Source organism: Candidatus Izemoplasmatales bacterium (genome assembly GCA_041649275.1).
GTDB lineage: Bacteria > Bacillota_I > Bacilli_A > Izemoplasmatales > Hujiaoplasmataceae > UBA12489.
In genome coordinates, this window is record JBAZNL010000014.1 from 1 (window position 1) to 40,495 (window position 40,495).

Consider the following 40,495-nt stretch of genomic DNA (forward strand, 5'->3'; position numbering starts at 1 on the left):
CTGCGACTGGTGGCCGAAACGGTCGTAGTTCTGCCGCTTCTCGCCGTCGGAGAGGACCTCGTAGGCTTCCTGGACTTCCTTGAACTTGGCTTCCGCGTCCTTTTCGGTGGAGACGTCGGGATGGTATTTCTTGGCGAGCGTGCGGTACGCCTTCTTGATCTCGTCCTCGGTCGCCTGCTTGCCGACGCCCAGCACTTCGTAGTAGTCGCGTTTGTCCATGGGGGTCTCCTTCTAAACGGGATGAAAAGCGGCGGACCGCTTTTCACCTTGGATCAGACTTCCTTGTAGTCGGCGTCGAAGACCTGGTCGCCTTCGTCGTTTCCGTCCTTGCCGTTGCCGCCTTTTTTCTTGGCGTCGTCGGCCTGGGCTTCCTGCTGCTGCTTGGAGGCTTCCTCGTAGGCCTTCTGGGAAAGCGCCTGGGCGGATTTCTCGAGGGCTTCCTTGGCTTTTTTGATCTTGTCGACGTCGTCGCCCTTGAGCGCCTTCTCGACGTCCTTGATCCGGTCTTCCGCTTCGGACTTGTCCTTCGCGGAGACCTTGTCGCCGAGGTCGGTGATGGCCTTCTTCGTCATGAAGATCATCTGGTCGGCCTCGTTCCGGAGGTCGGCCTCCTCGCGGCGCTCCTTGTCGGCCTCGGCGTTCGCCGCGGCTTCCTTGACGAGCTTGTCGATCTCGGCTTCGGAAAGCGAGGTCTGCGAGGTGATCGTGATCGAGCTGGCCTTGCCGGTGGCGAGGTTCTTGGCGTGGACGTTGACGATGCCGTTGGCGTCGATGTCGAACTTGACCTCGATCTGCGGCACGCCGCGCGGTGCCGGCGGGATGTCGTTCAGCTGGAAGTGGCCGAGGGTCTTGTTGTCCTTGGCCATCGAGCGCTCGCCCTGGAGGACGTGGATGTCGACGGCGGGCTGGTTGTCGGCCGCGGTCGAGAAGACCTGCGACTTCGAGGTCGGGATCGTGGTGTTGCGGTCGATCAGCTTCGTGAAGACGCCGCCGAGGGTCTCGATGCCGAGGGACAGCGGCGTGACGTCGAGGAGCAGGACGTCCTTGACGTCGCCGGTGAGGACGGCGCCCTGGATCGCCGCGCCCATGGCGACGACCTCGTCGGGGTTGATCGAACGGTTCGGTTCCTTGCCGAAGATCTGACGGACGAGGTCCTGGACGGCGGGCGTGCGGGTCATGCCGCCGACGAGGAGGATCTGGTCGATGTCCTTCGTCGCCATCTTGGCGTCGGCGAGGGCGCGCTTCACCGGGTCGACGGTGCGCTGCACGAGGTCGGCGGTGAGTTCGTTGAACTTCGCGCGGGTCAGGGTCTTCTCGAGGTGGACGGGGCCGGAGGACGTCATCGAGATGAAGGGCAGGGAAATCTGGGAGGAGGTGATCGTCGAGAGTTCCTTCTTCGCCTTCTCGGAGGCGTCGCGGAGGCGCTGGAGCGCCATCTTGTCGTTCGAAAGGTCGACGCCGGTCTCCTTCTTGAATTCGGCGATCAGCCAGTCGGAGATCCGCTGGTCGAAGTCGTCGCCGCCGAGGCGGTTGTCGCCCGAGGTCGCGATGACCTCGAAGGTGCCGTCGGCGAGTTCGAGGATCGAGACGTCGAAGGTGCCGCCGCCGAGGTCGTAGACGAGGACGGTCTGCTGCTTGTCCTTCTTGTCGATGCCGTAGGCGAGGGCCGAGGCGGTCGGTTCGTTGATGATGCGCTTGACGTCGAGGCCGGCGATGCGGCCGGCGTCCTTGGTGGCCTGGCGCTGGGCGTCGTTGAAATACGCGGGGCAGGTGATGACGGCTTCCGTGACCTTCTCGCCGAGGTATGCCTCGGCCGATTCCTTGAGGTTGCGGAGGATCATCGCGCTGATCTCCTGCGGCGTGTATTCCTTGCCGTTGATGTTGACCTTGGCGTTGGTGCCCATCTTGCGCTTGATCGAGTAGACGGTGTTCGGGTTGGTGATGACCTGGCGCTTGGCGACTTCGCCGACCTGGACTTCGCCGTCCTTGAAGGCGACGACGGACGGGGTGGTGCGGTTGCCGTCGAGATTGGTGATGACCTTGACTTCGGTGCCCTCCATGACGGCGACGCAGGAGTTGGTGGTGCCGAGGTCGATGCCGATGACTTTTTTCATAGTATGTTCTCCTTATCTCACATTAAGCGATGTTTTCCGCTGGTTTCTCTTGTTCGGTGTTCGGGGTATCGGGGGTGGGTTCCGGCTTCGGCTTGACGTTCACGTGGACCATCGCCGGCCGGAGGAGGCGATCCTTGTACCTGTAGCCGTTCTTCACGACCTTGAGGACGACGTCCTCGGGGAGGTCGGGATCGTGCGAGGTGTCGATCGCGTGGGCGACGTTCGGGTCGAACGGGTCGCCGGCCTTCATCGGGATCGGCTTGACGCCTTCCTCGACGAGCACGTTCATGATCATGTCCTTGATCATCTTGAATCCGTAGAGGAAGTTCTTGAACTGGGGATCCTCGGTCGGGACCGAGAGCGCCTGGTCGAAGATCTCGAGGGCGTCGATCAGCTTGTCGGCGACGGGCTGGGAGGCGTATTGCTTCTCGCGCTTCAGTTCCTCGGCGTTGCGTTTCTTGAAGTTGTCGGTCTCCGCGAGCATCCGGAGGTACTTGTCCTTGAGTTCGAGGAGCTCGTCGGTGACCTTGTCGAAGTCCTCGGCGGGAACCGTCTTCGGTTCCGGCTTCTTGGCCTCTTCCTTTTTCTCGGGCGCTTCGGCCTTGGCCTCGGCGGCCGGGTCGGTCTTCTTGTCCTTGTCCTTGTCTTTCATCGTGATGCTCCTTTACTTGTCTTCGTAGAGTTTGGTCAGATGGCGCGAGAGGTACTTGATCAGGGTGATCACCTTGCGGTACTCCATGCGCGTCGGGCCGACCACGGAGATCGTGCCCTTCTCGCCGCCCTCGGTCTCGTAGTTGGCGGAGACGACGGTGCAGTCGCGCATCGCCGTGACGGTGTTCTCGTGGCCGATCTTGACGGAAACGCCGTCGGTGTCGGTCTCGACGATCTTGAAGATCTCGTTGTTCTCGATCGTGTTCAGGAACTCGCGCAGCTTCTGGATGTCGTTGAATTCCGGCTGGTAGAGCATGTTCGACTGGCCGGTGAGGTAGTACTTCGTCTGGGCGAACTTGGAGAACGCCTCGATGAAGGAGTCGACGATCGTCTCGCGGTACTTGAGCAGCTCCTTGATCTTCTGGCGCTCGATCTCGTAGTGCAGCTTCTCGGAGACCTGCGAGATCGGAGTGTCGACGAGCAGTTCGTTCAACAGGTCGATCACCTTGACGAGTTCGGACATCTCCATGTCCTCGCTCACGGCGATCTGCTTGGATTCGACGTAGCCCATGTTGGTGATCACGAGGATCAGCGCGCTGGTTTCCCTGAGCGGGATCAGTTGGACCTTCTTGACGCGCGAGTTGTAGGCGTTCGGGCCGAGCGCGATCGCGGTGCAGTTGGTCGCCTGGGAAAGCAGGCTGATCGCTTCCTTGATGACGTCCTCGCGCTCGATCTCGCGGTTCTCGAAGAGGTCGTCGAACTTCGTGAAGTCGCCGTTCTCCATCTCGACGTTCTTGAGGATCGTCTCGATGTAGTAGCGGTAGCCCTTCTCCGAGGGGACGCGTCCCGAGGAGGTGTGGGTCTTCTCGAGGAAACCGAGGTCCTCGAGGTCGGACATCTCGTTTCGGATCGTCGCCGGGGAGACGTCCATCTGCTTCGAAAGGGTGCGCGAGCCGACCGGTTCGGCGGACTTCACGTACTCTTCGACGATGAGTTTCAAGACCAGTTCCTGACGTTCGTTGAGCACGTTCTCGCCCCTTTGGCACTCCGTTTCCCGGATTGCTAACATCATTATACACGCGCGCATTAGCAAAGTCAAGCGCGGAGTGCTAACGGAAATGTGAAATTGTTGTGAAGCCTTCGACCGGCCGTCAATGGGGGCATCTTGTATTTTCCGGCGCCCGATGTATAATGGGATGGGAATCACGCGAGGTCGCCGATGAACGCCAAAACCGTCTTCAGGAACATCCTTCGTTTCTTCTGGAAAGACAAAGTCTTTCTGATCGCCTTCGCGATGGCGGTCGTTTCGTGCTTCTTCATCCCGCCGAATCCCGGATACTCCTCCTACGTCTCCTCGAACTACCGCGTGCTCGTGATCATGTTCTCGCTCATGACCGCCGTCGCCGGCCTCTACGAAGCAAACTTCTTCAGCTTCGTGGCGATCAACCTCGTCTCGAAGTTCTACTCGATCAAGTGGATCGCGCTCGTGATCGTGGTCGCCACCTTCGCCCTCGGGATGTGGGTCACGAACGACGCCGTCCTGCTCACGCTCGTGCCGTTCACGCTCTTCGTGACGAAGCAGACGGGTCAGCAGAAGCATGCCCTCCTGATCGTGATCCTGCAGACGATCGCCGCCAACATGGGATCGGCCCTGACGCCGATGGGCGACCCGCAGAACATCTATCTTTATTCCTTCTACGGGATCCCGTTCTCGACCTTCATCGCCTCGATGGCGCCGATCACGATCACCGGCTTCGTCCTCCTGATCGCGACGACGCTCGTCCTGATCCCGAACACCCCGTGCCACCCGATCACGGTCTCCCCGAAGGTCGCGTGGAAGCGCCTCGCGCTCTATGCGACGGTCTTCGCGAACGCCCTGCTCTGCGTCCTTCGGGTCTTCGAGGGACACGAATGGATCGCCCTCGTCGTCACCCTCGGCCTGATCGCGCCCTTCGCGAGCCATCTGTTCAAGAAGGTCGACTACACCCTTCTTCTCACATTCTTCTCGTTCTTCATCTTCACCGGGAACATGTCCCAGCTGACGCAGGTGAAGGATTTCGTCGGACGGTACCTGAACACCGACGCTTCGGTCTACTTCACCGGCCTGGTCACGAGCCAGTTCATCAGTAACGTCCCCGCCTCGATCCTGCTTTCAACCTTCACCGACAGCGCCTTCTGGCGGCCGCTCCTGCAGGGCGTGAACGTCGGCTCGATGGGCACCGTGCTCGGCTCGCTCGCCTCGCTGATCACCCTCAAGTTCGTTCTCAGGGACTTCCCCGACCAGGGGAAGACCTACCTCAAGATCTATACGGCGATCTGCGTCGTCTTCATCGTCGTGATCACCGCCGTGCTGTTCCTCGTGAACGGTTATTGAAAAAACAAAACACCCCTTGCGGGGTGTCGTCGAGCCGGGATGGTCCCGGCTTTTTCATTCCATCGGTTCCGAATCGGTCGGTTCCGGTTCCTTCATGTTCCGCCGCGTGTACTCGGCGATGAAGAGTTCCGCGATGTCGGGATCGAACTGCGTGCCCGAACAGCGCTTGATCTCGGCGAGCGCCTTCTCGGGCGTCACCGCGGCGCGATACGGCCGGTCGGCCGTCATCGCCTCGAAGGTGTCGGCGACGGCGATGATGCGGGCCCGGAGCGGGATCTGTTCCCCCCGGAGGCCCTTCGGATATCCCTTCCCGTCCCAGCGTTCGTGGTGGGCGAGGATGTCTTCGGCGATGTCGGCGTATTCGGTGGAGGAGGCGAGGATGCGATAGCCGATTTCGGGATGGCGGCGGACGACGCCCCATTCCTCGGCCGTGAGGGGTCCGTTCTTGTTCAGGACGCTCTCCTCGATCGCGATCTTCCCGATGTCGTGGAGGTTTCCGATCATCTTCAGGACGGCTACCTGTTCGCGGCGCATCCGGAGTCCCTCGCCGATCATCTGGCAGTACTCGGCGACGCGGTGCGAATGCACGTCCTCGCGCGGGTTCTTGAGGCGGAGGGTGGAAAGGATCGTCTTGATCGCCTCGCCGCGGTTCGACGAGATCTCGACCAGCTTGTGGTCGTACATCTCGATTTCCGCGAGCTTCACGGATTCGAGGAGGTCGGTGCCGTCCCTGTTCGTGTCGATCCCGAAAGAGACCGAGACGGAAAGGCCGAACAGCGTCGTCCTCTCGAATTCCGCCTTGATGGCGTCGACGATGTCCTCGGCGGCCTCGCGTTCGGTGCCTTCGAGGAAGACGACGAACTCGTCGCCGCCGATGCGGTAGATGCGGTCCTTCTCGCGGAACCGAGTCATGAAGGTTTCGGTGATCTTGAGGAGCAGTTGGTCGCCGGCGGCGTGGCCGAAGGCGTCGTTCGTGATCTTGAGGCCGTTGATGTCGGCCATCACGACCGTCACCGGGAAGTCGAACGTCTCCGCCGGCCGCTTCAGTTCTTCGGAATAGGCGCGGCGATTCCGCAGCCCGGTGAGCGGATCGTGGCGCGACAGGTAGAGGATCTCCTCGTCCTTCTTGATGCGTTCGGTGACGTCCTGGAAGAACTGCGTGGCGCCGATGATCTCGCCGCCCCCGTCGTGGATGGGGCTCCACAGCGCCTCGAACCAGAGCGTTTCGGCAAACGCCGGGCGGAGGGACTGGTAGGACTCTCCCGCCAGCGCGCGGTCGATGTCGAGTTTGATCGCGGAGCGCAGCTCGTCGCTCGGAAACAGATCAACCACGCTCGTGCCGACCCTCGGCGTGCATCCGAAGAGCTTTTCGAAGATGCGGCGGTAATCGGTGTTGAAGACGAGGAAACGGTACTCGCGGTCGACCGCCATCGCGGCCATCCCTTTCGGGCTCTCGATGACGGCGCGAAGCAGGATCTGGTCGCGTCGGATCTGGTCGGCCTGGAGGTTGCGGACGCGCTGGTTCTGGAGCGCGAGCGCGAGGATCGCCGTCAGGATCGGATAGAAGACGAGGAACGGCAGCCAGATGTTTCCGATGACGGTGAAGGCCTTCGGCCACGGGATCGCGAGCTGACAGCCGATCACGAGGACGTGGTTCAAAAAGCCAAAGGCGAGGAACTCGTAGCCGTAGCGGATGCCCTTTCGATGGGAACGGAACCTCTGCCAGAGCAGGCCCATCGCGACCGACACGACGACGGTGAGGACGCCGGCGTAGACGCCGTCGCCGCCGAGCCAGATGCGGTACGCGGCCGCGATCGCGCCGGCGATGACCGCCGGGATCCAGCCGAAGAAGGCGGAGGAGACCGAAAGCAGGACGCTCCGGGCGTCGAAGATGAGGCCGGATTCCATCTCCCAGGGGTTCATGATCACGAGGATCGCGAACGCGCCGACGATCAGGCCGGTGACGATTTCGCCGATCAGGCGGCGCTTCAGCATGCGGAAGTTGACGATGCCGTAGACGAAGACGAGCGCGAACAAGAGGATCGCGTTCCGAAGCAATGCCATCAAGGATGCGCTCATGGTCCTCCCGCCCTTCCCCGGATCGTCGATGGAATCCGATTAGTATCATTATAACAAGGATGGAAAGGGTTTTCCATCGGTTCCGCGGGAATTCGTCCCGAAATGAAAGAATCGTTCCGGTCAGGAACGGTTCTTGAGGATGCGGACGACGGCGGGATTGTCCCTCCGCTCGGCGCCGAGGGTCGTGGGGTCGTCATGCCCGGGACGGACGATCGCGGAATCCTTCGCCGCCTTGAAGAGTCTGCCGATCGAGACCTCGAGGTCGCGGTTCGAACCGCCCTCGAGGTCGGTTCTGCCGAGGTCGCCCCGAAACAGCGTGTCGCCCGTGAAGAGGTCGTCGCCGACAAGCAGGCAGACGCTTCCCGGCGTATGTCCCGGCGTGTGGATCACCCGGATCGTCCCCTTCCCGAACGGCACGTCGTCGCCGTCGGCGTAGAGACGGACCTCCTGGTTTCCGCGCAGCCGGAACGACCCGCCGAAGAAGGTCGCCCCGCTCTTCGCATCGTCGGACAGAAACGGCAGGTCGAGGGGATGGACATAGAGCGGAAACGAAAGCGTCTTCTGAAGCAGGCGCAGATCGCGGATGTGGTCGTAGTGCCCGTGGGTGAGCAGGACCGCCGCGAGGCGGCAATCGTTATCCGTAAGCCATTTCAGGATCGCGGCGCCGTTGAAGCCGGGATCGATGACGATCGCCTCGGATCCGTCCTTCAGGATGTAGGCGTTCTGGCCGAACGCGGGGTCGGCGATGCGAAGCGGCCTCATCGGACGAGGTAGGCGGCGCCGTAGATGCCGGCGTCGTTTCCGAGCAGCGCGCCGACGATCGGCGTGTCCTTGGCGAAGGGGGCGGAGTATTCGTCCGCCTTGATGGCGATGCGGTCGAGGAGGAAACGGCCGGCGTTTGCGACGCCGCCGCCGAAGACGACGATCTCGGGGTTGAGCGAGAGCATCACCCCCGCGGTGACGCGGCCGAGGTAATCGGCCGCCTCGTCGACGACCCGCATCGCGATCCCGTCGCCGGCCTTGGCGCAGTCGAAGACGCGCTTCGCGGAGAAGTCGGAAAAATGCCGGAGGGACGATTCCCGGTCGCTTTGGGAAAGGTGCAGTTTCGCGAGGTTCACGATCCCGGTCGCGGAGGCGACGGTCTCGAGGCATCCGTGCTTCCCGCAGTTGCAGGGGAGGCGGTGGTCGAAGTCGACGACGAGGTGGCCGAGTTCGCCGCCGGCGCCGTTCTTCCCGTCGACGAGGGTGCCGTCGACCATGATCCCGCCGCCGACGCCGGTGCCGAGGGTGAACATCGCGACGTTTTTCTTCCCGACGGCGGCGCCTCGGAAGACCTCGCCCGAGCAGGCGACGTTGGCGTCGTTCGACGCCCGGACGAAGACGTCCGCGCGGCCAAGCAGGGCGGAAAACTCCTTCGCCACATCGACGTGTTTCCAGCCGAGGTTCACGCAGGCGAGGACGACGCTGTCGACGACGGGCCCGGGGACGCCGAAGCCGATGCCCCGGACGTCGTCCCAGTCGGTTTGTTCGGTAATCGAACGATGGACGTCGGAGAGAATCCGTGAACCCTTGTCCGTCCGGTCGGTGGGGATTTCCCATTTATGCAGCAGTTCGCCCTGCAGGTCGAACTTGCCGATCTTGATCGCGGTGCCGCCGATGTCGACGCCGATCAGAATGTCCTTCATGATGTCCTCCGGTGCGTGAAGCCTGTCAGATCGTGTTGTCTGTGCGTATCGGGGCGATTCCAGGATGGAAATCCCGTCCCTGTTCGACCCACGCGCACCATTATATCACCGGCGCGCACGGAAAGGAAGCATCCGCGCGTGAAATCGAACCGACGCCCAAACCCGCCGGGTCAAAGCAAAAGGTCGTCCGTTTCGGACGACCTTGGAGATCCTTCTTTCGGGAGAAAGAGAGGCTGACCGGAGGCTACTTCTTCTCGCGGTGAACCGTCTGCTTCTTGCAAGTCGGGCAGTACTTGTTCAGTTCCATCCGGTCGGGATGGAGCTTCTTGTTCTTGTCCAGGAAATAGTTCTGCTCCTTGCACTCCGAGCAAACCAGGATCACTTGCGTTCTCGGTGTATTCGCCATGATTAACCCTCCATTCAGTCACGAATCTATTTTATCCTTTCTCATGGCAAAAAGCAAGCAAATTCCTTCTGCGCGAACGCGGATGCGCCGTCGCGGTTTCACCCCGCGGGATGAGACCGCGTCGCGGCGCGCGGCATCCGCCTCAACAGGTCTTGTCGCTGCAGACGAAGAGGGCGTTGGTCTCCGGTGAGAAGGTGATGAGGACGATGTTCTCCTCCTGGATGACGAAGCGACCGGCGGTCGCCTCGAGATCGAGCTTCGCCTTGTACTGCTCGGCTTCCCCGACGGTCTTCAGGACCACCACTTCGGCCCACCGGGCGGATCCGTCGACGTATCCGACGTACAGTTCGATCACGTCGACGTCGAGTTCGTACGGCACGTTGACGATGTCGTGCTCGTAGTATGCGGTGCTGTCCTCGTCCCGGATCTCGAAGACGTACCCGACGTCCTCCATGGTCTTCAGGAACGCGGCGGTGTTTCCGCTGCCGGAACACGCCGACAGGAACAGGGCGAAGAACGCGATGCAGGCGATGACGAGATGCTTCAGTCTCATGCTTCTTGGGCCTCCTTGGGGGATCGTCTTCATCGGAAGACGTCGCAATATGGTCTACTTATATCACATCGGCTCCGGGATTGTAAACCCAATCTCGGAAATGAGGGAAAAATATGGGTGTTTGGGCTCGATTTCCGCATGTTCCGACGGTTTCTTCCGGTCCGGATCTTGCTCGCCGACGGGAATCCATTATTCCGCTCTTTCATGAAACCATCTTGACAATCATCCTCAAGTCCCCTAAGATGAATGCATCCGACGTCTCCTAGAGACCAACCCCCAACATCCCATGCAAACCCAGAATACGAGTCCAACTTGAATGCGGAGGTTGTCCCATGAAATGCACGAATTGCGGTCAAGAAGTTCCTGTCTACCAACGCACCTGTCCCCATTGCCAGCAGCCGACCGGCAGCAAGATCGCCGGCTTCGGCGCCGCCGTCCTGAACATCCTGAAGAAGATCGCCCAGTGGATCATAGGCGCCGTCCGGCGTCTTGTTCGACTGGCGGTTTTTTTATGGACGAAGGCGAAGCCGCACCTGACCCGCTTCTTCTCGGTCCGGCGCAACCGGATCGCAGCCGCGGCCGTCGCGGGTACGCTTTTGCTCCTCATCGTCATCCTCGCGCTGATCGGTCCTCCCGGCGGCGATCCCGGCCTGACGCTCGGCGACGCGCTCGTCGTCGGCGAAGAGACGATTCCCGACGGCGGCGGCGCGATCACGATCGACGCGGACGGGTCCGCCGTCGACGGGATGGTCCTGTCCGTCCCCGGGGACGCCTACGAGGATCCGCTCGACGTCGTCGTCTCGACGCGGGAGATCCTCGAGCACGACTTCGGCGCGGAATTCACGCCGATCACGCCGCTGATCGAGGTCGACAACGGCGGCGGCTTCGCGGCCGCGCCGATGACCCTCACGATCCCGATCGAGATCGCCGAGGACGAGTTCGCGATGGGGTTCTTCTACGAAGAGGCGACGGGGACGCTCGAGGCGATGCCCATCAAGGACCTGACGCCGACTTCGATCACCGTCCTCACGAACCACTTCTCCGAAGTCGTCGTCGCCAAGATCGCGATCGCCGAACTGCGGCGGCTGACGAGCGCGCCCGACGCCGCCGACACCGGCTTCCGGCCGGGCGTCGACGACTGGCAATTCACGAATTACGGGTCCTTCCTCGCCCCCGGCGGCCACTGCGCCGGCCAGGCGCTCACGATGGCCTGGTACTATTCCGAACGGAAGCTCGGGGCGGGCGATCCCGCGCTCTACGGACGCTTCGACAACGACGGCCGCGGATCCACGCCGGGACTCTGGGTCGACGACGCGGACGCCTACCGCTTCGCGAGCGTCGTCCAGTCCCGGCTCGACTTCAACGCCGACGCCTTCCACGAATACATCGCCCTCGGCGACCGCGGCGACGAACTCGTCTTCTACGCCTTCGGCTACGCGATGCTCGTCACCGGCGAACCGCAGCTGATGGCGATCTACGCCCACGACGAGCTGGACAACCGCATCAGCGGCCACGCGATCCTCGCCTACCGCCTCGAACAGAACCTGATCTACGTCGCCGACCCCAACTATCCGGGGATGGCGGACCGCACCGTCGAGTTCGCGGAGACGTTCCTGCCGCTCCATTTCCTTCCCTATTCGTCCGGCGACAACGCCCGCGCGATCGCCGACGACGGCGCGCTTCAGTACGACGAGATCGTCTTCGTCGGCCGGTCGGCGTTGATCGACATGGACGCGATCGCCGCCGAATACGACCGGATGCTTTCCGGCACCGTCGGCGAGGACGACTTCCCGACCCTGGCCTTCGAATACCTGTCGGCGTACGACGCCGACCCCGACCGGCAGGAATGGACCGCGCTTTCGGACTCGGTGACGCTCGGCGTCTCCTACAACGCCACGATGCCGTGCGAACTGCAGGACACGATCGTGGTCGCGGCGACCGCCGGCCACCCCGATGCCGTCTACACGCTCTACCGCGGGGACGAGGTCGTCGAGGGACCCTACCTGCCGAACGACGACGGTTACGTCTACTTCGAGATCCCGATCGAGGACGGCGAGAACGACTTCGGGATCCTCGCGGAGATCCAGGATGACGTCGGCGACCTGTTCTACTCCGACTTCCAACGCTTCGCGGTCGATTACGACGCCGGTCCGGCGAATCCGTGCGCCGCGACCGTCGTCGGCCGCTACGATTTCGTGAGCCGAAGCGACGGACTCACCTTCGTGTACAACCATCACATCGACGTCGCCGAGAACGGCACCTTCGTCGAGCAGTACACCGTCATCGAGAGCGGCTATACGAATACGATCTCCGGCACCTGGGAGCTCGTCGAGACCTCGCCCGACGTCTACGTCCTCTATCTCAGCTTCGGAGGGACCACCGACGCCTACGAGGTCACGGGGAACTTCACGGGACTCCGCTACGTGTCGGGCGACATCGTGTTCCTGTTTTCCAAATGACATACGGGAGGAATCCATCATGGGAGACACCATCGTCATCATCGCCCTCGCCGCGGTCGTGATCGCCTTCGTCGCGATCGGCGCGGCCGTCGCCGTCACGATGAAGCAGGCGAAGATCCAGCGCGACGCTCCGGAAATCCGCACGACCGCGACGGTCCTTCGGACGATGTCCGACCACGCCGTCAGAAACGAGAACTTTTCGTCCGGAACGGTCGACTCGGCCGGCGGCTTCGAGGTATCGAGCTCCTACGTCGAATTCGCGCTCAAGGACGGGAAGACCGTCCGCTTCAAGCTCAAGAAGAAGGACTGGCTCAGGTACCATGACGGCGACTTCGGCACGCTCACCTACAAGGGAAGGCTGATCCTCGACTTCCAGAAGCGCCGCCAGCCCGTCGGAAAGGAAGAGGAAACGTTCTTCCCCTCCCGTCCGAAAACGGAGCCCGCGGGGACGCTCTACGGCGAGGCGAAGCGGGCAGGTTTCGTCCGCACCTCGGACAAGCCGGTCGCCGTCGACGGGGAAGACCTCGCGTTCCTGGTCGGGCGCCTCGGGGACGATCCGACCGACTGGTTCTTCGTCCTGACGAGGAAGAACGGCGACGTCCTGCAGGTCGAACGGTCGGAAGGCGACGCGGTCGAGGCGACCACGACCCTCGCGGGCGTCGAATCCCTCGAAACGATCCCGTTCGACGGACTGCTTGCGCGCCTGAAGCGATTCCTGGATTAATCCGATTCAAACGAAAGCATGGCCTGCGGTCCGCCACTCGGACCGCAGGCCATGCTTTTTTCAATCGGTGGTCAACGGGGGATCGTGATCGGGGATGCGGCGGGCGCAGAGCCCCCGGGGCTCCATCCGGCCTCCCGCATCCCGGCTATCGGCGGATCATCACGGTGTAGTCGCGGTGTCTTTCGCCGTAACCGTCGCCCAGGTCGTAGTAGATCCTCACGGTGACCGTGAGGTCCACTCCTTCGACCAGGTTCTCGGCGACATAGATTCCTCCATCGGATGTGATGACGTTGTCCGGGTAGAGCGACGTCGCGGAGATCAACAGACTCGCCCTCGTCATGACGGCGTCTTCATCGACGATCTCGACTTCGAGCACGACGAACGTGAATCCCTCGACCACCGGCCGGATGATGGCCAAGGGCATGGAGCGAGCCTTGGTCCGGACGGTCTTCTCCAGGGTGACGACATGGACCCCCGACCCGTCCTGCAGGTCGTACTGGATCCTCGCTTCGAAGCGATAATCGGTGTTCGACAAGAGACCGTTCAAATAGAAGTCGGTCCCCCACTCGACGTCGAACTCCTCGACGAGCGTCGAATCCCGATAGGCGGAGACGCCGAGGAGGGTGGCGATGCCATAGGGGTCGTTGATCCTGAGCATCAGGTAGATCTCCTCGTATTCCACCTGGACTTCATTCCAGATTGTGGTCGGCACCGGGTACGGCAGCGTCGCGAACGGGGCGTCCACATGCGAAAGACGCTCCCCGGCGCCGTCGTTCAGGTCGTACCGGTACGTGATCGACAGGACGTAGTCGGTCGACTGCGAGAGACCCAGGAAACGCCGCGTGGCGAGGTTTGCGAGCGAGGCGACGATGACGCCGCCGCTCTTGAGATCGATCGCGACGATGCTCCCGAGGCTGTCTGGATCGGTTTCCGTGAGGGTGAACTCGACGTGTTCCGGCGAAGCCTCCAGGGATCCGACTGCGATCGTCGGAGCCGCCAGCGCCGCGGTACGGAAGGTCGAATCGGAGACCATCTGGCGATCGCCGATCCCGTCGCGGAGATCGTAGGTGCAACTGACGCGGATCTGGTATTCGGTATCCGTGAGGAGTCCCGAGAATCGATGTTCGGGATCGACGAGGACGGCGATCGTCTCCGTGCCCAGGACCAGGGAGATCTCGATCGACTTGACTGTCGAATTCGGATCCGTCACCTGCGGCGAGAACGTCACGTCGGTGGTTCCCGCGGCGATGTCGGTGACGGCGACCGTCGGGACGGCGTGGACGGGCGTACGGCTTTCCGCCTCCAGTTCGACGTAATGCCAGTCGGCGCCGTCGTTCAGGTCGTAGCGGTACCGGACCCGCGCCGTATACGAGGTATCCGAGGCCAGCAGGACATCGGTCCGAAGGTCGGCCGACAGCTCGGCGATCAGGACGTCGCCGAGATAGAGCCCCGCGCCAAGGACCTCGCCGGTCCCTTCGGGGTCGGACCAGGCGAGCGAAAAGCCGAAGATTTCGGGATTTCCCTGAAGCGACGCGACCGGGGCTGCCTTCGCCTCCGTCCTCACGATGAACTCGTTTTCGATCGTCCGGATGCCCCGGCCGTCGCCGAAGTCGGCCTCGACGCCGACGGCGATCCGATACTCGTGGCCGGACGCAAGCCCTTCGAGAAGGTGCGAAACGGCCAGAGGATCGAGCGCGGAGATGAATCCCCCCGCATCCCGGAGTTCCACGGTCGCGATCCGGCCGATGCCGGCGGGATCGGATAGGGCGACGGCGAAGGATAGCGTCTCCGTCGTGACCACTATGTCCGCGAGCGCGGCCTCGGGCGCCGGATTCGCCATCGTGCGGACCTTCATGGATGCGGTGACGATCCTCGTTCCCAGTCCGTCCCCGAGGTCGTAATGGTAGACGATGCGGATCTCGTACGCGTGATCCGAAAGCAGTCCGTCGAAGACGGGCGCGTTCAGGTCGGCCGCGCTCGCCACGTAGGCCCCTTCGTCGTAGATCGAGGCAACCAGCCAATCCCCCACGGCGTCGGGGTCGTCCGCGCTCATCGCGAACGCGATGGAACCGGCACTCGCCTCATGGTCGCCGAACGCGATCGATGGGACGGCGTTCGTCGTCGTCGCAAACGCGGTTTCCAGCGCGACGACCTCGGTCGAACCGACCCCGTGCACGTCCTGGACCGCAGTCGCCACGAGAGAATACGCGGTCCCCGAAAGCAGATCGGCGAAGGAGGGATGGAGCGGATCGGCCGCGGTCGCAACCCGGAGACCTTCCCGATGGAGCTCGACCCGGACGAGGGTTCCTTCGTACGTCGGATCCGCGAGGACGAGGTCGGCCGCGATGCCCGCATGGGTCACGGATTCATCCACCCATGCGTATGGGAGGTCGGTGACGAGCAATTCGTTCACATGATAGGCGAAGCGCAGGCTCTGGTCCGCGAACGGATCGCAGCCGGAGAAGAGCAGAAGCTGGTAGCGGGTACCCGGGCGAAGGTCCTCGAACAGGACTACGTTTTGCCCGAGTTCCAGTTCGACGGGATAGAAGGTGCCGTCGGTCCCGTCGTAAAGGGCGGCGTAGCGGAACACGGCCGTGAGGTCGGGATCCGCGACGTCGACGTTCATCGACACGGTGGTCGACGTCGTCTCAAGTTCCGAAAGGGTCATGGTCGGTGCGTCCACGGCGAGGATCCCGACCGTCAGGGAGGGTTCGTCGGGAAGGGTGACGTGCCGGATCTCCGCTTCGAATCCGTAGGAGACGTCCTCCAGGACGATCGTCCGGAATCCCGGTTCGAAACCGGAATGGAAGGAGATGACGACCTCCGTGGCGGTGGAACCCTCCGCGAACGCGTCCGCAGTGACGACGACCCCGTCGAGCGTCACCGACGCGATGTCGAAAAGATCGGGATTCGCCAGTCGGATCGTGATCCTGTACTCCGTGTCCGGCCGCAGGTACAGGTCGCGGTCGGGGAGGGGCTCCGCCCCGTACAGGCTTTCGACGACGTCACCCACGTTGCCGGGATCGTCCGTCCCGAACGGATCGCCTGCGATCGTGCCGTTTCCCCATGAGGCCGCCGTCGGCGGCTCCGAGGGGGTGACGGCGATCCCGAGGAACGACGGGGCCTCGAAGAAGGCGACGCTCGTGGACACGCCGGTCGTGCCGGTGAAGGTCGTCGTCGACGTCACGGCCGAGGTCGTCGTCACGGTCGAGGTCGTCGTCACGGCCGTCGTCCGTTCGATCCCGCAGCCGGTCGCAAAGGCGAGGGCTGCGAAGGTGAGTGTGATTGCGAGGATCCGTCTTGCGGTTTGTGGCATGGGTCTCTGCCTCCGTCATGGTGTCTGTCGTGAAGATGCATGGACGCGTCGGATCGCGATCTGGCGGGATGCGCCGATCGTCCGGCGTCCAAGAAACGATGGAAGCCGCGATCCGACTCATTGATGATTGATTTTACCACGGATTCGGCGCGCTGGATAGATGAAGATGAAAATCGTCTTCTCCGATCTTTTCACGACGTTTGCATCCGCGTCCGATCCCGAGAAGCCCGAAACCCGTGGCGGTCGTCGCGTCGATGACGGTCACACGTCGGTCGTCATTGTTCGTCCGATGCACTCGATCGTCAAAAAAAGCAGGCGGATGAGCGCTCATCCGCCTGCTTGTTTGACTTTGACCATGACGACCGGATTCCGGATTCGGTTTCAGATGCTCCGGACCCTCGCGACCCCGGGGACGGCCTCGAGGGCCGACAGGATGCCTTCGTCGGCGGAGGGCACGTCGATCGCGGTGTAGCCGATCTCGCCCTTGACCTTCGTCACGCGCATCCCGCTCAGGATGCGGTCGAGGGTCTCGCCCGAGACCGACGCGTTGTGGTGGATCAGGACTCTGACGTCGCGGACCTTGGGTCCGAATTCGACGTTCGGATGGTTGACCGAGTTTTGGATCGATCCGGTCTTCACGAAGTGGACGAGCTGGTCGACGGCCATCGCCGCGCAGTTGTCCTCGGCTTCCTCGGTGGAGGCGCCGAGATGCGGGATCGCGATCACGCCGTCCATCGCCGCGGACGCCGGGTTCGGGAAGTCGGTGACGTATTTGCGGACTTTCTTGCTTTCGATCGCGGCCTTCATCGCCATGTCGTCGACGAGGACGTCCCTCGCGAAGTTGAGGACGACGACGCCGTCCTTCATCATCGCGATGGTCTTCGCGTTCACCATGTACTTCGTCTCCGGCAGCGCCGGGACGTGGAGGGTGAGGAAGTCGGCCTGGGAGAAGAGCTCCTCGAGCGATTTCGCGATCGCGACGTCGGGATGGAGCTTCGAGCGGAGCGCTTCGGAGAGGAAGGCGTCGTAGCCGACGACCTTCATCCCGAGGGCATGGGCTGCGTTCGCGACCATGTAGCCGACGGCGCCGAGGCCGATGACGCCGATCGTCTTCCCGAGGATCTCGGTGCCGCCATAGGCGGCCTTCGCCTTCTCGACGGTCTTCGCGATCTCCGGATCGGTCTGGTTCGCCTTGACCCAGGCGATCCCGCCGAAGATGTCGCGGGTCGCGAGGAGCATGCCGGCGATGACGAGTTCCTTGACGGCGTTGGCGTTCGCGCCCGGGGTGTTGAAGACGACGACGCCCTGCTTGGCATAGACGTCGAGCGGGATGTTGTTCACGCCGGCGCCGGCGCGGGCGACGGCGAGGACCCGCTTCGGAAGGGCCATCTCGTGCATCACGGCGCTACGGACGAGGATCAGGTCGGCGTCGTTCAGATCCTTGGTCGTTTCATACCCCGCGGGCAGGCGGTTCAGGCCGACCGGCGAGATCTGGTTCAGGGCGAGGACCTTCATCTCACTTCACCGGATTGGCGGCTTCGAATTGCTTCATGAAGCCGACGAGCGCCTCGACGCCCGCGTATGGCATCGCGTTGTAGATGGAGGCGCGCAGGCCGCCGACGGAGCGGTGGCCCTTGAGGTTGTCGTAGCCGGCCGCCTTGGCTTCCTTGGCGAAGCGGGCGTCGAGTTCCTCGGAGCCGGTGGTGAAGGTGACGTTCATGAGCGAGCGGTCGGGTTTCGCGACGATGCCCTTGAAGAGTTTCGAGGAATCGATCGCGTCGTAGAGCAGCTTGGCCTTCTTTTCGTTCCGCTTCTGCATCTCCTCGAGGCCGCCGATCGAGAGCAGCCACTTGAAGACCTTCCCGCAGATGTAGATGGCGTAGCAGGGCGGGGTGTTGTACATCGAGCCGTTGTCGGCGAAGGTCTTGTACTTGAGCATGATCGGCGTGCCGGGACGGACGTCGTCTCTGATCAGATCCTCGCGGACGATCGCGATCACGACGCCGGCGGGGCCGACGTTCTTCTGCGCGCCGGCGAAGATCAGGCCGAACTTCGAGACGTCGAGCGGATGGGAAAGGAAGTTGGACGAGGCGTCGTTCACCAGCACGTGTCCCTTGGCGTCCGGGAGACGGTACATCGTCGAGCCGCCGATGGTCTCGTTCTCGCACATGTAGAGGTAGTCGGCGTTGTCCGTGAGCTTGAGGTCGGAGACGTCGGGCATGTACGAGAAGTTCTTGTCGGCGGAGGTTGCGACGATGTGTACGGTGCCGTACATCGCGGCCTCCTCGGCCGCCTTCTTCGACCAGTGGCCGGTGAGGATGTAGTCGAAGACGCCATTCTTCACCAGGTTCATCGGCACCATCGCGAACTGCTGGGTGCCGCCGCCCTGGATGAACAGGATCCGGTAGTTCTGCGGGACGTTGAGCAGGGTCCTCAGATCTTTTTCGGCGTCGGCGATGATCTCCTCGTAGACCTTCGAGCGGTGGGACATCTCCATCACGGACATCCCGCATCCGCGGTAGTCGAGCATTTCCTCCGCCGCTTCGCGGAGGACCTCCTCCGGCAGCATCGCCGGTCCGGCGGAAAAGTTGTAGATGCGTTTCATTCGATCATTCTCCCTTCGTCATTTGATCTTGCGGCATTCCAGGTAGTAGCGCTTCTCGGTGGCTTCGCCCATCGAGAACGTCTTGCGGGGCAGGACGCCCTCCTTCGAGACGTACTCGACGAGGTCTCTCTTGTTCATCGGCGGGAGCGTGATCCCGACGGCGAATTCGTCCGTCTGGCAGACGGCCTTCAGGTTCTCGATCCCGTGGACGTAGTCGACGTGGGCGAAGGGATTCTTCTTCACGTAGGCGTCGACGTACTCCTGGATCAGCTTCACCGCCTCGGGGGCGGATTCGGGCAGGTAGAACGGCTTCGAGCCGCCCTTCTTGGTGTAGGTGAGGCAGAAGGCGTCTCCCCGTTCGAGGTCGTAGAGCCCTTCCATGAAGTCCTCGGTGGCGTTGAAGACGACGCGGTGGATCGGTTCGAACTGGAGTCCCTGGTCGTAGATGTTCTCGAGCTCCGCCATCGCGTAGCGGGCGGGATGCTCGAGCAGTTCGATGCCGGAAAGCGTCGGCTTGATCTTCTCCCAGCACGCCTTGGCGGCGGCGAGGGAATGGTTCCCGTCGCCGACGGCGAACTGGAAGCGGTGCGGGACGATCAACCGATCGAGTTCTTTGATCACGGACGCGGTGTCTTTGATCATGTAGCCGGTGACGTGGCCGCCGCCCATGTTCAGGTCGAAGTCGTAGACCTTCGGGAATTCGTTCCGCCGTTCGAAGAGACGCTCGATGATCCGGGATTCCGGATCGTCCATCAGGAGCATCACGTGCGGCAGTTCGAGGGGCGCGTCCTCGCGGATCTTGACGCGCGGCGGGATCCGGGATGCGACCGTCTTCTCGGTGCCGCAGACGAGCGATTCGTTGTCGGGGTCGGGGGAGTACTGGTCGAGGTCGACCGCGACCACGAGGCCGAGGCGGCGCTCCTTGTAGGGGGTCCTGCGGTCGAGCAGGATGAAGCATTCGCCGAGATCGCGGAAGACGCCGTGCTCGAGGTAGAGTTCCATCGTCTTGTCGATCCGGGCGATCCGCTCCAGCGGATGGTCCTCGAGGAAGGCCTCGGGGAGGATCATCTGGAGGGTCGAGGGGGCGGGTCCGACGTACCGTTCGAGATTATGCCAGTATTCCGGTTCGGAGGTGAACTGGTCGCAGGCGACGACCGCCCAGCGGGTCAGGTCGGTGCCCTCGCGGGGCAACAGGATGCGGGGGGGCTTGACGGCGCTCATCGGGATCCCTCCTTGTCAGAGGGTTCCCTGCTCGAGCATCGCCTGGTAGACCTTGAGGAACCCGGCGATGTTCGCGCCGGCGACGAGGTTGTGCGTGCCGGTGTACTTCATCGCGGCCTCGTCGGCCTTCTTGAAGATGCCCGCCATGATCTCGTGCAGCTTCGCGTCGACCTCTTCGAAGGTCCAGTTCAGATGCATCGCGTTCTGCGTCATCTCGAGGCCGGAGACGGCGACGCCGCCGGCGTTCGCGGCCTTGCCCGGGGCGAAGAGGACGCCGTGGGTGAGGAGGTAGTTGGTCGCGTCGAGCGTCGTCGGCATGTTCGCGCCCTCGACGACCATCCAGCAGCCGTTCCTGACGAGGGCTTCCGCGCTCGGCAGATAGATCTCGTTTTGGGTCGCGCACGGCATGGCGATGTCGCAGGGGATCGTCCAGATCGACTTCGTGTCGGGGTTGAAGACGGCCTCCGGATGGGTCAGGCGATACTTGTCCATGACGACGGAATTCGTCTTCGAGAGGTTCCTGAGGAGTTCGAGGTCGATGCCGTTCTCGTCGTGGATGACGCCCGCCATGTCGGACATGGCGACGACCTTCGCGCCCAGTTCGGTCGCCTTCTGGGCGGCCATCCAGCCGACCTTGCCGGCGCCGGAGATGATCACGCGCTTGTTCTTGAAGGTATCGTTTCGATATGCCCGAAGCATCTCCTCGGCGAAGTAGCAGACGCCGTAGCCGGTGGCTTCGCTCCGTCCGAGCGAGCCGCCGGAGGCGATGCCCTTCGAGGTGAAGACGCCGTTCCACTCGCGGTTCATCTTCTTGTAGAAGCCGAACATGTAGCCGATCTCCCGGGCGCCGACGCCGAGGTCGCCTGCGGGGACGTCCTCGTTCGGACCGATGTGCTGCCAGAGCTCGGACATGAAGGACTGGCAGAAGGTCATGATCTCCTGATCGGACTTGCCGGAGGGGTCGAAGTCGGCGCCGCCCTTGGCGCCGCCCATCGGCAGACCCGTCAGCGAGTTCTTGAAGGTCTGTTCGAAGCCGAGGAACTTGCAGATGGATTCGTTGACGTTCGGGGCGAAGCGGATGCCACCCTTGTACGGGCCGATCGCCGAGTTGAACTGGACGCGCATCGCCCGGGCAACGCGGATCTTGCCGTCGTCGCCGGTCCAGGTGACGCGGAACTTGATGACGCGCTCGGGTTCGACGATGCGCTCCATGACCGAATACTTCTCGATGTTGGGTTCCTTGTCGACGAGGACGTCCATCGATCCGAAGAACTCCTCGACCGCCTGGATGAACTCCGGTTGGTCGCCGTAACGCTTCTTGACATCCGTGAAGACCCTGTTGAGATAACCGCTGTTGAACATGCTTTCTCCTCGTACTTTCTTTTCTATTGTATTTCGCCTTTAGGCGAGTTGGTTCCGGCAGACAGAAAAAAAACAAATGCTGGGGTGACCGATGGAATGCTTAGAAAAAGTCCACCTTTCGAGACATTTGTTCTTGATCGGATTCGACGTTTCGGGAGGGCGACTCGTCTACCTCCGCTTGACCATCACCATTATACAATGAAAGCGCTTTATATGCAAGCCAAAAAGCGGTGGGATAGACATGAAAAGGAGATTCCACGACCATGATCGGCAAGACCGACCCATCGACGGTACTCACTTCGTCGATATGATGTTCTCTACATCGGGTAGAACGTTTATCATTACGATCGGGAAAAATCTGTTAGCAGGTCGTACCGGACCATCATTAAGGGACGATTGTGGATCGACCGATACCATAAACTCTTTCCGTCTTCTTCTCCGACCGATTTCCGTCGTGAAAAGCGAGAACCGGCATGTTCTCGCTTTTGAATGAGGTCATCAACTCGCGTTGACTGAGTGTAACGGTTTTTCACCAGGATTTCCGATTGACTTGCATCATAAGGCAGAGCGGGTTCTTCATGATCCCGTGTACCCCCAAACGACGGGGCACCCCATGCTGTTCCAGTCAACGCTCCATCCGGCCGGCAATGACGCCGCTTCACAATACACGTTGACGGATGACGAGCCGAGAAATTGATTGCCGCCCACGACAGTCACGGATTCGGGAATCAGCACAAACGATAATAGGTAGCAGGAATTGAAGACGCGGATTCCCAGGGTCGTCAACTCCTGAGGGAGCGATATGGAGGTGAGACTGGTGCATTGCCAGAATGCGTAGTTGCCGATGGTCAGGAGATCGTCCGGCAGATTGATTCCCGTCAAGGCGAAGCAGTTTTCAAAGGCGTTGTTCCCGATGCTCGACAGAAGCGATCCCGGTTCGAACGTAATCTGCGATAGATCACTCGCCGTACTGAAGGCAAAAGACTTGATGCTGGTGACTGACGACGGTATCGTGACGCTTTGGATCGAAGCGTTGGCGAATGCATACGATTCGATCGAAACGGTCGGCATTCCCCCCAGTTCATCCGGAATGACGAGATCCGTGCCAGAGAAACTCGGGGACAGCCCCATCACATAACTCCCGGACAGGCTCGCCATGTATTTGACGGCACCATCATCACCGAGTTCGATGAACCCCCAATATACGGGACGATTGGAGGCATTCCATGTTGAACTCCACTCACTCGGCTGTGAGGAAGCCGCACAATAGATGATGATTGCGGTTGCCTGATAAAAAGCATATCCGCCGATGGAGGCGACGCAATCCGGTATGTGGATTGTTTTCATTTGCGATTGGCCGCGGAATGCATCCGTGCGAATGCCGGTGACAGGGTATCCTTCGACGACCGGCGCGATGACGAAGTCCGTGGCCAGCGAACCATCCTGACGGCCGATGACGGTCGCCGTGTCGTCGGAGGATATCGCATATTCGATTTCATTGAAGACGACCGTCGATTCATATCCCCATACGATCGCTTGCGATGCCGTATACGTCCAGTTCTCATTCCACCCCGAGGGAGCGGAGATCCCTTCGACGAACAGGACCGAGGCTGTGCCGATTCCTTGAAATGCGCCCGATCCGATGGTCGTGACGGAGGTCGTGACGATGAACCTCATCAGTTTGGTCCCCATGAATGCCGCATTGCCGATCGAGACAAGGATAGGCTGGACATAAGTCACCGACGAAAGATTACTTGCATAGAAGAACGTATAGTTCTCGATCGTCGTGATCGGGGCGTTGACGACGAGAGATCTGATGTTGGTGTTGTTTCTGAATGCATTCGCGACCAACCGGATGACCGTCAACCCCGATAACGTTTCAGGAATCGTCATGTCCGATGCCGTCGAGCTTGTCGATGGACGGATGACGGTAACCGTATCGTCCTTCAATTGGGCATAGAGCCACTCGCCATCGTCGATTACCGTGGAAACATTGAAAACGCTCGGAGTCGTGGTGACGCCATTCCCGGCCCAGTCAACATCCCATGATGCAGGTGCCGACTCGAAGGAGCTCAGAAGAACCAGCTTCGTACACCCGGAAAATGCGTATGCACCGATGGTTGTCACGCTGGTAGGTACATCCAACAAGGCCAGTTTGCTGCATCCAGAAAACGCACTGGAGCCGATGGTGATCAACGAATCGGGCAACGTAAGTTGACTGACCTTGCTCAATGAACTGAACGCGCTGCTTCCGATCGTCGTTAACGTATCCGGCAAGATCAGCGTCGTCACATTGGTGACCCCGCTGAATGCGGACGAACCGATGCCCGTGACGCCTTCACTGACGATGATCGATGTCAATCCGGTACATCCGGAAAACGCTTTCGATCCGACTTCCTGGACGCCCCCGGGAATCGTCACGGCTTGAAGCGCAAGACATTTTTCAAAAGCGCTGTTGCCAATTGCCGTGACGGATGAAGGAATGGTGAAATGGAGTAATGCGCAATTATAGAAGGCGTATGCGCCGATCGTACCCAATGTGCCCGGAACGACGAACGACGCGAGTTTGGTACAGTTGTAGAATGCCATATCCCCAATGTCGGAGATCGATGCGTTTGTCACAAATGAAACCAATGAAACCGCACTGGTGAACGCCTCATTGCCGATCGTGATGATCGACGAGGAGAGCGTGACATTCGTGATGGCGTCGCATTCTCTGAACGCACCTTCCCCGATCGTCTCGACCGAGGCGGGCAATGTGACGCTTGTCAAGGATTTGCACTGGTAGAACGCATAATCGCCGATGGAGACGAGATGGTCGGGCCAAACAACGTTCGCAAGAGCCGAGCAATCATAGAACGTTTGAACCCCGATCTGCGTCACCTGGGCCGGGAAGGAAAACTCAGAGAGACCGGACGCACTGAATGCGTTTCCGCCGATGGAGACCACGCTGTCAGGCAACGCGATAGCGGTCAACGATGGACAATATGCGAATGCAGATGTACCGATTTCGGTCACGTCCGAGTGAATGAGGATGCTGTTCAATGCCGTGCAATTGCTGAACAGGGAGTTCGCAATGACGCCGATGTCTCCCCATATCTCGACGGTAGTCAACGATGTGCATTGGTAAAAGGCATGTGTGCCGACTGTTGTCACGCTTGCGGGAATCGTGATTTCGGTCAGGGACACGCAGCCAGAGAATGCATAATCGGAAATGGTCGTCAGCGACACCGGCCATGTGAGTTCCACAAGGGATGAACATTGTGAGAATGCATAAGAACCGATTGTTTCGATGGCCGACGGCAATTGCACGTCCACTAGATTCGTACAGCCACTGCAGAACGCAACGGGGATTTCGGATGCGGCAGAGAGGACGATCAACGTCGTCAATCCAGTGCATCCGGCGAATGCATATGTCTCCATCGAGACGATCGATTCGGGGATTGTCACGGATGTGATCGAGACGAGATCGGCGAAGGCCCGATATCCAATATGCGTCACTGCGACCCCAAGATATGAATTCGGGATGACGACGTTCACATCGGATCCTTCGTATCCGGTCACGGTATATGTGCCTTGCGAGTTCAACACGAAGACGAACGGATTCGGATCCCACTTCGCGTAGAGAACCAGTCCGTTCGATGTTGCATCGTAATACGGGAAATCGATGGAATCACCAAGCAGCTCGGCATTGTCATACCATCCGGCGAACAGGTATGCGACGCGCTGTGTCGTCGGCGACGACGACAGCACATAATCCGAGACGCTTTCGACCGATGTCCCGCCGTTCGTCTCGAAGACGAATGTTCTGTATTGCATGGTGAACGAGAAGATGACGGGACGATTGCTGTTGTTCCATTCGGAATCCCAAGTACTGCCGACCTGTGCAAGATTCGTGAAGATCAGCAGCGAACTGCATCCATTGAAGACATAACCCCCCATGTCGACGACTGTATCGGGAACATAGATGTCCGTCAACAAACGGCAGAATCCAAACGCTTGAAATCCGATGCCCGACAAGGGGGTGTTTTCCGGCATTTTGAACGAGACGAGTTTCAGGCAATGATAGAAGGCGTATTTACCAATCGTCGACAATGCAGATGAAGAGCCGAAAACGACGCGCGATAGATTCCCCGCACCCGCGAATGCATTGGCACCCAAGGTCTCGGCCGTGTTTGGCAGTTCGATTTCCTGGATCGTGGAATTTTCATAGAACGCAAACGGTCCAATGCCGACGACCGTCAAACCCGCGATCGATCCGGGAATCACGATGGTCGACGACGACAATGTTGTTCCGAGAATCATCCCCTTGTCGCCTTGAAGAACCGCATAGCGCAACCCATCCGCGATTTCCGTGCGGATGAATCCGTACACGACTGGAAATTCAGAAGGATTCCATGGCAGGGAATTATTCTGGTTGACGTCTCCTTCGGTCCATCCGTCAGGAGCGGCTTCTGCTTCTGCGTAGATCACAAGGAGCGGACTCAATAGAAATGCCATGGATCCAATTGTCTGCACTTCACTTGGAATCACGACGCTCGTCAGTGATTCGCAACCATAGAACGCTTCGGACGCGATCGTGTCGATGGTTCCGGGCAGCACAACGGAGGTCAGCGTGATTCGATCGGCGAACGCTCTCGCGAAAACCGTCGTGACGGTCATTCCTTCGAGGGACTCGGGGATGACCAGTTCGGACGGAGCATATCCGGGAGACAAACCCAAGATCACCGCTTCGCCCGAACTGGTGACGGCATAACGGTATTCGCCGTTTATCCTTGTTTCTTGATAATCCCATAAAACGGGTCGATTGCTATCGTTCCAGCTCTGTTTGTTCAGTTCATCGACCTCCCAGCCGGTCGGTTTGGTAGCCGCTTCGGCAAAAATCAATAGCGATGGGCTTTGTAAGAAGGCACCCACACCGATTGACACGACACTTGACGGAAGATACGCTCGCTGCAACTGGGTCGCATATTGGAATGCGTTTGAACCGATCGTGACCACGCTGTCGGGGATCACGATATCGGTAAGGGAGGAACACATGGAAAATGCTGCATAACCGATCTCCAACAGTCCCGTCGGCAACGTGACATCCTGAAGCAGGGAGCACTTGGCGAACGCGGACGAGCCGATGACTGTTAAGGCGGAAGAGGTGGCGAATGTGATCGATGTTAACAATGGAGAAGAGTAGAACGCCATGGCGCGGATTTCTCTGATCGATGCGGGAATCGACAACGATTCCATCAACGAAAGTTCACGATAAGCATCTTCATAGATGATGGAAACCGGCATTTCGTCGATGAATGCGGGTACCTGGACGGAAGATGCGTTGATCGATTCATCGACCGACCAGATTCCAACGGTATGATCAGAATGAACGATATATTCATACTGACTGTTTTGGCGCGACTCCACATACCCCCAGACGAACTGTCCGGTCGTTCGGCACCACTCCTCATGCCAGGCTTCCGGCTGTTCGGCGGACCGCAAGTAGAGATTCATGTTGCCCGTGATCGCATTTCTGCCGATCGAGGTGACGGAAGCTGGGATGATGAGGGATGTGACGTTTGAAAGACCGTAGAGTCCGTAATCTTCGATGACGGTCAATCCTTCCGGCAGTTCGATCGAAATCATGTTGGTACATTGAAAGAACGCAGAGTGTTCGACGCTCCCGACGGTTTCGGGAATGACGATCGAGGTCAATGTCTGGCAGCCACTGAACATCTTCCCAGAGAAACCGATGAGGTTCATCCCATCGATCTGTGACGGCAGAACGACATCGGTCGGCACGAATCCCGCCGCGAGTTCCAGCAGATAGACTTCGTCAGTTGAGGTGATTGCATAAACGTACTCGTCGGTCCTGTCCGTCGAACGGTAATTCCAGACCACATCCGCCATGTAATAATCCCAACCATCCGACCAATTCGCCTGTCTTTCCCCAGCATCGACCAGCAGGATGATTTGATTTGACAAAGCGAAGGCATACTCGTCGATGACGATGACGCTTTCCGGGATTTGGACATATCGCAGATCGGTACATTCGCCGAACGCCCATGATTCGAGGCTCAACAGGCCCGAGGGAAGGGCGACTTCCGTCAGACGGTTGCACGCGTGGAATGCGGCGTACCCGATCGACAGCAAGCGATCCGGCAAATCAATCTGGCGGAGATTATCGCATTCGTTGAAGGCATAATCCTCGATCGTCCTCAAGTACGCCGGAAACGCGAAGTCGACGATTTGATCCATTCCCGAAAAGGCCGATGGGCCGATGGATGTGACGGGTAATCCTGCGATGGTATCAGGGATGATCACGGTGCTCTCGGTACCGACATATCCGACGATGCTGATCTGCGTCCCGCTTGACTCATATTGGATTCCCGTGGTCAGAGGAGCACACAGGTTGTACATGACGTGGATCACCGAATCGGCATCCCCATAGATGACATATGATCGGAAATACCCATTTTTCGACAACGGGAAACTCATCAGGAACTCGTGGGTCGTCCCGTTGATCTTGGATCCGGCATATTGAACGACCCCTACCGCATCGAATGTTGGATCGACGATCGACTCGTGATACAACACTCCGTATTCGATCAGAGTGGCATCGACCGGTAACTTGAACTGGCATAGATAGGATTGATACCCCGGACGAAGATGCACCGGAGTGCTCATCGATACCATGGCCTCGGGAGGAGTGTTCGGTTCGCCGAAAACGGCGACGATCTCTGTTTCTTCCAGGACCGTGAACGAATATTGGGTCTCATAACTGACGATTCTGTTTCCGATCCGCCAAAATTGGAACGAATCCGATTCCAGGAGTGCGTTTGTGGAGACGGTGATCACCGTATTGACCTGATAGGTCCCCCCGCCGGAACCGTTTACGACGCTGATCGTGCGGATATCATCGACGACTGCAGGAGAATACTGAAGAACGGTGACAAGATCCTGCGTGACGTTGGCGTATGTTGAACTCCATTTGGGGGTGGCGAAGACCATGCCCGGTTTGGAAATCGACGATGTATCCGGCTCGACCGCCGATCCTCCCGAAGCCACGTACTGCAAATCGATCAGTCTGCCGTTGGCATCCATGAAGGCGACTACGTTCTTGGCCGATGGTTTGAACACCGCGATCAGATGCATCGAAGAGCTAACGATGAACTCGTGATCAATCGCATAGTCCTTCTGCACGGCACCGTTAACGATCCAAAAAGAAAAGACGAATCCATCGATATCCTGCAGCGAACTCGTCAATACCACCCTCGAACCGTACTGAACATCGTGAACGACAGTTGAGATGGTATTAGTTTCGTCAAAATACGTTTCGACAACGATATCGACCGCCGATTGATATGAAGCCGAGACTTCCGTTGTACGTACTCCGAACACGGTTTGACATAGTGCAAGCAAGATCGTCGCAAGGATTTTCATTTGTTCACCCTTCCTAAAAAATCTCTTCTCCACATAAAGTTGCTGATCCGAAATCGCCGCTCGTGGCAATGGTCGAATCAAGCGTGAACTCGATCACTTGGACATCAGGCGACTCGTATGGTTGTTTCGTACTTTCCATCACGCTCATCACTCCCATGCTATTTTTCTCATATAATGAATATAGAGCCAAACGACTGGTCAAGTCGCAATCGAAAAGTGGACCGCGACATGCTATTCCATTTCATTAATTATAGGAATGCATCTCGCCATCGGATCGATCGTATCAACACAATAGATGTCCATGATGATGGTGCTGTTGTCCTGTTGATGTTCCAGATGAAATGTCTTGCTGGTTTGAATGGACAAGTTTCGGAAGCGCTCGTCACGAATTGATATCGATGGAATGATCGGAAAATTAAAAATGACATATCGAAGATGAGCCTTTGCGCGCGATGCCAAATCGAAGTCAAAATGGTTTTTTTGGTCGATTTCGGAGAGAGTTTGATATATTTTATCATATAACGCCGCGTGAGTATATTGTGTAATGAAAAATATTAATGAAACGATTCATGAAAAGAACCATCAACTTCACTTGCCGATCGACTCGATTGTCATATAATCCGTCTGTTCAGTGAGATCTTCTTTATGACCACTTAGGTGGTCGGTTGACAACACAACATTACACACTCAACAATCTGCTATGACGCCAATTGAGGCGAAGAAGTGATCATGTAGATTCTCTTTTTGAAGTCATCAACAGAATATTTGAATGGTGATTCTTGTTGTAGACAATTCGAAACGATGACCCCACCTCGACATCATCCATAACACTCACCTGTTGCAATAAGTCGAGTAATCGTAAAGGGTGACGAAGCGCGACCCGGAAGGAAGACATGTGTATATCTAGACCGACGAACACATCCAGATCAATTCATCACGTGCTATCACGCTTTGGTTCTTTATCGTCTACTCAAACTCAGAACCGACAATCAATACCCTCTCCATCAATTGAAAGAATGCTAGACAACACAAGAGAGGTACTTCCGGATCAATTGATCTGTATAGTGACTGTACAATATCTTGTGTAAACGAGTTTTTGAACGGCCGCACCGTTCGGACATGAAAAGAGAAATCCCTTGTGTATGATAGGTTTGCCGACTCACCATACACAGGAGGATTTCCCATGCATATTTTTTCCACGAAGCTGATCCGTTGTCTCGCAGATCGCGTAAATATGGAAGAATCCATCCAAGAACTGTTAAGATCGAAACTCGAAACCGCCGTCAATGAACTTCTCAAACTCGAACTGACCAGATTTCTGAACTACGAGAATAAAAACCGGATCGGATTCAACTCCAGAAACGGTCGCTATCTGAAGAATACGCGGTCATCTACCAAGGCGACCTATGTCCCCTTGCGAAGGGACACGGTTCAGAAGGAAGCGATCCACATCGTCCTGGGAATCACGATGGACGGCACGAAGGAGATGCTCGGCTATGCCGACGCTCCGTGCAAGTCCGCCGTCGCGTGGGAGACGCTGCTGGGAGATATTCGATCAAGGGGCGAGAAAAGGCCCTTGCTGTTCGTGGTGGATGGCCTCAAGGGCATTGAAGAGGCGATCCTGCGCTTTTATCCCAAGGCGGGAATCCAGCGCTGTCTCGTTCACGTCATGCGGAATATCGCCAGTCACGTTCGCGTGAAGGACCGGATGGAGATCCTAGGTGATTTCAAACAAATCCACAGGCGGGACTCGGCCGCCGCGGCCGTGTCCGTCTTGGATGGTTTCGTCAAGAAATGGAATCCAATCCATCCCAAGATGATCGCATCGATCCTGGAGAACCGGTACCTTCTGACTTTCTACGAGTCCCCGCGGAGAACCGACCCTCGCTCTATTCCACGAACCTGATCGAGAACTTCAATAAGCATCTGAAGCGCGATCTCAAGGCGAAGATCCAATTCCCCTCAGAGGAGTCGATGGACAAGCATCTCGTTTCCTGCATCGAATCCTACAACTTTCGCATGGGGGTCCTGGTTCATCGCGGATTTGGTTCAGTTCTCCCTGAACTGAACCAAATCATGGACAGAAGATACAATGACCAAATTGAACAAAAAGACTGAAAGAACAAAGAGTCAAAGCAACGGGTATTCCGGATTCATTGTGTCTACCCATTTACACAACATTCTTGACAGTACTCGTCCGGCCATTTCTTACAACACATATGATGGTTCATCAGATATGCATATAAATGATCAAGAGATGAGAAGAAGGAGCATAGCAAATAGATCGACAATCTATCATACCGATAGAAAGCCGGGCATGATTATCGATTCCAACATTGATTCATCACGCATAATCGCTACTTGGGAACACTCCGGACGGAGGGGTTATCGAAAATTCATATATATTCATTTACATCCTAATATAGCATATATTGAAGAGGTGACCAAACCACCCTGAACTTGAAGGTCCCTGTAGAGGTCCAATTATAGCCACGCACGCGAACGAAGATCGCCTGGCCTTCCTCGAGGTAGAACGCCGTCTTGAAATTGGTGCCGAGACCACCGCCATCGACGGATGAGATGATGTTTTCCATGGATTGATTGGGAACCGGGAGATTGAAGAAATCACCCACGGTATTGGTCGTTCCGGTGGTGTAGAACTCATACACGGCGGCCTCGGGCGCCTCGAACCGGAACCAATGGTAACCGCCGACCGTGAGTGAACGCGTGACGATGAGATCGAGTTGCGCATGATAGATCGTCGGCAGGTACAGCGTCTCAAGTTCGGACGGGTACGGACCGGTCAAGGTTTCCGGTGTGTCGTCGATCGAGGATGCGAAGATCCGCCAATACACGAAGGAACTGGTCGAGGAGAGGATGGCTCCCCATCCAGCATCCGAAACCGTGATGGACGATCCGTCGGTATATTCCTCCGACTCGTACAGGATCGCACCATCCTGGTCCATGACCTGCACGGTGAAGCGGTTGTTGTAATATGGATCGGAACCACCCACGATCGTCCAGGTGAATGTCGGTTTCAGATATGAAGCCGGCCCTTCGACGACGGGCTGGACATTGAACGAGTATGCCCGCAGAAGCGTGCCGAACAAGTCCGAAGCCGAAGTGACGCCTTGATTCTGGAAATGCATCGTCACTTTCTGAAGGAAATCCGAAATGTATGGCGTATCATCGGCCGACCCGACAGCCAGATCGAAGACCGTCTGATCACCAAGCGACACGGTATCGAAGCTTTCTCCGATTCCATCCGCAATGTCATACAGCAAGCCGGCGACGCTCAGTTCCGTCCCTTCTCCTTTCGACATCTGCTCAGCCGATAGGTTTTCCAGGCTGTACGTCGCGTAATCGCCATCGCCGACTCCGCTGATACCCAGATTGCCGGCTTGCATCGTCTCCTGGCATCGTGTCGAGAAGTAATATGCCCATGCTTCCGACCAAATCAACGTAGCGGCGTCGTCTTTATCCCTGTCCAGATAATGCAGATCCTCGATCCCATGCTGCGCCATCAAGAAACTGGTAATCTCATACTCGTGTGCGACATAATGACCGAATTCGTGCAGGATCGTATCCCAGATATGGTCACAGGGAATGGATGGCGTGGGCAGTGCCGGAGTCCAATTCAGATAGATCGTTTCCAGATACGTGATGGGAAGGAAAAAGGAAGTTCCGGTCGTGGGAGTGACATAGAGGAAATGGTTGTCCCGATTCGGAACGAGTTGATCGAGATAGGCGAATCCCATGTTCAATGCCTGGCAGATGACGATGTTCTTGTTCGAGGCGTCGGTATATGAAGGGGCGAAGTTGATGTAAAGGTAATGATCACCGTCTTGGTAATCGATCGTCTCGTACATGCGGATGTATGACGCTGCCGGAAGAACCCCGTTCACGACGTTGCTGACGCGATAGTCGTCCGTTTCCGTCAGGATCTCAACCGTCAGGTCATATCCGTTCTCTTCGGCCGAAAGATCGTTCACGAAGACGATCAGCGCTTGACCCGTGGTCCCCGTCATGGCCGTATAGAGTACGGTTCCCGACGAACATGCCCCGTCGCAGGCGAGAACCTTCATTCCGGGAGCGTTGTGCAGGTTGCCGTTCTGATCCGAGTAGCGAATCCAGACGGAGATCAATATCAACTCTCCTGCTCCGCCGTCCGCCCCGCCGGGATCAAGCGTCGCCGTTTGCTCGAACGGTCTCCTGATGAGCGTCTCGCTCGCGCCGAGACGTCTTGCGGGATATGTTGGAATGGATTCGATCGTCGGTGCAGGAGCTTCGATCTCCGTGGGCGTCGATTCGAGAAGGTAGGCGAGTGAATCGGGACTCAATTCCGCATGTTCGCCAACAACCTCGGATTCGACGGCAGCCGATTGGATCGCGGAATATGAAGCGGATGCCATTTGACCAACGACGATGCTCAATACACCCAAAGCGATGACCAGAATGCAGAGATTCTTTTTCATGGTTTCCTCCCGTGTTTAATTTGAAAAGCGATGATACAGAGGCGATTGCATGCGACAAGATCCTTGATCACCGATGGCAGGATTGGGTTCGAAATCAAGTGAAATATGATTATCGTGTCGGCGTCTTGCCTCTAATTAGATATAGTAGCATGTTCTTTTTATTTTTCAATATCAATGTCGAAAGATTCGCTTTTAATCGAAGACCCTGACCTATATTCACGATTGATTCAAACAGCCCTGTAGGGCTGAAGGCTTGATGTAATATTTTCACGAACCCGCCAATCCGCGAAAAAGATTCTCATATCGTTCTCTTATGGGTGTCAACGGCTTCAAACCCAACAAATCGATGCGATTCCAGTACGGTCGCACGCCATTCATTGGAAATTCGACTGGTTGTGGCATATCATCTGTTGATCCAAATCATTTTCTTCTTATTGCAATTCGTTTGCATTAGTGTTACAATTATCCTGTAGAGACGGGAAGAAGGCATAGCATGCAGGAACGGATGACCGAACAGAAACGCATCGTCATCGAGACGCTCGAGAAGGCCGATCGTCCGCTCGCAGCGAGCGAACTGCATACGCAGGTCCTGACGGCGCTCCCCCAGATCGCTCCTTCGACGGTCTTCCGCATCCTCGACCGTCTCGTGGCGACCGGACGGGCGACGCGGACGACCGATCCGGAAGGTGTCTTCCTCTTCGCCTTCGCCGGTCGACAGACGAAGCCGCTGATCTTCTGCACTTCCTGCCACAAGCTCTTTCCGGTCACGGGTCATGCGTTCGAAAAGCTCTTCGAACAGCTCGCCAAGGCGACCGGCTTCCTCTTCCCCGAAGCGCCCGTCCAGTTCCCGGGCATCTGTCCCGAATGCCAATCGAAAAAGGCCGCCCGCTAGGCGGCCGAACATGAAGGAGGTCCATCACCATGGATGAATTCCTGATCCGCTTTATCCACGAACTCGGCGCCAACCTGGCGCTCGCGAAGAATTTCTTCTTCTTCGTCGAGACGCTCGCCAAAGGACTGAGCCGGATGCAGACGGGCACGTCGTCGGATTTCTCGATGATGACGTGGCTCGCGTTCTGGAACGGCGTCGCGCAATACTTCTTCGGTCTCTACGGGAAGAAGGGCGAACGCACGTTCGCCGGTCTCTTCGCCCACCTCGACCGTCACCCCGAGCTCGTCCCGTCTTCCAAGGCTGGATACTATCGGGCCGTCTCCGCCCGCGCCCGGACGCGTTGGCAATCGGATCGACCGACGCACTACGGCATGGAGCGGATGTTCGACGACATCGTCTTCGCCAACGAGATGTACGTGAACCTCTGCAACCTCTACGACATCCGAAGCGACGGCCAGCCGCTTTCATCAGTCGAATCGGTCCATCGCGTTCAGTAACCCTCGCAGAATCGGAATACGAAAAGCCCCTGTTCCAGACGCTCAAGGATTCGAGCGCGTCGTGAAACAGGGGCTTTCGACTATTCAGCGGGCAGGAGGAGGCTCTTCCGTCCTTCCCACATGGCATCCTTGACCGATCATCCTTCTTCAAGCCGGTCCAAACGGCGGATCGATGCGATCGCCCGCAAAGTTTGGACGTCTCAGGCAGAAACCCCTTTTCCGATCGCGATGGGGATTCCCTTCTTCACGCTTCGGACGAATCCAGATCGTAATTGATGTAGAAATGCAGGAACCAGGCTTTCCCGAACGCGTAGTTGAAATCGGCGTCGCGATTCGTCCTGCATACGTTGAACACGCGGAAGTAGGAGCTGAAATAGACGATCTGCATGAGGACGAAGTAGAGGAGGAGGGCGAAGACGGTGAGGGCGACTCCACCTGTCAACAGCTGGGTCGCGAACCCAAGGCATGCCATCGACATGATGATGTGGATCTCGTACATGAGCGTCTCGGCGCTGAAGAAGGCTTTCATTGCTCCCTTCACTCGGCCATGCTTGGCGGGATCCTTCTTCTTCAGGATTTCATAGAAGACGGACTGGACGAGATCCTTCTTGATCTTTCCCTCTTCGTAGTTGAACAACTGCGAGATCGTCTGGCAGCATGCCCAGTACACCTCCTTGTAGACCTTGTACCTGACGATGACGATCCCGAGGATCAGACCGATCATGAACAGCCCGAAGAAGAGCCATGCGATCATCCGGGGACCGATCCCCTCGATGCTGTAGGACAGCGGGATGACGAGCGAGACCAGCGTCAGGTAGAAGGCGATGATCTGGTCGCGTTTCGACTGCTGCAACGTCAGCTCGTCGTGCGCGTTCTCATACAGTCCGGTCAGATCATAATCCACGTTCTTCTTCAGGCACTCTTGCTTGGGTTTGACTTGCACGAATCTCTTCGGTTCACGCACGTTCTGGCCTCCCTTCATATGTCGCGCGATGATCGAGCGAAGGATCCGGTCATTGGCGACGGTATTCGCCGCGGCGACCGAGACCGCTCTGGACGCCTCGAGCGATCGGTCGAACGCGGTTTCGATTCGTCCCCCGGCCTCCGAGAGGACGATGCTGGCGCCGGCATAATCCCAGGGGAAGACGCGGATCTCGAAGAACAGGTCGACGCGTCCGCATGCCAGATAGCACAATTCCAGGGCACACGATCCGAACCGACGGATGTCGGAACATCGGGCGTAGACATCCTTCATGATCTTCAGGCAAATCGGTGCCAGACGCTTGTCGTATGTGCTCAACGCAGTGCAGAACAAGGCGTCTCCGAAGGAGCGATCCGACACGTGGATCGGTCGATCGTTCAGGTACGCTCCCTGACCTCGAAGCGCATGGAACATCTCGCCACTCAACGGGCTGTACACGACGCCCAGCTCGATGGTTCCATCCACGAGCAAACCAACGCTGATCGCCGAATGCGGAATCCCGCGGGTGAAGTTCATCGTCCCGTCGATCGGGTCGACGATCCACGTGTACTTCGCGTAGGTCTTGACCTCGTTCTCTTCGCCGAGAACGACGCTGCCTTCGATCAGTCGGGAAAGCTCTTCATTCAGGAACCTCTGAACATCGATGTCGGCGGACGTGACGAGATCTTCCTTGACGCCCTTGACGTTCACCTCGACGGATCGATCGGACATTAGTTTGGATGCTTCGACAACGGTTTCTTTCACGGATTGTAGAATCTTCTGCATGGGTTCACCTTGCTCCTTATTCTTTGAAGAATCATGTTGGGTTTACTCCTTATGCCTTTAGGTGTCACTTGGTGGAAAAATCGAATCGGTATGCTCGGCTAAGGTCGTAGTTTGATTCTACATTCATCTCGTCTTCGTCTATCGGCATGCACTGCATCGAACTGATGATGCCGCCAAATACCTTGTTCCTAGGCGACGGGAAGCAAGGTGCTCTCGAGTCGATCCAGTTCGATGGGAATCGCCGTGGATCCCAAGGTGTACTTGACCATCGCCCCGGCCGAGACTTCAATCAGGGATGGCGTTTTGATGGAAATCTCGTCGATGGACTCGAGGAAGGCGTCGCGATCTCCAACGGTCAGTTCCTGCACGACGGCCGTATCGACGACGAACACCGCGATTCCCGCATCTTTTAACAGGGTAAGCACTCCGGCGACTTCGGCTTCGATGGCGACACAGTGTGAACAGGCGTCGTTATACAAATAGACGAAATAGTGTGCGAGGGGCTGATCCAGTTCGTCGGTCTGCGACATGATTTCATGGTAGTACCCCAATGACGGCAGGTCCTCAAGCACCGGCTGCACCGCGGTCGTGACAGTCGTGGTGGTCGACGCTTCGCTCGTTTCAATGATCGTTTCCGTCGTTGTTTCCGTCGTCGGAATCGCGGTTGTCTCGATCGGCTGCGTGATGGTGGTGACGGTGGTCAAGTCCGTCTGGATCCCGAACTGGCAGCTCACCGGCATCAAGGTGATGAGAATGAGATACAGGAATGCTCGTTTCATGGAAATCCTCCTCCTATTGCATGTCGTGCGGATGGAGCGTTCACGGAACCCCGTCGCCAAGGCGACCGCGAATCGTCGGCAGAAAAAGCCATCACAACGGTCGCGCCTATATTACTCCCGGTCTCCGAACGATGAAAGCCGGAAGACGTGCGGTCGATTCAATGATGAATCATTGCATTTAATGAAATCATAATCATTTTTTCCGTGCTTGGCAAGACGTTCCACGAAAATATCAACGATTCGCAATCACATTTCGATGACAGATGGTTTGTTCCACCGACGACAGGACCACCGATGAAATCATTCCCGTCGGGAAGAATCCGTCGGCGATGGTTCGAAGAGGCGAATGACGGTACCCGGGAGAAAGAAACGCCGAAGCGGATGAAAGGAGGCGAAGCGATTTTCATCCCGCGTGAAGGTCGGGTTCGCTTGATGCGTGATATCATAAAAGAGGCGCTCCAAACGGAGCGCATCGAGGAGAGCAAGCATGTTCAAGAACATCCAGGAAATGCTCGAATACGTCCACAGGGAAAACGTCGAGATCATCGACTTCAAGGTCACCGACATGCAGGGGACCTGGCATCGCCTCTCGATCACGAGGCAGAAGCTCAAGGAAGACATCATGACGAAGGGCATCGGCTTCGACGGATCGTCCTACGGCTTCACCACCGTCGACAAGTCCGACATGGCGATGGTCCCCGACGTCACGACCTGTTATATCGATCCGACCAAAGCGGTGAAGACGATCGCCTGCATCGCCGACATCTACACGATCGAGAACAATCGGCTGGTCCGTTACGAGGACGACCCCCGCTACGTCGCCGAGAAGGCGGAGAAGCTGATCCTCTCGTCCGGCATCGCCGACGAGATCCTGCTCGGCCCGGAATTCGAGTTCTACGTCCTCGACCACGTCTCCTTCGACATCTCGAACAACCACATGGAAGTCCGCCTCGATAGCGAACAGGCCGAATGGAACGCATCCCGCTCGGATGTGCAGAACCTCGGCCTCCACGTCCGGAGCCATGGCGCCTACCATCTCGATTCGCCGTTCGACCGCGCCTACGACCTCAGGACGGAAACCGTCCTCGCGGCGGAGAGGATCGGCGTCCCGGTCAAGTACCACCACGCCGAGAACGGCGGACCAGGCCAGTGCGAGATCGAGGTCGAGTTCGCCTCGATCCGGGAGATGGGCGACCGTTCGATGAAGCTCCGCCATCTCCTCCGCAACCTCGCGGAGAAGCAAGGCAAGGTCGTCACCTTCATGCCCAAGCCGTTTGGCTCCGAAAGCGGATCCGGACTCCATGTCCACCTCCTCCTCAAGAACAAGGGTCAGTGGATCATGTACGACAAGGACGGATACTCCGGTCTCTCGCAGACCGCCCTCTATATGATCGGCGGCCTCCTCACCCATGCGAAAAGCCTCTGCGCGATCACGAACCCCTCGACGAACTCCTACAAGCGCCTCGTCCCCGGGTTCGAGGCGCCGGTCACGATCGGCTATGCGACGTCCAACCGGAGCGCCGTGATCCGCATCCCCGGATACGCCGTCGACGAGACCGAGAAGCGGTTCGAGTACCGGAGTCCGGACGCCACCTCGAATCCGTATCTGGCGTATGCGGCGCTCATGCTCGCGGCATACGACGGCATCAAGAACAAGATCGATCCATCCGGGAACGGGTTCGGTCCCTTCGACTTCAACCTGTACGATCTATCCAAGGAGGACCAGGCCAGGATCAAGGGACTCCCGACGAGCATCCCCGAAGCGTTCGCGGCATTGAAGGAAGATCGGGACTATCTCCTCAAGGAAGGCGTCTTCTCCGCGAAGTATCTGGAATCGTTGGAAAAGCGATTAATGCAGGAACATTCCAAGATCCAGCGCACGCCCCATCCGCTCGAATTCGACTATTACTTCAACCGATAATCATCCTCATTAATCGAAGACCGTCATCCGGCGAATCGAATCGCCCGCGATGACGGTCTTTTCATGCATCATATCATTCTTACATTCCACGAGACTCCGTGACCATGATTCCGATTTTCATTCGGACATGAGGTTACGTAGATAAGTCGGATGCTAACGACTCGAACCACTCCTCCATGTCCAATGAACATCAACTTCATTTCAGTTTCGAAACCGCTCGCTCCCTCGCAGAGGTCATTCGCGATGCGAATTGCTGATCCCATGTCGATCGAAATTCTTCGATGAAATCATAGGTGGTGCACAATCCGTTCAAGGTTCTCAGATCCTGATCGATCCTTTCCAGATCGGCCACGGCAGCTTGAAATTCGACGTTCTTTCTTGCATCCTCATCGAACACCTTTGCGGCTTCATACTCTCTCTCATTCAACAGCTTTGTTATCTTGTTGAATCGAATGTCATCCATTTGTTCCTCCCTGTATTGCATCCGTCACGATGCCATGACATCGCGTGACGTTTCGTTCGCCATCCTTTGGATGCGTGTCGTGCGTCGGTCGAAAGGCTGCGTCGAAATCGATTCAAAAGTCTTCGAAGCCGATGTCGCCTCCGAGCGTCCTAATGTATCTGACAACCGTGGCGCTATAGGTCATGGTCGCTGTGTAGTCATAGAAATTGACGTAGAAACTGTAGAGGTGTCCGGCGTAAGGTTCGTGAAGGTATAGGTCATGGTCCCAAAGGGAGCGATGATACCGACATAGATGTCGGGCGTCGAATCGTTCTTCTCGGCATAGACCTTCACATAGTTTCCCGATGTGTTGGTGTACGTGAATTTCACCGAGGTTTCGGTAACCAACACGGTCGTGGATTAAGTGGTTTTTAGTGAGTGGTTTTGCGTTTTTTCATCTTGGTACCTTTGTTCTGTTTTGAATCCATTCCTTTTCATTTATCATAGCACCTAAACCGCACAAAGGGAAGACACATTACTAAATCTATATCCGATTGGCGTTTGATAATTCAAGGTCGAGTGGATCCGCTTGCGATTGTAGAAGAGTTCGATGTAGTCAAACAAATCCGCATTGACTTCGCTAAGGTCACGATACGTCCTGCGATAGATCCGCTCCTTCTTCAACTGAGCGAAGAAGCTCTCGACACAGGAGTTGTCGTAGGGACATCCGCCTCGAGACATGCTGCCATGCATCTTGTATGACGT

General features: G+C 57.9%; 27 protein-coding genes. 7 read left to right on the top strand and 20 right to left on the bottom strand.

Features of this window, described 5'->3' with window-relative positions; genetic code table 11:
• The 4 genes from WC509_07150 to hrcA form a co-directional block, all read right to left on the bottom strand.
• Positions 1-219: DnaJ domain-containing protein (locus tag WC509_07150; protein MFA5007228.1), on the bottom strand; the 219-nt coding region annotated here is incomplete at its 3' end.
• A gap of 53 nt (positions 220-272) precedes the next feature.
• Positions 273-2,114 (bottom strand): molecular chaperone DnaK, encoded by a 1,842-nt coding sequence (gene dnaK, locus WC509_07155; GenBank protein ID MFA5007229.1) that lies wholly within the window; start codon positions 2,112-2,114, stop codon positions 273-275.
• Positions 2,115-2,136: 22 nt separating this feature from the next.
• Positions 2,137-2,766 carry a nucleotide exchange factor GrpE gene (locus WC509_07160; GenBank protein MFA5007230.1) on the bottom strand — a complete coding sequence of 210 codons (630 nt, stop codon included), beginning with the start codon at positions 2,764-2,766 and terminating at the stop codon, positions 2,137-2,139.
• A gap of 12 nt (positions 2,767-2,778) precedes the next feature.
• Positions 2,779-3,792, bottom strand: a complete 1,014-nt coding sequence (gene hrcA / locus WC509_07165) for a heat-inducible transcriptional repressor HrcA (protein MFA5007231.1) — start codon at positions 3,790-3,792, stop codon at positions 2,779-2,781.
• 192 nt (positions 3,793-3,984) lie between these two features.
• Between hrcA and WC509_07170 the strand changes: the two genes are divergently transcribed.
• The gene (locus tag WC509_07170) at positions 3,985-5,139 is read left to right on the top strand and encodes an SLC13 family permease (protein ID MFA5007232.1); all 1,155 of its coding nucleotides are present in this window, start codon (positions 3,985-3,987) and stop codon (positions 5,137-5,139) included.
• A gap of 54 nt (positions 5,140-5,193) precedes the next feature.
• On the opposite strand, the gene WC509_07175 is transcribed toward WC509_07170, so the two are convergent.
• The 5 genes from WC509_07175 to WC509_07195 all read right to left on the bottom strand — a co-directional run bounded on the left by WC509_07175 (position 5,194) and on the right by WC509_07195 (position 9,862).
• Positions 5,194-7,218, bottom strand: a complete 2,025-nt coding sequence (locus tag WC509_07175) for an HD domain-containing phosphohydrolase (GenBank protein MFA5007233.1) — start codon at positions 7,216-7,218, stop codon at positions 5,194-5,196.
• 120 nt (positions 7,219-7,338) lie between these two features.
• A complete protein-coding gene (locus tag WC509_07180) occupies positions 7,339-7,980 on the bottom strand; it encodes an MBL fold metallo-hydrolase (protein MFA5007234.1) in 642 nt (213 codons plus the stop codon).
• Positions 7,977-8,903 (bottom strand): ROK family glucokinase, encoded by a 927-nt coding sequence (locus tag WC509_07185; GenBank protein MFA5007235.1) that lies wholly within the window; start codon positions 8,901-8,903, stop codon positions 7,977-7,979. The genes WC509_07180 and WC509_07185 overlap by 4 nt, the downstream gene beginning before the upstream one ends.
• 244 nt (positions 8,904-9,147) lie before the next feature.
• On the bottom strand, positions 9,148-9,309 hold the full coding sequence (rpmG, locus tag WC509_07190; GenBank protein MFA5007236.1) for a 50S ribosomal protein L33: 162 nt from the start codon (positions 9,307-9,309) through the stop codon (positions 9,148-9,150).
• Positions 9,310-9,451: 142 nt separating this feature from the next.
• Entirely contained in the window at positions 9,452-9,862 is a 411-nt protein-coding gene (locus tag WC509_07195; GenBank protein MFA5007237.1) for a hypothetical protein, read from the bottom strand.
• A 332-nt stretch (positions 9,863-10,194) separates the two neighbouring features.
• Between WC509_07195 and WC509_07200 the strand changes: the two genes are divergently transcribed.
• Complete coding sequence (locus WC509_07200) at positions 10,195-12,321, top strand: zinc ribbon domain-containing protein (GenBank protein ID MFA5007238.1); 2,127 nt, start codon at positions 10,195-10,197, stop codon at positions 12,319-12,321.
• Positions 12,322-12,340: 19 nt separating this feature from the next.
• The gene (locus WC509_07205) at positions 12,341-13,045 is read left to right on the top strand and encodes a DUF2500 family protein (GenBank protein ID MFA5007239.1); all 705 of its coding nucleotides are present in this window, start codon (positions 12,341-12,343) and stop codon (positions 13,043-13,045) included.
• 145 nt (positions 13,046-13,190) lie between these two features.
• On the opposite strand, the gene WC509_07210 is transcribed toward WC509_07205, so the two are convergent.
• The 6 genes from WC509_07210 to WC509_07235 form a co-directional block, all read right to left on the bottom strand.
• Positions 13,191-16,361 (bottom strand): hypothetical protein, encoded by a 3,171-nt coding sequence (locus WC509_07210; protein MFA5007240.1) that lies wholly within the window; start codon positions 16,359-16,361, stop codon positions 13,191-13,193.
• Between the two features lie 381 nt (positions 16,362-16,742).
• Positions 16,743-17,876: a 3-phosphoglycerate dehydrogenase family protein gene (locus WC509_07215; GenBank protein MFA5007241.1), complete on the bottom strand. Its 1,134-nt coding sequence runs from the start codon at positions 17,874-17,876 to the stop codon at positions 16,743-16,745.
• A gap of 1 nt (position 17,877) precedes the next feature.
• Positions 17,878-18,966, bottom strand: coding sequence for a 3-phosphoserine/phosphohydroxythreonine transaminase (gene serC, locus WC509_07220; GenBank protein ID MFA5007242.1), 1,089 nt, complete (start codon positions 18,964-18,966; stop codon positions 17,878-17,880).
• Between the two features lie 18 nt (positions 18,967-18,984).
• Positions 18,985-20,187, bottom strand: coding sequence for a DUF1015 domain-containing protein (locus tag WC509_07225; GenBank protein MFA5007243.1), 1,203 nt, complete (start codon positions 20,185-20,187; stop codon positions 18,985-18,987).
• Positions 20,188-20,202: 15 nt separating this feature from the next.
• On the bottom strand, positions 20,203-21,549 hold the full coding sequence (gdhA, locus tag WC509_07230) for an NADP-specific glutamate dehydrogenase (protein MFA5007244.1): 1,347 nt from the start codon (positions 21,547-21,549) through the stop codon (positions 20,203-20,205).
• A gap of 576 nt (positions 21,550-22,125) precedes the next feature.
• Entirely contained in the window at positions 22,126-28,977 is a 6,852-nt protein-coding gene (locus tag WC509_07235) for a leucine-rich repeat protein (protein ID MFA5007245.1), read from the bottom strand.
• A gap of 1,183 nt (positions 28,978-30,160) precedes the next feature.
• Here WC509_07235 and WC509_07240 point away from each other — a divergent pair.
• A complete protein-coding gene (locus WC509_07240; GenBank protein ID MFA5007246.1) occupies positions 30,161-30,883 on the top strand; it encodes a transposase in 723 nt (240 codons plus the stop codon).
• A 511-nt stretch (positions 30,884-31,394) separates the two neighbouring features.
• On the opposite strand, the gene WC509_07245 is transcribed toward WC509_07240, so the two are convergent.
• On the bottom strand, positions 31,395-33,452 hold the full coding sequence (locus tag WC509_07245; GenBank protein ID MFA5007247.1) for a hypothetical protein: 2,058 nt from the start codon (positions 33,450-33,452) through the stop codon (positions 31,395-31,397).
• A gap of 493 nt (positions 33,453-33,945) precedes the next feature.
• On the opposite strand from WC509_07245, the gene WC509_07250 reads away from it, so the two are divergent.
• Complete coding sequence (locus WC509_07250; GenBank protein MFA5007248.1) at positions 33,946-34,344, top strand: Fur family transcriptional regulator; 399 nt, start codon at positions 33,946-33,948, stop codon at positions 34,342-34,344.
• 29 nt (positions 34,345-34,373) lie between these two features.
• Positions 34,374-34,841 (top strand): hypothetical protein, encoded by a 468-nt coding sequence (locus WC509_07255; protein MFA5007249.1) that lies wholly within the window; start codon positions 34,374-34,376, stop codon positions 34,839-34,841.
• A 244-nt stretch (positions 34,842-35,085) separates the two neighbouring features.
• Here the strand turns inward: WC509_07255 and WC509_07260 are convergent, their stop codons facing one another.
• Positions 35,086-36,567: an inositol monophosphatase family protein gene (locus WC509_07260; GenBank protein ID MFA5007250.1), complete on the bottom strand. Its 1,482-nt coding sequence runs from the start codon at positions 36,565-36,567 to the stop codon at positions 35,086-35,088.
• A gap of 209 nt (positions 36,568-36,776) precedes the next feature.
• A complete protein-coding gene (locus WC509_07265) occupies positions 36,777-37,367 on the bottom strand; it encodes a hypothetical protein (GenBank protein ID MFA5007251.1) in 591 nt (196 codons plus the stop codon).
• A gap of 487 nt (positions 37,368-37,854) precedes the next feature.
• Here WC509_07265 and glnA point away from each other — a divergent pair, with 487 nt between their 5' ends.
• The gene (glnA, locus tag WC509_07270) at positions 37,855-39,288 is read left to right on the top strand and encodes a type I glutamate--ammonia ligase (GenBank protein MFA5007252.1); all 1,434 of its coding nucleotides are present in this window, start codon (positions 37,855-37,857) and stop codon (positions 39,286-39,288) included.
• Between the two features lie 196 nt (positions 39,289-39,484).
• Here the strand turns inward: glnA and WC509_07275 are convergent, their stop codons facing one another.
• A complete protein-coding gene (locus WC509_07275) occupies positions 39,485-39,751 on the bottom strand; it encodes a hypothetical protein (protein ID MFA5007253.1) in 267 nt (88 codons plus the stop codon).
• 489 nt (positions 39,752-40,240) lie between these two features.
• A partial coding sequence (locus tag WC509_07280) for an IS3 family transposase (protein MFA5007254.1) occupies positions 40,241-40,495 on the bottom strand: 255 nt, incomplete at its 5' end.

What these genes read in the sequence shown, in the direction of transcription:
- WC509_07185 (MFA5007235.1), bottom strand. Translation starts at nt 8,903, where the DNA reads ATGAAGGACATTCTGATCGGCGTCGACATCGGCGGCACCGCGATCAAG.
- WC509_07225 (MFA5007243.1), bottom strand. Translation starts at nt 20,187, where the DNA reads ATGAGCGCCGTCAAGCCCCCCCGCATCCTGTTGCCCCGCGAGGGCACC.
- gdhA (MFA5007244.1), bottom strand. Translation starts at nt 21,549, where the DNA reads ATGTTCAACAGCGGTTATCTCAACAGGGTCTTCACGGATGTCAAGAAG.
- rpmG (MFA5007236.1), bottom strand. Translation starts at nt 9,309, where the DNA reads ATGGCGAATACACCGAGAACGCAAGTGATCCTGGTTTGCTCGGAGTGC.
- WC509_07265 (MFA5007251.1), bottom strand. Translation starts at nt 37,367, where the DNA reads ATGAAACGAGCATTCCTGTATCTCATTCTCATCACCTTGATGCCGGTG.
- glnA (MFA5007252.1), top strand. Translation starts at nt 37,855, where the DNA reads ATGTTCAAGAACATCCAGGAAATGCTCGAATACGTCCACAGGGAAAAC.
- WC509_07160 (MFA5007230.1), bottom strand. Translation starts at nt 2,766, where the DNA reads ATGAAAGACAAGGACAAGGACAAGAAGACCGACCCGGCCGCCGAGGCC.
- WC509_07210 (MFA5007240.1), bottom strand. Translation starts at nt 16,361, where the DNA reads ATGCCACAAACCGCAAGACGGATCCTCGCAATCACACTCACCTTCGCA.
- WC509_07195 (MFA5007237.1), bottom strand. Translation starts at nt 9,862, where the DNA reads ATGAGACTGAAGCATCTCGTCATCGCCTGCATCGCGTTCTTCGCCCTG.
- WC509_07245 (MFA5007247.1), bottom strand. Translation starts at nt 33,452, where the DNA reads ATGAAAAAGAATCTCTGCATTCTGGTCATCGCTTTGGGTGTATTGAGC.
- WC509_07205 (MFA5007239.1), top strand. Translation starts at nt 12,341, where the DNA reads ATGGGAGACACCATCGTCATCATCGCCCTCGCCGCGGTCGTGATCGCC.
- dnaK (MFA5007229.1), bottom strand. Translation starts at nt 2,114, where the DNA reads ATGAAAAAAGTCATCGGCATCGACCTCGGCACCACCAACTCCTGCGTC.
- WC509_07240 (MFA5007246.1), top strand. Translation starts at nt 30,161, where the DNA reads ATGCATATTTTTTCCACGAAGCTGATCCGTTGTCTCGCAGATCGCGTA.
- WC509_07250 (MFA5007248.1), top strand. Translation starts at nt 33,946, where the DNA reads ATGCAGGAACGGATGACCGAACAGAAACGCATCGTCATCGAGACGCTC.
- WC509_07255 (MFA5007249.1), top strand. Translation starts at nt 34,374, where the DNA reads ATGGATGAATTCCTGATCCGCTTTATCCACGAACTCGGCGCCAACCTG.
- WC509_07200 (MFA5007238.1), top strand. Translation starts at nt 10,195, where the DNA reads ATGAAATGCACGAATTGCGGTCAAGAAGTTCCTGTCTACCAACGCACC.
- WC509_07275 (MFA5007253.1), bottom strand. Translation starts at nt 39,751, where the DNA reads ATGGATGACATTCGATTCAACAAGATAACAAAGCTGTTGAATGAGAGA.
- serC (MFA5007242.1), bottom strand. Translation starts at nt 18,966, where the DNA reads ATGAAACGCATCTACAACTTTTCCGCCGGACCGGCGATGCTGCCGGAG.
- WC509_07235 (MFA5007245.1), bottom strand. Translation starts at nt 28,977, where the DNA reads ATGAAAATCCTTGCGACGATCTTGCTTGCACTATGTCAAACCGTGTTC.
- WC509_07215 (MFA5007241.1), bottom strand. Translation starts at nt 17,876, where the DNA reads ATGAAGGTCCTCGCCCTGAACCAGATCTCGCCGGTCGGCCTGAACCGC.
- WC509_07170 (MFA5007232.1), top strand. Translation starts at nt 3,985, where the DNA reads ATGAACGCCAAAACCGTCTTCAGGAACATCCTTCGTTTCTTCTGGAAA.
- WC509_07175 (MFA5007233.1), bottom strand. Translation starts at nt 7,218, where the DNA reads ATGAGCGCATCCTTGATGGCATTGCTTCGGAACGCGATCCTCTTGTTC.
- WC509_07180 (MFA5007234.1), bottom strand. Translation starts at nt 7,980, where the DNA reads ATGAGGCCGCTTCGCATCGCCGACCCCGCGTTCGGCCAGAACGCCTAC.